The sequence below is a fragment of the Desulfosporosinus sp. Tol-M2 genome, assembly GCF_059735615.1.
Genome location: NZ_JCAIJG010000154.1, coordinates 1 through 47,365, shown reverse-complemented (window position 1 = coordinate 47,365; position 47,365 = coordinate 1). Strand labels below are relative to the sequence as shown.

Annotated in this window: 49 protein-coding genes, 2 pseudogenes and 1 riboswitch; of the genes and pseudogenes, 13 read left to right on the top strand and 38 right to left on the bottom strand. The window is 45.3% G+C overall.

Annotated elements, in window-relative coordinates; all coding sequences use genetic code 11:
* Together AC6I5A_RS12030 and AC6I5A_RS12025 are read right to left on the bottom strand one after the other, a co-directional pair.
* Window positions 1-219 (bottom strand): NAD(P)/FAD-dependent oxidoreductase (locus AC6I5A_RS12030; protein WP_034616226.1); only part of this gene is annotated, 219 nt, incomplete at its 3' end.
* A 105-nt stretch (window positions 220-324) separates the two neighbouring features.
* Window positions 325-1,044 (bottom strand): FadR/GntR family transcriptional regulator, encoded by a 720-nt coding sequence (locus AC6I5A_RS12025; RefSeq protein ID WP_034616223.1) that lies wholly within the window; start codon window positions 1,042-1,044, stop codon window positions 325-327.
* A gap of 396 nt (window positions 1,045-1,440) precedes the next feature.
* On the opposite strand from AC6I5A_RS12025, the gene bioD reads away from it, so the two are divergent.
* The 4 genes from bioD (at window position 1,441) to bioF (ending at window position 5,860) form a co-directional block, all read left to right on the top strand.
* Window positions 1,441-2,187, top strand: coding sequence for a dethiobiotin synthase (gene bioD, locus AC6I5A_RS12020; RefSeq protein WP_034616220.1), 747 nt, complete (start codon window positions 1,441-1,443; stop codon window positions 2,185-2,187).
* Between the two features lie 100 nt (window positions 2,188-2,287).
* Window positions 2,288-3,661 (top strand): adenosylmethionine--8-amino-7-oxononanoate transaminase, encoded by a 1,374-nt coding sequence (gene bioA / locus AC6I5A_RS12015; protein ID WP_034616217.1) that lies wholly within the window; start codon window positions 2,288-2,290, stop codon window positions 3,659-3,661.
* Window positions 3,662-3,663: 2 nt separating this feature from the next.
* Window positions 3,664-4,647, top strand: a complete 984-nt coding sequence (gene bioB / locus AC6I5A_RS12010; RefSeq protein WP_034616214.1) for a biotin synthase BioB — start codon at window positions 3,664-3,666, stop codon at window positions 4,645-4,647.
* A gap of 34 nt (window positions 4,648-4,681) precedes the next feature.
* A complete protein-coding gene (bioF, locus tag AC6I5A_RS12005) occupies window positions 4,682-5,860 on the top strand; it encodes an 8-amino-7-oxononanoate synthase (RefSeq protein WP_052168070.1) in 1,179 nt (392 codons plus the stop codon).
* A 21-nt stretch (window positions 5,861-5,881) separates the two neighbouring features.
* Here bioF and AC6I5A_RS12000 read toward each other — a convergent pair whose 3' ends face one another.
* From AC6I5A_RS12000 to AC6I5A_RS11975, 6 genes are all read right to left on the bottom strand, one after another.
* On the bottom strand, window positions 5,882-6,346 hold the full coding sequence (locus AC6I5A_RS12000; protein WP_034616211.1) for a hypothetical protein: 465 nt from the start codon (window positions 6,344-6,346) through the stop codon (window positions 5,882-5,884).
* Window positions 6,347-6,442: 96 nt separating this feature from the next.
* Complete coding sequence (locus tag AC6I5A_RS11995; RefSeq protein WP_034616208.1) at window positions 6,443-7,225, bottom strand: pseudouridine synthase; 783 nt, start codon at window positions 7,223-7,225, stop codon at window positions 6,443-6,445.
* Between the two features lie 183 nt (window positions 7,226-7,408).
* The gene (locus AC6I5A_RS11990; protein ID WP_034616206.1) at window positions 7,409-8,797 is read right to left on the bottom strand and encodes an ArnT family glycosyltransferase; all 1,389 of its coding nucleotides are present in this window, start codon (window positions 8,795-8,797) and stop codon (window positions 7,409-7,411) included.
* Window positions 8,782-9,585 (bottom strand): glycosyltransferase family 2 protein, encoded by an 804-nt coding sequence (locus AC6I5A_RS11985; RefSeq protein ID WP_034616203.1) that lies wholly within the window; start codon window positions 9,583-9,585, stop codon window positions 8,782-8,784. The genes AC6I5A_RS11990 and AC6I5A_RS11985 overlap by 16 nt, the downstream gene beginning before the upstream one ends.
* A 50-nt stretch (window positions 9,586-9,635) precedes the next feature.
* Complete coding sequence (locus AC6I5A_RS11980; protein WP_034616200.1) at window positions 9,636-10,175, bottom strand: spore maturation protein; 540 nt, start codon at window positions 10,173-10,175, stop codon at window positions 9,636-9,638.
* Window positions 10,172-10,753, bottom strand: coding sequence for a nucleoside recognition domain-containing protein (locus tag AC6I5A_RS11975; protein WP_034616197.1), 582 nt, complete (start codon window positions 10,751-10,753; stop codon window positions 10,172-10,174). The genes AC6I5A_RS11980 and AC6I5A_RS11975 overlap by 4 nt, the downstream gene beginning before the upstream one ends.
* A 309-nt stretch (window positions 10,754-11,062) precedes the next feature.
* On the opposite strand from AC6I5A_RS11975, the gene oah reads away from it, so the two are divergent.
* Window positions 11,063-12,205 (top strand): 6-oxocyclohex-1-ene-1-carbonyl-CoA hydratase, encoded by a 1,143-nt coding sequence (gene oah, locus AC6I5A_RS11970; protein ID WP_034616195.1) that lies wholly within the window; start codon window positions 11,063-11,065, stop codon window positions 12,203-12,205.
* A gap of 131 nt (window positions 12,206-12,336) precedes the next feature.
* On the opposite strand, the gene ytfJ is transcribed toward oah, so the two are convergent.
* Together ytfJ and AC6I5A_RS11960 are read right to left on the bottom strand one after the other, a co-directional pair.
* The gene (gene ytfJ, locus AC6I5A_RS11965; RefSeq protein ID WP_034616193.1) at window positions 12,337-12,774 is read right to left on the bottom strand and encodes a GerW family sporulation protein; all 438 of its coding nucleotides are present in this window, start codon (window positions 12,772-12,774) and stop codon (window positions 12,337-12,339) included.
* Between the two features lie 8 nt (window positions 12,775-12,782).
* Window positions 12,783-13,427, bottom strand: coding sequence for a DUF2953 domain-containing protein (locus tag AC6I5A_RS11960; RefSeq protein ID WP_034616190.1), 645 nt, complete (start codon window positions 13,425-13,427; stop codon window positions 12,783-12,785).
* 415 nt (window positions 13,428-13,842) lie between these two features.
* Here AC6I5A_RS11960 and AC6I5A_RS11955 point away from each other — a divergent pair, with 415 nt between their 5' ends.
* The gene (locus AC6I5A_RS11955; protein ID WP_034616185.1) at window positions 13,843-15,135 is read left to right on the top strand and encodes an aminotransferase class I/II-fold pyridoxal phosphate-dependent enzyme; all 1,293 of its coding nucleotides are present in this window, start codon (window positions 13,843-13,845) and stop codon (window positions 15,133-15,135) included.
* A 38-nt stretch (window positions 15,136-15,173) separates the two neighbouring features.
* On the opposite strand, the gene AC6I5A_RS11950 is transcribed toward AC6I5A_RS11955, so the two are convergent.
* The 13 genes and pseudogenes from AC6I5A_RS11950 to AC6I5A_RS11890 form a co-directional block, all read right to left on the bottom strand.
* Complete coding sequence (locus tag AC6I5A_RS11950; protein ID WP_052168071.1) at window positions 15,174-16,004, bottom strand: methyltransferase domain-containing protein; 831 nt, start codon at window positions 16,002-16,004, stop codon at window positions 15,174-15,176.
* Window positions 16,005-16,230: 226 nt separating this feature from the next.
* Complete coding sequence (locus AC6I5A_RS11945; RefSeq protein WP_052168068.1) at window positions 16,231-16,938, bottom strand: NUDIX domain-containing protein; 708 nt, start codon at window positions 16,936-16,938, stop codon at window positions 16,231-16,233.
* Window positions 16,939-16,998: 60 nt separating this feature from the next.
* The gene (hisIE, locus tag AC6I5A_RS11940; protein WP_052168067.1) at window positions 16,999-17,670 is read right to left on the bottom strand and encodes a bifunctional phosphoribosyl-AMP cyclohydrolase/phosphoribosyl-ATP diphosphatase HisIE; all 672 of its coding nucleotides are present in this window, start codon (window positions 17,668-17,670) and stop codon (window positions 16,999-17,001) included.
* A 132-nt stretch (window positions 17,671-17,802) separates the two neighbouring features.
* On the bottom strand, window positions 17,803-18,552 hold the full coding sequence (gene hisA / locus AC6I5A_RS11935; protein ID WP_034616254.1) for a 1-(5-phosphoribosyl)-5-[(5-phosphoribosylamino)methylideneamino]imidazole-4-carboxamide isomerase: 750 nt from the start codon (window positions 18,550-18,552) through the stop codon (window positions 17,803-17,805).
* Window positions 18,553-18,648: 96 nt separating this feature from the next.
* A pseudogene (gene hisH, locus AC6I5A_RS11930) lies at window positions 18,649-18,735 on the bottom strand (imidazole glycerol phosphate synthase subunit HisH); the annotation flags it as partial.
* 1 nt (window position 18,736) lies between these two features.
* Entirely contained in the window at window positions 18,737-19,327 is a 591-nt protein-coding gene (gene hisB / locus AC6I5A_RS11925; protein WP_497900715.1) for an imidazoleglycerol-phosphate dehydratase HisB, read from the bottom strand.
* Window positions 19,328-19,350: 23 nt separating this feature from the next.
* A complete protein-coding gene (hisC, locus tag AC6I5A_RS11920; RefSeq protein ID WP_497900712.1) occupies window positions 19,351-20,436 on the bottom strand; it encodes a histidinol-phosphate transaminase in 1,086 nt (361 codons plus the stop codon).
* 33 nt (window positions 20,437-20,469) lie between these two features.
* Window positions 20,470-21,747, bottom strand: coding sequence for a histidinol dehydrogenase (hisD, locus tag AC6I5A_RS11915; protein ID WP_034616179.1), 1,278 nt, complete (start codon window positions 21,745-21,747; stop codon window positions 20,470-20,472).
* A gap of 36 nt (window positions 21,748-21,783) precedes the next feature.
* A complete protein-coding gene (gene hisG / locus AC6I5A_RS11910; RefSeq protein ID WP_034616176.1) occupies window positions 21,784-22,464 on the bottom strand; it encodes an ATP phosphoribosyltransferase in 681 nt (226 codons plus the stop codon).
* Window positions 22,465-22,654: 190 nt separating this feature from the next.
* Window positions 22,655-23,734, bottom strand: coding sequence for a 6-phosphofructokinase (locus AC6I5A_RS11905; RefSeq protein WP_034616173.1), 1,080 nt, complete (start codon window positions 23,732-23,734; stop codon window positions 22,655-22,657).
* A gap of 445 nt (window positions 23,735-24,179) precedes the next feature.
* Entirely contained in the window at window positions 24,180-25,331 is a 1,152-nt protein-coding gene (gene hisZ / locus AC6I5A_RS11900; RefSeq protein ID WP_034616170.1) for an ATP phosphoribosyltransferase regulatory subunit, read from the bottom strand.
* 38 nt (window positions 25,332-25,369) lie between these two features.
* Entirely contained in the window at window positions 25,370-25,672 is a 303-nt protein-coding gene (locus tag AC6I5A_RS11895) for a YerC/YecD family TrpR-related protein (RefSeq protein WP_034616167.1), read from the bottom strand.
* A gap of 81 nt (window positions 25,673-25,753) precedes the next feature.
* Window positions 25,754-26,683, bottom strand: coding sequence for a 3'-5' exoribonuclease YhaM family protein (locus AC6I5A_RS11890; protein ID WP_034616163.1), 930 nt, complete (start codon window positions 26,681-26,683; stop codon window positions 25,754-25,756).
* A gap of 309 nt (window positions 26,684-26,992) precedes the next feature.
* On the opposite strand from AC6I5A_RS11890, the gene AC6I5A_RS11885 reads away from it, so the two are divergent.
* Genes AC6I5A_RS11885 through AC6I5A_RS11875 form a run of 3 tightly spaced genes read left to right on the top strand, consistent with a single transcriptional unit; the run spans window position 26,993 to window position 29,417 of the window.
* Window positions 26,993-27,259 (top strand): FeoA family protein, encoded by a 267-nt coding sequence (locus AC6I5A_RS11885; RefSeq protein WP_034616160.1) that lies wholly within the window; start codon window positions 26,993-26,995, stop codon window positions 27,257-27,259.
* Window positions 27,256-28,029 carry a FeoB small GTPase domain-containing protein gene (locus AC6I5A_RS11880; RefSeq protein WP_034616157.1) on the top strand — a complete coding sequence of 258 codons (774 nt, stop codon included), beginning with the start codon at window positions 27,256-27,258 and terminating at the stop codon, window positions 28,027-28,029. Before AC6I5A_RS11885 ends, AC6I5A_RS11880 begins: the two co-directional genes overlap by 4 nt.
* Complete coding sequence (locus tag AC6I5A_RS11875) at window positions 28,017-29,417, top strand: nucleoside recognition domain-containing protein (protein WP_034616154.1); 1,401 nt, start codon at window positions 28,017-28,019, stop codon at window positions 29,415-29,417. Before AC6I5A_RS11880 ends, AC6I5A_RS11875 begins: the two co-directional genes overlap by 13 nt.
* A 16-nt stretch (window positions 29,418-29,433) precedes the next feature.
* Here the strand turns inward: AC6I5A_RS11875 and AC6I5A_RS11870 are convergent, their stop codons facing one another.
* A complete protein-coding gene (locus AC6I5A_RS11870) occupies window positions 29,434-29,850 on the bottom strand; it encodes a metal-dependent transcriptional regulator (protein ID WP_034616249.1) in 417 nt (138 codons plus the stop codon).
* A 276-nt stretch (window positions 29,851-30,126) separates the two neighbouring features.
* On the bottom strand, window positions 30,127-30,561 hold the full coding sequence (locus tag AC6I5A_RS11865; protein ID WP_052168066.1) for a transcriptional repressor: 435 nt from the start codon (window positions 30,559-30,561) through the stop codon (window positions 30,127-30,129).
* 244 nt (window positions 30,562-30,805) lie between these two features.
* On the opposite strand from AC6I5A_RS11865, the gene AC6I5A_RS11860 reads away from it, so the two are divergent.
* From AC6I5A_RS11860 to AC6I5A_RS11850, 3 genes are read left to right on the top strand one after another with little or no spacing between them, the layout of a single operon-like run.
* Window positions 30,806-31,726 carry a metal ABC transporter substrate-binding protein gene (locus tag AC6I5A_RS11860; RefSeq protein ID WP_034616148.1) on the top strand — a complete coding sequence of 307 codons (921 nt, stop codon included), beginning with the start codon at window positions 30,806-30,808 and terminating at the stop codon, window positions 31,724-31,726.
* 2 nt (window positions 31,727-31,728) lie between these two features.
* Window positions 31,729-32,562, top strand: coding sequence for a metal ABC transporter ATP-binding protein (locus AC6I5A_RS11855; protein WP_497900714.1), 834 nt, complete (start codon window positions 31,729-31,731; stop codon window positions 32,560-32,562).
* On the top strand, window positions 32,546-33,385 hold the full coding sequence (locus AC6I5A_RS11850) for a metal ABC transporter permease (protein ID WP_497900711.1): 840 nt from the start codon (window positions 32,546-32,548) through the stop codon (window positions 33,383-33,385). Before AC6I5A_RS11855 ends, AC6I5A_RS11850 begins: the two co-directional genes overlap by 17 nt.
* Before the next feature lie 28 nt (window positions 33,386-33,413).
* Here AC6I5A_RS11850 and AC6I5A_RS11845 read toward each other — a convergent pair whose 3' ends face one another.
* Window positions 33,414-33,968, bottom strand: a complete 555-nt coding sequence (locus AC6I5A_RS11845; RefSeq protein ID WP_034616142.1) for a manganese catalase family protein — start codon at window positions 33,966-33,968, stop codon at window positions 33,414-33,416.
* A 170-nt stretch (window positions 33,969-34,138) separates the two neighbouring features.
* On the opposite strand from AC6I5A_RS11845, the gene AC6I5A_RS11840 reads away from it, so the two are divergent.
* Entirely contained in the window at window positions 34,139-34,267 is a 129-nt protein-coding gene (locus AC6I5A_RS11840; protein WP_497900710.1) for a hypothetical protein, read from the top strand.
* Window positions 34,268-34,481: 214 nt separating this feature from the next.
* Here the strand turns inward: AC6I5A_RS11840 and AC6I5A_RS11835 are convergent, their stop codons facing one another.
* The 12 genes and pseudogenes from AC6I5A_RS11835 to AC6I5A_RS11780 all read right to left on the bottom strand — a co-directional run bounded on the left by AC6I5A_RS11835 (window position 34,482) and on the right by AC6I5A_RS11780 (window position 47,362).
* Complete coding sequence (locus AC6I5A_RS11835; RefSeq protein WP_052168065.1) at window positions 34,482-35,933, bottom strand: TrkH family potassium uptake protein; 1,452 nt, start codon at window positions 35,931-35,933, stop codon at window positions 34,482-34,484.
* 136 nt (window positions 35,934-36,069) lie between these two features.
* Window positions 36,070-37,509 carry a Trk system potassium transporter TrkA gene (gene trkA / locus AC6I5A_RS11830; protein ID WP_497900709.1) on the bottom strand — a complete coding sequence of 480 codons (1,440 nt, stop codon included), beginning with the start codon at window positions 37,507-37,509 and terminating at the stop codon, window positions 36,070-36,072.
* A gap of 298 nt (window positions 37,510-37,807) precedes the next feature.
* Complete coding sequence (purD, locus tag AC6I5A_RS11825) at window positions 37,808-39,073, bottom strand: phosphoribosylamine--glycine ligase (protein ID WP_034616140.1); 1,266 nt, start codon at window positions 39,071-39,073, stop codon at window positions 37,808-37,810.
* A gap of 84 nt (window positions 39,074-39,157) precedes the next feature.
* Window positions 39,158-39,736 (bottom strand): annotated as a pseudogene (gene purH, locus AC6I5A_RS11820) (bifunctional phosphoribosylaminoimidazolecarboxamide formyltransferase/IMP cyclohydrolase); the annotation flags it as partial.
* A gap of 14 nt (window positions 39,737-39,750) precedes the next feature.
* Entirely contained in the window at window positions 39,751-40,353 is a 603-nt protein-coding gene (gene purN, locus AC6I5A_RS11815; RefSeq protein WP_034616137.1) for a phosphoribosylglycinamide formyltransferase, read from the bottom strand.
* On the bottom strand, window positions 40,350-41,363 hold the full coding sequence (gene purM / locus AC6I5A_RS11810) for a phosphoribosylformylglycinamidine cyclo-ligase (RefSeq protein ID WP_034616229.1): 1,014 nt from the start codon (window positions 41,361-41,363) through the stop codon (window positions 40,350-40,352). The genes purN and purM overlap by 4 nt, the downstream gene beginning before the upstream one ends.
* A 12-nt stretch (window positions 41,364-41,375) precedes the next feature.
* The gene (gene purF / locus AC6I5A_RS11805; RefSeq protein WP_034616134.1) at window positions 41,376-42,788 is read right to left on the bottom strand and encodes an amidophosphoribosyltransferase; all 1,413 of its coding nucleotides are present in this window, start codon (window positions 42,786-42,788) and stop codon (window positions 41,376-41,378) included.
* 120 nt (window positions 42,789-42,908) lie between these two features.
* Window positions 42,909-43,628: a phosphoribosylaminoimidazolesuccinocarboxamide synthase gene (purC, locus tag AC6I5A_RS11800; RefSeq protein WP_034616132.1), complete on the bottom strand. Its 720-nt coding sequence runs from the start codon at window positions 43,626-43,628 to the stop codon at window positions 42,909-42,911.
* Window positions 43,629-44,161: 533 nt separating this feature from the next.
* On the bottom strand, window positions 44,162-45,460 hold the full coding sequence (gene purB, locus AC6I5A_RS11795) for an adenylosuccinate lyase (RefSeq protein ID WP_034616130.1): 1,299 nt from the start codon (window positions 45,458-45,460) through the stop codon (window positions 44,162-44,164).
* A 118-nt stretch (window positions 45,461-45,578) separates the two neighbouring features.
* The gene (gene purE, locus AC6I5A_RS11790; protein WP_034616127.1) at window positions 45,579-46,079 is read right to left on the bottom strand and encodes a 5-(carboxyamino)imidazole ribonucleotide mutase; all 501 of its coding nucleotides are present in this window, start codon (window positions 46,077-46,079) and stop codon (window positions 45,579-45,581) included.
* Window positions 46,080-46,406: 327 nt separating this feature from the next.
* Window positions 46,407-46,508, bottom strand: a riboswitch (purine riboswitch).
* 215 nt (window positions 46,509-46,723) lie between these two features.
* Window positions 46,724-47,065, bottom strand: coding sequence for a Spo0E family sporulation regulatory protein-aspartic acid phosphatase (locus AC6I5A_RS11785; protein WP_497900708.1), 342 nt, complete (start codon window positions 47,063-47,065; stop codon window positions 46,724-46,726).
* A 162-nt stretch (window positions 47,066-47,227) separates the two neighbouring features.
* The gene (locus AC6I5A_RS11780; RefSeq protein ID WP_497900713.1) at window positions 47,228-47,362 is read right to left on the bottom strand and encodes an Hsp20 family protein; all 135 of its coding nucleotides are present in this window, start codon (window positions 47,360-47,362) and stop codon (window positions 47,228-47,230) included.
* Between the last annotated feature and the right edge of the window lie 3 nt (window positions 47,363-47,365).

Here is a 47,365-nt window from a genome sequence, read left to right as displayed (position 1 = left end):
TTGTAAGAACCGCCCATTTCCAGGGTAGTGGCTAATAAAATCCGCAACGTTTTCTTCGTTGGTTAAGTTACATCTCCCTTTCCCTGAAATTGCTATTTTTCGGCCCAAATGTTCCTTTTTTTCAAGCAATAGAACTTTCGCGCCGCCTTGCGCTGCTTGTCCGGCGGCCATCATCCCGGCCGCTCCGCCACCAACCACAATAACCTGATACTCGTTCATTCGTTTACTCACGCTTCCTTTGCTTTTCCTGCACTACTCTATCCACAACTCCTTAATTAAATAAAAGAGGCTGGAAACACCCTACAATTTGTGTTTTCGCCTCATCTATTTATCGTCCAAAAGTAAGTACTTCGCCAGTAGGGTTTCAACACCGACTAAGTGCTCCAGCATGAGCTGCTGAGCCTTTAACACGTCATGATTTTTGATTGCCTCATAAAGGGAAAAATGCTCTTGATATAATCTCTCTGGTGTATTCCTGTCCCCGTAAAGCTTGCTGCGATTAGCTTTTAAAGTCTTTCGCATAGTATCTGAGATAGTGTTCATCAAGCGCATCAGGATCTTGTTATGCGTGGCCATAGCTATGGCAAAATGAAAACGCTGATCCGCTTCTTCCCCAATACAATCTGCTTTGAGATCCATGCGCATGACTTCCAAGGCTTCGTACATTTCCCGGATCTCATCTGCTTGTGCTCTCTCCGCCGCTAGCCCCGCTGCCTGTACCTCCAGAATCTTACGAACTTCATAAAGTTCCAGATCCGTATCTTTTTCAATAAATAGCATCCAAGCAAGAGGAGCAACTACAGAATCAATGTTTACCTGTCTGATGTACGTTCCTTCTCCCGCGCGTACTTCGATAAGGCCCATCATTTCAAGAGCACTTATGGCTTCACGAATAGCTGCCCGACATACTTGAAACTGTTCCACTAATTCACGCTCTGATGGTAAACGATCGCCAGGTTTTAGCTGCCCTTCCGCAACCAAAAGCCCTATTTGATCAACAATCTGTTCATATATTTTCTTAGTTTTAATGGGTTTGATAATCACTAGATATCTCTCCTTTATTCGACTGCCACTAATCAAGTTCACTAGCGAATAATACTAGTGAAATATTATACTTGTTATGGCCGCATGAACTATCCAATTAGTTTAGTAAGTCTGGGATTTCCAACGATGGGTTAGATTGTGAAATAATTTGGATAGCTAATTGCTTACTTCTTTAGTGTACCATGACCCTTATAATAATGAAACATGGAAACACTTATTTGGAAGAGCATTTCCATATAAAAGCCTAAAATAACCAATTGTAGGTAGGCAATTTTGCTAACTTCATTTATCTTTATGGTTATTATTAACAGTATTTTGTTGACATTTAGTTTTTAATAGCTTAAGTTATATGTAAACCAATTTATATATTTAAGTTTACAATGAGGTGGTGAACCCGTGGTAAGAGATAACAACGGCCTTTTTATTACCGGCACTGATACCGGCGTGGGAAAAACTGTAATAACAGCCGGGCTATTAGGAGCTCTACGGAGGCGGGGAATAAACGCTATAGCGATTAAACCTATCCAGAGCGGAGGAATCCTTCGGAAAAACCAATTAGTTTCGGAAGATGCTAATTTTTATGGAGCGGTAACGGACTTATCTTATACCCCCCATGAATTAAATCCTATTTGCCTGCAAGCGCCTTTAGCTCCGGCTGTAGCCGCAGAAGTCGAAGGTGTAACTATTAACCTTGGGACTATGCTGGATCATTTTCGAAGGATATCGGCGGACCATCAACTTACCGTAGTTGAGGGGGCCGGGGGGTTGATAGTTCCGCTAGTGGGTAACGAGGAGACAGTAGCGGATCTGGCAGTAAGCATGGGCTTACCTTTATTAGTCGTTGCTCGGCCTAATTTGGGTACTATAAATCATACGTGTTTGACGGTGGCTTATGCCAAGGCCAGGGGATTAAAGATCGCTGGCATTATTATTAATATGTACGACCATCAAAACCCTGGGCTGGCTGAGCGGACAAATCCAGGTTTAATTGAAACTATGACCGGGGTACCTATACTGGGATTAGTTCCCAGGGTGGAGGGGCTTACGGTTGAAGGGGAAAACCCTCAACCAGGTGACTTAATTTCGATCATCGAAAATTATGTTAATATAGATCAATTACTGAAGAGCATAAAGAACATATAGGAAACTCATAGAGTTTCAGACTTCCAAATAACTTAGGTTGAACTCATCGAAGAGCATAGTGGATACTCGAACCATGAGCCACCAAAAGGAGTTGAGTTAATTGAGCCTAGATTACGCCCAATTAGCAGAGTGGGACAAGGAGTATGTCTGGCATCCTTTTACCCAAATGCAAATGTGGAATGCCGCTGATCCGTTAATCATTGAACGCGGGGAAGGCAGTTACCTAATAGATGTTCAAGGCAATCGTTATTTAGACGGAATATCTTCCCTATGGGTCACGGTCCACGGCCATACTCATCCCATCTTAACCCAGGCAATCAAAGAACAGGTTGATAAAATCGCCCATACTACCTTACTGGGGTTAGCCAATGTTCCTTCCATCCAATTGGCAAAAAAGCTCGTGGAGATCACACCTCCCGGTTTAACCAAGGTCTTTTATTCCGACGCGGGCGCCACTGCGGTAGAGATCGCGCTTAAGATTGCATATCAGTGTTGGCAGCAGCATCCAGATCCCCAAAAGCGGCAGAAGAAAAAATTCATCTCTCTGGAAGAGGCCTATCACGGAGATACAGTGGGAACGATCAGTGTCGGCGGTAAGGGTTCGGCTTATGCTACGTATCGGGATTTGTTATTCGAAGGGTACAGGGTACCTGCGCCTTATTGCTATCGCTGCCCGTTGGGGCGGGAGCGGGAGCAGTGTAATCTCGCCTGTCTGCAGGTTGTTGAGGATATTATGGCGAAGCATCATCAGGAAATTGCCGGTCTGATTATAGAGCCTCTGGTGCAAGGGGCGGCCGGGATGATTACAGCGCCCGATGGGTACTTAGGAAAGATCCGTGGGCTTTGCACGAAATATAATATTTTAATGATTGCGGACGAAGTCGCTGTTGGCTTTGGTCGTACCGGCACCTTGTTTGCCTGTGAGCAAGAAGGGGTTAGTCCCGACATCATGTGTGTAGCCAAGGGCTTAACAGGAGGTTATTTACCCCTGGCCGCCACCTTAACCACAGAAGCAATTTTCAATGCTTTTCTGGGGGAACTGCGGGAGGGTAAAACCTTTTTCCATGGTCATACTTTTACGGGAAATCCCGTAGGCTGTGCAGTGGCTCTGGCAAATATTGAGGTCATCGAACAAACCCGGTTGATCCGGCATATCCAAGCTTCAGCCCGGTTGCTGAGCAGTGAATTGAAGAGGTTTAAAGCATTGCGCCATGTGGGCGATATCCGGCAAAGAGGCTTAATGGTGGGCTTGGAACTGGTTCGGGTCAAGCAGACCAAAGAGCCATATACCTTGGAAGAGAATATCGGTCATCAAGTAATTCTGGCAGCCCGCAGACAAGGATTGATTATTCGGCCCTTGGGTAATGTCCTTGTGCTGATGCCCATCTTAGCGATGAGTGGGGAACAATTACAACAAGTGCTGGCCATAACCTACCAGGCAATTAAAAACGTAACTGAAAAGGAGTCACTATGAAGATGCGTAAGGTTGATGTAATTAACCGGCTGGAAGAAAAGGTTTTAGCGGGTCAGGAGGTTACCCGGGAAGAAGCTCGCGAGTTAGGGGAATTGGACGGGCCTGACCTTTATCAACTGTTTGCAGCCGCGAGCAGGATTCGCGATCTGCGGGCCGGCACAAAGGTGGATCTGTGTTCGATTGTTAATGCCAAGTCCGGGGCATGTTCGGAAAACTGTAAATTTTGTGCCCAGTCGGCGCATCATCAGACGGAAATTGATATTTATGATTTGTTGGACGAAGAGTCAATTCTGGAACGAGCACTTCAGATGGAAGCGGAAGGAGCTAAGCGCTACTCCCTGGTGACCAGCGGCCGGGGGATCAGAGAAGGAGATTTCGTGAAGGTCTTAGGTATTTACCGGCGCTTAGCCCGGGAAACTAACCTGAAACTTTGTGCTTCCCTGGGGATCATCACCGAAGACATGGCCCGCAGGTTGAAGGAAACCGGTGTAACTACATACCATCATAACCTGGAAACAGCAGCCAGCTACTTTCCCCAAATATGCACAACTCACAGTTACCAGGACCGCATCAACACCATAAAAGCGTGCCGGGCTGCCGGTTTGGCTATATGCAGCGGCGGGATTATTTCCATGGGTGAAAGCATGGCCCAACGCTTGGAGATGGCTTTTGCTTTAAGGGAATTAAACGTGCAGTCCGTACCTCTGAATATACTCAGTCCCATCGCGGGAACTCCCCTGGAAAAACAAAATGTCTTGCCTCCCCTGGAAATATTACAGACAATAGCAATCTATCGGTTTATTTTACCGGAAGCAAGCTTGCGCTTTGCGGCCGGTCGCGAAAACGCCCTGCGCAATTTGCAGGCTATGGGTTATTTAGCGGGAATCAACGCTACCTTGGTAGGTAGTTATTTAACCACCTCCGGGCGCACCGTGGCTGAGGATATTCAAATGATCCTGGATATGGGGCTGGAAGTAGAGGCATAGCGGAGTATCCTTATCGAAAGAAAAGGGGGTTAACGTGGAAGACTTTTATGCCGACTTGGCACAAAAACTGGAAAAATTACATGCAGAGCATCTTTTCCGTGAGTTTAAAAGTGTCGCCGGACCCTTAAGCGAATGGGTGGAAATAAAGGGGAAGAGACTGTTAAACTTAAGCAGCAACAATTACTTGGGCATTGCCGGTCATCCCCTCTTAAGAACGGCCGCCAGCCAGGCGGTTCAACAGTTGGGCTGTGGGTCGACTTCGGCAAGGTTGATCGCGGGAAACTACGAATTATATGATCAAGCGGAAAAAGACTTAGCCCGGTTTAAAGATACGGAAGCGGCGTTAATCTTCAACTCCGGCTATACAGCGAATCTCGGAATAATTTCAACCCTGGCCGACCGGGGAGACATCATCCTTAGCGATAATACCAATCATGCCAGTATTATTGACGGTATCCGTCTGAGCGGCGCGGATTTATTGCGCTTTAAACACACGGATATGGGAGATTTAGAGCGCTGTTTACAAAAGGCGGCGGGTTACCGTCATAAATTGATCATCACTGATAGTGTCTTTAGCATGGACGGCGATCTTGCCCCTCTCCCCGCAATAGTTGAATTGAAGGACAAGTACAAGGCGGCTTTGATGATTGATGAAGCCCATGGAGGTGGGATTTTCGGGGAAAACGGCCGGGGACTGGCCGAATACTATGGGGTATCGCATCGGGTGGAAATCACTATGGGTACCTTGGGCAAAGCCTTTGGTTGTTTCGGGGCTTATGTGGCCGGGCGGAAAATACTCATTGATTATCTGCGTAATAAAACCCGCAGCTTCATTTACACCACCGGTCTCCCCCCGTCTGTCCTGGCTAGTGTGCAAGCAGCTCTTCAGGTTGTTCAACAGGAGAAATGGCGGCGGGAAGGGGTTCTAGCCAAGGCCGCCTGGGTACGAAATGAACTGGCCGAGGCTGGATTTAAGCTCTTAGACAGTCAAAGCCAGATTATCCCTATCCTTATAGGAGATAATACAGCTACCGTGGAGTTCAGCAGACGTCTGTTTGACGAAAATATTTTAGCAGTAGCCATCCGACCGCCTACGGTACCACTGAATGCCGCCCGGTTAAGGTTAACCGTTATGGCCACCCACAGCAACGAAGAACTGGCTGGGGCTGTGCAACATCTAAAACAGATTGGGCGAGAATTAGGGATTATCTAAAAGGAGTGTGGCCGGCAAATCCTAACCCAAATATTTTTGTTCGAGCAGTTTTATTTCTTGTTGAAATGATTGACTTAAACGAAAAAGTAAGCGTTCCATGTCCAAGCGGTGAAGCGAAATATTTTCGGGACTGAGAAAATCAATTTTGCGAAATTCAGGTTTAATCAGCAGAGGAAGTAAATCGTCAAGGTTCTCGATCCGCAGAGTTAAGACTATGGGTGCGTAGGCAACCTCTTGTCTACGCCTCCCCTCCCCTTCAGTCACAGTATAGACATCAAGACTTAAATCGACCTCTTCAATAAAAATCCCTTGAAGCGGCACGTTGCGTAATAAGGCAACCTGTTGTTCTCGCATGGTTTCCGCCATTTGTTCTTTACTCTTTCCACCAAAGAAAAAGCGTCCATTCCGCGATTCACCGCGATAATCTACACGAATCCGTACACGAACGTGCTCTGTCAGGAGCTCATCCCCTATCCGAATCTTCATCATCGTTCTCTCCATTTCTATATTAAAAACTATATCGCTATTTATTTCGTCATAAAATATTCTCCATGGGTTTGATTTTCTCCTGCATGTCTTGCTTTAACTTCTTAGTCCAACTTTGGAACGCAATTCCTTGACTTCTCCTATCGTCAGTGCCCGGTAAGCGCCTATACGGAGGGAATTTTCCAGAGTTAACGAGCCAAATCTAATACGTTGAAGTTTAACCACCGGATATCCGATTGCTGCAAACATCCGACGAATTTGACGATTTTGACCTTCGTGGATTGTAACCTCCAAGACTTCTAAATGATTATCTTTAGACTTAACAGATGTTTCCTGGGAAACACCGCTCACGCGCTTAACATGAGCCGGAGCAGTGAATACATCTTCTAAAGGTACCCCCTGCCGTAAAGTTTCAAGGGCCTGCATACTCACCGGTCCTTGTACCCAGACCCGGTAGGTCTTCTCTACCCCATACGAGGGATGCATTAAGCGGTGAGCTAATTCTCCATCGTTAGTAAGCATTAATAAGCCCGATGTATCATAATCCAGCCTTCCGACCGGATAAACCCGTACCGGAACATTTTTCAGTAAGTCAACCACGGTGGGACGCCCTTGGGGATCACTTGCACTGGTAATCACACCGACCGGTTTATTGAGAAGATAATAGTAAAGTCCACGTGATCGGGTTACCGAATGCCCATCCACCTGAATTTGGTCTTGCAGACACACTTTAGTCCCCAAAGCAGAAACCTTATTCCCGTTTACTGTCACCCGACCTTCTACAATCAACCGCTCAGCATGTCGACGAGAAGCCACTCCAGCCCGGGCGAGCACTTTTTGCAAACGTTCTCCGTCCCCTTTTTCGTGAGCCCTGTTCAAATGCTCCACGCTCCCTCTATCTACTCAGAAGTCAGAGGTCAGAAGCCGGATGTGTCAGATCGTTATATTTCCTTTCTGATCTCTGGCCTCTGTTATCTGACCTCTGGAGAAATACCTCCTTGTCTGACGCAAAATATCCTTGGCATCTTTGCCTTGTTTTTTTCTTTCATATGTCTAACGCCACTATTCTCTCAGATCAAATACACCCGGTCCTATTTCCGGATAACTATTCCGAACTTTTTCCCAAAATAGTTCTTTATGCTCATCCTGAGGAAGATGCACTAAGAAATCACCTGGGTACCGGCGCAGAATTACCGACGGAATCTCTTCATCCTCTATTGTCGTTAAGCGAAAACCCACGCGATTCGCATAATATAACGTCATTGGTTGTGGACCGCTCAAGATAAGAATACTTGAGGCGGAAGTATAATCCTTAATCCACCCCGCTTGGCTGAGAATCTCCTCATTCCAATGATACTTTGGCGTTAAATAGGCATATGATTTCAGATTGATCAATACCAGGAAAAAGATAACAATCACTGTTCCCGGTAGGGAATCAATCCAGTCAAGGGCATAAGCACTCAGCAATGCAACCAGGGGTAGGATAGGAACTAAGTAATAATCCAAGGGAATACGTACACAAACCACCCCTATATAAAGAACGCCAATTCCTGCCCAAGTTAAAAGAGCTATTCGCGCAGGAGAACGCAAAAATACCAGGCGGCAGACGCCAACTCCCGCAAGAAGGAGAACACTGCCGGTAAATCCTCGTTGAATGTTGTTACTCAAAAAAATCCAATCCAGGTTACTCGTATCTACAGCGTTTCCGGTCATTATTCCGGATACAAACTGACTTGAAGGGGCGACGTTAAAATGTACCCATAAATAATATACCATCGGGGGAATAAGCACAATCAAACTAAAACGTACAAGCTGACTTACCCGTTTATGCTTCAAAGGATAAAAACCAAGCAGGAGGGCAACCGGAAACAACATAAGCTGAGGGAGCTTGGCTAATATTGCCCCGGCCATTAACAACCCACTTTTCCAAAGTCCCCTGTCCCCCTGCGAATTTCTCCAGTGCCAGATCATTGCCAAAGCCCAGATACTCCAAGCTTGAGCCATCGGTTCAGGCATCACAACCCGGCCATAATAAATCGACAAGGGCATTAAGGCATAAATAGCTGCCGCTATAAGCCCGACTCGAGCAGTAAACATTTTCCGCCCTAAATCATAGATTCCACCCACCGTAATTAAAGACAAGACAACCGACCATAGACGTCCCCAAATATCCGCCCAACCAAACAAAGTCCATGTCCAAGCGAGAAGGTAAGGTAAAAAGGGAAACTCCAATTCCACTCTCTGAGGGGTGACCCCATCATAATTAAGCTGCGGCAGGAAGACATTCGGAATATCCGTTAAACGCCCAAGCATATGGGTAGACATACTCGCCGTATCTGCCTGGCGCCAGGCTTGATCATCCAACAAGGGGTTTGTTATCCCCCATAGACGGGCTCCCAAGGCAATTAACAGAATCAGAAACAAGAGGCAACGTCTTATTCCTCCGCCCATTCTACTGTACTCCACTTATTGCGTTTTATCTGATATATTAGCTGGACATATCCCCAAATCGTTGCTCCAATTCTCATTTTACTGGCGCCTTTTTTGAGTTCATAATGAAGTTTTAAGGGGACTTCGGTCACGCGCTCTGCAAAGGGAGCAACTTTCAACAATAATTCAACCATCCCTGAAAAGTTCCGGCTCTTAATTATATCCGGGCCATAAAGTCGAGCACCCTCGGCCAATATCGAAAGACGATAAGCGCGAAAGCCGCAGGAATAATCCCTTACTCCTTGTATAGGTGCAAAAAAATGCATGAATTTCCCTGCTCCCCAAGATAGTCCCCTTCGCCCTAAAGAAAGTCCATGCTGTTCCCCACCTTGGACATAACGTGAGGCAATAACAATGTCAGCTCCCGAACAAATCTGATCATAAAGCAAGGGGATCCGATCTGCCGGTTGGGTATTATCCGCGTCCATTGTAATAACCATATCCGGGACTTCCTGGTTCAGCTGTCCAGAGGATTCAGGTCGGTTGTCTTGTTTCTCGTTTAAGTTCAGGACATACTGAAAACCGCTGTTTAAGGCTGCCCCCAGGCCTTGATTTTGAACATGGTTAACTCCGTGAATGTTATTATGTGTTTGGGCGTAACTTTGGACAACATCCCAAGTACGATCTGTACTCCCATCATTGATGACCACGATCTGATGTGGGAATGGCATACAGTTTTGTTCGACATCTTCCAGCAATGCCGGAAGCGCTGCGGCCTCATTATAGGCAGGTAAAACAATATATAGCATACTAATCAATGCCCCCTTTCGGTTCATCGTTAGTATGTACAAAGTAGGGTTTAATAAAACACCTTGGTGACAATCCAGACTGAAACAATCAAGCCTACAAAATCCGCTAATAATCCTAACTTGAGAGCGTAACGGTACTTTTTGATTCCAACCGATCCAAAGTACACGGTTAGGACAAAGAATGTGGTATCCGTACTGCCCTGAAGGGTTGATGCCAAACGACCGATGAAGGAATCCGGTCCATGTTGATTGATTAGCTGTGTTGCTACTCCTAACGCCCCCGAACCACTCAGAGGACGCATTATAGCCAAAGGGATAATCGAAGCGAAATTCGGATCCAGCCCTAGCAGCGCGAAGAGCGGCTGTAACCAATGCGCCACTGTTTCGAGCGCTCCGGAATCCACAAAAACCCTTATAGACACCAGCATTCCAATTAAGAAAGGGAGAATCCGCACACCTGTTTTAAACCCTTCCTCCGCTCCGGCTACAAAAGATTCATAGACAGGGACTTTTCGGAGGTAAGCCAGTACCGGAATGAGTAACAGGAGTAAGGGAATCGCCCAACGAGAAATCTCGGTAATAACCTTCATTTTCCCCTCCTGTGTCGTATCAGGTAATCCGCGATGATCGCAACAGTCATAGCACATCCCGTCGCGACGATTGTTGTCCCAATAATTTCAGTTGGATTGACAGAATTTGCTTTCAGACGTACGCCAATAATTGTCGCCGGGATGAGCGTTATACAAGAAGTATTTAAGGCCAGAAACGTAATCATGGCCGGACTTGCCGTGTCGGGTGCCGGATTTTCCTTTTGGAGTTCTTGCATAGCCTTCAGACCAAAAGGGGTAGCCGCATTACCCAAGCCTAAGATATTGGCACTCAAATTCAGAATAATAGCTCCCAAGGCAGGGCTATCCGGCTTCAGGGAGGGAAACAAGCGGCGAACCGCAGGGCCAAATAAACGGGCCATCCCCTTAATAAAACCTGCTTCCTCCGCCAAACGCATGAGCCCTAGCCATAAACTCATCACGCCGATTAGTTCAATGGCAACCTCTACTCCAAGTTCCGCCGCTTTCAGCGCCGAAATCGTGACACTTTCAATGTGCCCATTAAACGCTGAGATAATAATTCCAGTAGCCAGCATTAAAAGCCAGATGAGATTAACCAATTTCACGTCCCCCCTGCCTAAAAGTATGAACCGGACAAGCAAAAAAGAACGAGATTATTCGTTCTTTTTTGTCGGGTCACTGCTCCACTTGCGGTAATTAGACATTTGTGATAGAATGTGTTATCCTAAGGTGGTGGTTTGGCACGCACTTTTCTAAGCTCGTGAAAGCTGCCTACTTACACCTTATATTATTTATTGGAACAGGAGGTGGCAGGAAAGGTCCGGTCTGGTTTAGTTAAATCTTTAGCGCAGGATGGTCGTTAGAAGTTGGGAAGATAAATTCTTCCTATATACTTAAGGAGGGTAATTATGAACTTAAAAGAGTTAGAAAGATGGCCCCGTCAACACGATATAAAAAATCATGAGTTATTTGGGACTGAGCACTTTGGAACTGAAGCACCTTGCGTAGTATATGAATTAAAGCCCGTTATCGACCCCAAAGGAAATCCCGTACCAGGTTGTAACACAGCATGGGTAACCCTGAACAACCCCGCCCAATTTAATTCTTACACAACGGAAATGGTTAAAGGGGTTATCGCCGGAATGCAAAAAGCATCGGCAGATCGTACCGTTGTCGCTTGTATCTTTACCGGTACAGGCAGCGACGCGTTTTGTACAGGCGGTAACACCAAGGAATATGCCGAGTATTATAGCATGAACGGTACAGAGTACGGCTATTACATGGATCTCTTCAACGCGATGGTTGATGGTATCCTTAATTGCAAAAAACCGGTTATTTGCCGGGTTAACGGCATGAGAGTCGCCGGCGGCCAGGAAATTGGTTTGGCTTGCGACCTCGCAATCTCTTCCGACCTCGCTATTTTTGGACAAGCAGGCCCGAGACACGGATCAGCTCCGGTTGGCGGTTCCTGTGACTTCCTCCCCGCATTTATGACCGCAGAGCAGGCCATGTGGAGCTGTGTTTCCTGCGAAATGTGGAGCGCTTATAAAATGCAAAATGTCGGCATGATCACCAAAGCCGTCCCCGTCTTAAAAGTCGATGGCAAGTTCATCCGCAACCCATCGGTTATTACAGATGCGTATGTTCAAGACGGCGCGATCGTTTACGGCGAAAATAAAACAGGCGATGCCGCTGCGGAAGCTAAAGCAATTCGGAAAACAGCAACTGTAGACTTCAGCCTGCTGGATGCCGAAGTAAATAAGATTGTCTATACCTTTACTAACTTGTTCCCCAACTGCTTGATGATGTCCATTGACGGGATCCGCGCCAAGAAGAAATTCTTCTGGGATCAATCGAAATTACCGAACCGTCACTGGTTGGTCGCTAACATGCAGAGCGAGGCTTATCTGGGCTTTAACGCTTTCAACAATAAGAAAGCAACCGGTAAAGACGTTATTGACTTTGTTAAATATCGTCAGTTGCTCAACGATAAAGCCCCATATACCACGGAATTCTTTGAAGCAGTCATGGCTCCTCCCAAAGATAAATAGGTTTAAACATTTGCCGCCCCCCTGTTTATATGTATTAACAGGAAAAACAAAAAAGAACGAGATCTTCTCGTTCTTTTTATTTATCCCTATTATCCTGAGAATTATCTTTAGATAATTACTCTCTGATCCGTTTAGTCACGAGCAATGATAATCTCATCCGAAGTTTTCTTCTTCTTATTATGTAACATCCCCGCAACCCTGTCTAACAGATCAGGAACCGTATCGATCAACCGATCAACTACTACATTACTATCAACAGGTAAAAGTCGAATGCTTCCGTTACCTACGACCAAAAAGGCAACCGGTCGCACTGATACCCCGGCTCCAGCACCGCCTCCAAAGGGAAGTGCGGCTGCTTGTCCTCCCGTATGCGTATTTTCTTTATTGTCCTCCGCCGGTGCAAACTCACTGCCGCCTGCTGCGAAACCGCAAGAAACCCTTGATATAGGAATTATTACTGATCCATCCTGCGTTTCTACCGGCTCTCCAACAATCGTATTCACATCCACAATCTGTTGGATACTCTCCATGGCCGTTTTCATCAATGATTCAATTGGATGATTACCCATGTACACGTCTACCCCCTTATACCTCGCCTAATAATTCTCAATACATTAAATCCTCCAAAAATAATATGGCTGATTCTTAATTGGAATATGCATTGAAGATCACATAGAAATCCTGCTTTCTTAAATCGCGGGATAACCACTAACGCTGGACTGCTGACCTCGACCGTCACTTGTCGATAAAGGCGGGAAAGTGCAAAACCAAACATAGTCCAAAAAGCACCTGCTGCAATCGCTGTCTGAGCCGCATCTTGACAGCCGATTTCTATCCGCCAATTAATGGCCTTGCAATGGATTCCCCTGTAGAATTGCTGTTTTACCCGGTATATGTGCCGCAACAAACGGGGAACATTCGGCCAAAAACGGGACAGCCATCCTCTCCGTATATAGCGGATACGCGCTTTTTTCGTTGTTTGGCGTGTTCCTCCTTTAGTTATGGCAACCTGTTCCATTTCAACCTCTGGTCCTTTTTCCCATTCTAATTGGAGGGTTGGAATTTGATATTGAATATGCCATAATCCGTGAAAGGCACGAAAATCGATTTCAATATGATCTTCCTCTTCGATCCGCCTGTATCGAAAATCTACTTCCGCTTTTAAAGCTAAGCCAATTAGCAGCAGTAAAATCATCGCGAGCAAAAATGCTAATACCCGCACCTGCACCCCTCCGCACTAATATCTTCGTCTTCATGACAGTCCCTAATAAGGTAAGTTATTGGTACGCGAATTGCCTGTTGTTCATGCCGTGCCTCCTTCATGGCAGTCCCTAATAAGGTAAGTTACCCTATTTCGAGGATTTTTATACAAGAAACTCCTACCCTTGCGTTTCTCTCCTTCCTCCATCTCTTGCGCTGGAGGCCGATGAGATACAATATGAAAATTGTATTATATATTCTTATCGTCAATAGTGGAGAAAAAGATCATTATAGTGTAGAATTTATTAGTAGTTTCTGTGCAAAAACCCCCCTGGTCTTAATCAAGAAGTTGGAATTCACCCCCTTTCCCCGTTATGTCGAATTTTACAGTAAAAGGATGATATTCGGAGATATCCTTAAACAAGGGAGCAAATGGAATGCATGAAATAGCCCAAGACTTAAATCGCGAGATACTTCAAGAAAATCCCCATATTCACGATTTATTATCAGAACTCGGAAAGAATTTGTACTTCCCCAAGGGGATCCTCACTCAATCTGCGGAGGCTAAGCAGAAGGCCCATGTTTATAATGCCACGATAGGAATAGCGACGGAACAAGATCAACCAATGTTCTTACCGTTAATCCAGGAAACGCTATCCGGTTACGATCCTAAAGACCTATACCCCTATGCTCCTCCTGCGGGGAAACCTGAGCTAAGACAGCTTTGGCGAGAAAAAATGATAAGTGACAACCCTTCTTTAAGGGATAAATCCTTCAGTAATCCTATTGTTACCAATGCCTTAACCCATGGTTTAAGTATAATTGCGGATCTAATTATTGACGAAAACGACCCCTTGGTTTTACCTGACAAGATATGGGGTAATTATAACCTTATCTTTGGGGTTCGCAGAGGGGCGAAAAACATTACATTCCCTTTCTATACTAAAGAAGGAACTTTTAACACGACAGGAATGAAAGAAGCTTTACTTAGCAAGAAAGATCATGGAAAGGCTATTCTCTTACTTAATTTCCCTAATAACCCGACCGGGTACTCACCCAATGAACAAGAAGCAACAGAGATCGTTGACGCCCTGAAAGAAGTCGCCCAACAAGGAATGAACTTGGCTGTTGTTACAGATGATGCCTATTTTGGGTTATTTTATGAGAACTCCATCAAGGAATCCCTGTTTGCTCGAATTGCCAACATTCATCCCAGAGTATTAGCCATCAAAATTGATGGCGCTACGAAGGAGGACTATGTATGGGGCTTTCGTGTTGGATTTATTACATACGCATGTGAGCATCCAGCCGTATTAAATGCTTTGGAAAAAAAGACGTTAGGTATTATGCGGGGGACGATTTCCAGTGTTTCTCATCCGTCACAAACTTTCGTCTTAAAGGCACTTCAATCGCCAGACTTCCAAACCCAGAAACAAGAAAAATTCGAAGTATTAAGGAAGCGGGCTTGCAAAGTCAAACAGCTACTCGATCAGGGGAAATATCGCGATGCCTGGGACTACTATCCGTTTAATTCAGGGTACTTTATGTGTCTTAAACTCAAAGGAGTGCAGGCAGAAGTCTTGCGCAATCACCTGCTTGAGCAATATGGTGTGGGCGTAATATCGCTTGGTGAAAGAGATGTGCGCATTGCCTTCTCAAGTGTCGAGGAACAGAATCTTGAACAACTTTTTGATCTTATTTATCAAGGATTCAAAGATTTATCGGTATAATATAACTAATTTATGCCGCAGAGAACCCGTATTTAAGCTTATGGGTTCTCTCTACGTTTCTTCCGACGTAATACCCGCAGTACCCAACTTTTGAAGCCAACTCTTTTGGGAGGGGGAGGGAGAGGAGGTTTTCGACCGCAGACCAGACCAAATCCAAAGTAACCCCGGTTCATCTTCATAAAATTAGCATTTTTTTGCAGTCTGATAATTAAGCCCGGCAAGCTGGCGGCTTTTTCCGAGAGACCTTTTACCAGCACCCAATCCTTTTTGAGTTCGTTCAAGATCAGCCTGCCATTCTTCTTCATTCGTTGCGGATTCTTGATAATTTCATCCTGAAATCCTGCTTGTGTTAAAGCATTGAGCCATTCTTCAAAGGGCAATGGATTGGTGCCTGAACCAAAGCACACCTCCATCTGCCTCCTGAGATTAGCGGGCAATTCAGCCAGCAGAACCATTTCCAGATCAGCAACCCTGCCCTCTGGCTTAAGGACTCGATAGAACTCCCGGTACACTTTTACTTTATCTAAAAAAACCGTTATAGATTCAGCTATTACCAAATCAAAGCAGTTATTGGCAAAGGGTAGATTATAAACATCTGCTAACCTAAACTCCACTAAATGAGAAACTCCTTCTTTCTCCGCCCTTAGGCATGCTTTTTCAACCATTTGGGGGTTAATATCGACTCCTATGATTTTGCAGCCTCTTGTTTTGGCCAAATGACAGGCTGTAAGACCGCTGCCACACCCGGCATCAAGTACATATTCCTCTGGCTTTACCCCCATCGCGTCCAGATTCTGTTGGGTAGCAGGGAAGCCTCCCGGATGGGAACTGCCTATACCCAGCCAAGCCAATAGTTCAAAATAGTTCATTTCTTCCACTCTCTTGCTTTCTGCAAACACCGAATATTACCCCCTTCCCTAGATCTATGGTATTATATTCCATCAACTTGTTTGATGATATTCTTAATTATCTGTGAAACAGAAATCCGTCCTGAGATGGAGATGGAGATGGAGATGGAGATGGAGAAAGGCTGGAAGCATACGCTTCCAGCCTTATTTCTTGAACTTAATTATGCTCACTCGGGTAACATTTTTACTAGTCGGCTAATTCTCTGCCTACCCTATCTCCTTGTTGAACCGATAAGGTCTTTATTTTTGAAATGACATCCCTAATTAATCTCGCCGTAATTCCCCATATGATTTCTCCGGCAACTCTATAGACATAAACGTTATACGGAGCATTCCCCCACGGTTTCCAATACCGCTCTGACAAGCCCAATTCTTTCGCAGGAAAACTAATCACTTCTGCTCCAGTATGGTTGGTGAATGAAGGATGGGCAACGAAGTATATTTCATAAGCCTCTGGTTCTATGTCCTCAAAAAATGCTACCGGAACCGTAAAAACCTTAGCAACCTCTTGCGAGCTTATTCGCAAATCATGCACACCGCCAACATCAACAGTTCCTAAAAATGCGTCTACAGTTGTACCCATGGGGGCAATGATCGTATCAAGCATACCAATAACCCTTATCTTCTCCTTGGCAACCCCTAACTCTTCCGAAGTCTCTCGAATTGCGGTCTCTCGAAAACCAACGTCTTTTTTCGGATCAAATCTTCCGCCCGGAAAGCAAATTTCTCCTGGTTGTCTAATATTTGCAGCTCTTTTTTGAAAGACAAAATGATACTCTTCGTCAACAAGTATCAGCATCACTAATACAGCAGAATTCAAACGTTCTTCTTTGCCATTAATACCAGGCGTAACCGGCCACTTTTCTCTTAAACCTTCTATTACCAATTTATTCATGCTCTCCACCCCGCCGTATATATAAAGTCCCCTATCAACTTGTCTGTCGCTTACATCACCCTACTTCCGTCTCTTCGACAACTCCTCAGCCACCTTCCCAACCCCAACCACACGCTCTTCCAGCATCACCAAGACATGATAGAACAAATCGGATACTTCATAGGTGATCTCCTCCGGATCAGCATTCTTCGCAGCGATAATAACTTCCGCGCTTTCCTCCCCGACCTTTTTGAGGATTTTATCAATTCCTTTTTCGAACAAATAGGTGGTATAAGCGCCTTCAGGCCGCTCCAAATTACGAGAGTGAATCACATCTGACAACAACTCCAAGGTTCTCCCCAAGGAAGGCTCCGGCCTTACTTCCGGTTCGCCGGTAATCCTAAATCCTGCGCCGGTCAAATCATAGTGAAAACACGAGAAATGATTCTCATGGCAAGCCATCCCGGTTTGCTTCACAGTCAGGAGGAGCGCATCCTGATCACAATCAAATTTTATGTCGATGACCTCTTGGAAATGTCCGGAGGTTTCCCCTTTCAACCACAAGGATTGCCGACTTCGGCTGTAAAAGCAGGCCTTGTGTTCCAGCAAAGTCCGGTGCAAGGACTCTTCGTTCATATAAGCGAGCATCAGAACGTCTTTAGTCTCCACATCCTGGACAATCGCGGGAACAAGGCCTTGGGAATCCCAGCGGATCTTCGCTAAATCCAAAACCTCTATTTCATTTGCATCCATACGTATCCCTACCTTCCAGTTCATATCGTGGTTCGAGGTTCAAGCTATTCCTACCCCACCACTGGCAATTACAGGCTTACTTAACATGCCATTCCCCTCCTAGCCCTCATCATACGTTATGCGCTAGGTCAACTACTCCCCAGCAATCCCCTCAGCGTGAGCAGCCTCCAGTGCTTCTCTCAAAGTAAAGGCCCCGCTATAAAGCGCTTTCCCTGTAATAGCTCCTTCAATGGAGACCCCTTTTAACACCTCAGTCTGCACACTGCGCAGGTCATCTAATGTAGTAATCCCGCCAGAGGCGATCACGGATAAACCAGTTTCCTGGGCCATCTGTACAGTACTCTCAAGATTAAGGCCCAGCATCATTCCATCCCGGGCAATATCTGTAAAAACCACACTCTGTACTCCCACTATTTTCATGGCCTTACCTAAGTCAAGCGCCCTCATTTCTGTCGTTTCGGCCCAGCCTTGAACCGCAACCAAGCCATCCTTAGCGTCAATGCCCACAATGACTCGTCTCCCGTAGCGGCGCGCAGCTTCGGCGACCAACTCCGGGTTTTTGACAGCGATTGTCCCTAGAATAACCCGATCAACTCCTAACTCTAAAAGCTCCGTGATCCGCTCCATCGTGCGGATTCCGCCCCCTACTTGGATTTTCAGAGAAACACTCCCGACAATTCGTCGGATTATCTCATCATTGACCGGTTTACCCGTAAAAGCGCCGTTTAGATCAACCATATGTAAATACTCGGCGCCTTGACTTTCAAAGTCCTTGGCCACATCAACAGGGTTAGCGGCGTAAATCGTGGAATCCTCCATCCGTCCCTGTAACAGGCGTACCGCTTTTCCTTCTTTTAGGTCAATTGCCGGAAAGAGCAGCATGGTCATTCACCCACCTTCCAAAATTTATGAGTATTTTAAGCCCCCGGGACTTGATTTTTCCGGGTGTTACTGTGTCCCCCGAACATTGTCCTTGCCAACGACTGCAGGAAAGACGACAACCTTTACCAAAGCCTTTTCGACGCTTCTTAAGTTTCCCCGTCCATAATCTACAATACCGATCAATTTATATAACTCCTTTGGTTGAAAGTATGCCACTATAGCGAGTGTTCTGGCGAAGGGCAAGCCCGAGGGCTCTTCCCACCCCTTTGAAGGCAGCTTCCAGAATATGATGACGATTCTTCCCGGAAAGTTGCCTGACATGCAGGGTAAGTCCGCTCTGGACCGCTAATGCTCGAAAGAATTCTTCAGCCATCTCGATCGGAAACTCACCAACCATACCGTCCGGGCAATCTACCGCCCAAACAAGGTAGGCACGGTTGGAGAAATCCAAAGCCACTTGAACAAGGGCTTCGTCCATGGGAAAAAGAGCCTCCCCGATCCGTTCAATCCCCACCTTATCGCCGCAAGCTTCCCGCAAAGCCAGTCCCAACACGATACCACAATCTTCTATCGTATGGTGAACATCCACCTCTAAATCCCCGCGGGCTTGAAGAATGAGATCGATATAGGCAAAGCGGGCTAAGGCTGTTAACATATGATCAAAAAAGCCAATCCCGGTCTCGACTTGAGCTTCTCCCGTTCCGTTAAGATTCAAGCGAACGTGGATCTCTGTTTCCTTCGTTTTCCGTTCAATATAGGCTTCTCGCAATGTAATGATCCCCTTTCAAAAGAACAATCTTAGTCGCGCGTTGAACCGGTGCTGATCTCCCGAATTGCTCGTAAGAATCCCTCGTTTTCTGCGGGTAACCCCGCACTAATGCGCAGACATTTCCCAAGAACCGGGAGCTCACCCATGTTGCGGACGAGAAATCCCCTCTTCAACAACTCCTCTGCCCACCCTTCGGGATCAGCTGGCTTAAAGAGAATAAAATTTGCCCGCGTCGGATAGACCACGACGTCCGGAATTTGAGATAATCCCTCATGCAATTTATGTGTTTCTGCTTTGATCTGCTGAATTTGCGACTGATACTCTCCTAAGTAACCTAAGGCCAGGATCCCCGCCTTTTGACTGAACGAATTGACATTATACGGCGGCCTCACCCTGTTGATTAGGGCAATGGTCTCCGGTTGGCCAAGTAGATAACCCAGGCGAAGGCCGGCCATGCCAAAGGATTTAGAGAACGTCCGGAGGATAATTAAGTTGGGGAAGTTTTCAATCTCGGGAATAAGAGTTTCCTCTGAAAACTCTGCATAAGCCTCGTCAACCACCACAATTTTACCACTTTCCTTTACCAATCGAAGAATCCCTTCTTGAGGGAATAGCGAACCGGTGGGGTTATTAGGATTACAAACGATCACTACATGGGCCTCCGGGGACTTTGCCGCCTCTAACATCTTCGCTATGTCCAAAGCTAAGCCGTTTAACAAGGGAACAGGTACAACTGTGGTGTCGGTCAAACGAGCGTAATTCTGATACATCCCGAACGTCGGGGGGTGAATAATTAGGGATTTCCCCAAGCCGCCAAAAGTGAGTAAAATAAGCTGGATCAGTTCATCAGACCCGTTACCGATCAGGATTCCTTCCGGAGAGGTTTCCGTATACGTCGCTATGGCCATTTTGAGGTCCCCACCCATTCCGTCCGGATAGCGGTTTAACGCCAGGTCCTCAATGTACAATGCCTCCCGCATTCCCGCCGGCCAGGGAAAAGGATTTTCATTTGCATCGAGTTTAATGCACTGGGGCAGATATTTAGCTTCATAAGGAACGAGCTGCCGGACTTCCGGGCGAACTAAGCTCTCCAGGTTACTTAATATAGGCTCCACTCTATCTATCTCTCCTCTCTGTGTCTCCAAGGCTTATTTAACCCTCACTTCCACAGCGCGGGCATGCGCTTCTAATCCTTCGCTGCGGGCGAGGATGGCGATCTGCTTGGCATCCCTTTTCAGGGCTGCTTCCGAATAGCCGATCACACTGACCTTCTTCATGAACGTATCGACATTAAGGGGAGAGTAAAACCGAGCCGTCCCTCCGGTCGGTAAAACGTGATTTGGTCCCGCAAAGTAATCTCCTACTGGTTCTGAGGAATACCTTCCGAGAAAGACCGCACCAACATTTTGAACTTGCCCTAACCAGGAATAGGGGTCCTGCACGACCAGTTCAAAGTGTTCCGGGGCAATTTTGTTGACCAAATCCATACCTTCCTGGAGATCCGACACGAGAATTGCAGCCCCATAATTCTCCAAGGAAACCCGGGCAATTTCGGCACGGGGTAAGTCTTCAAGCTGCCGCTCCACCTCTGATAAGGTCTGCTCAAGGAGTTGACGAGAAGGCGAGACTAAGATCGCCGAGGCCAGGCGATCATGCTCAGCCTGAGAAAGCAAATCAGCGGCTATTTCTTCCGGGTGTCCACTCTTGTCTGCTAAGATTAATATCTCACTCGGTCCGGCCAGCATATCAATATCGACCGTTCCAAAAACATGTTTTTTGGCTAGAGTAACATAAATGTTCCCCGGCCCGGTTATTTTATCCACAGGAACGATCGTCTCCGTCCCATAGGCTAACACCCCAATCCCTTGAACCCCTCCTACTTTATAAACTTCGGTCACCCCAGCTTCAGCCGCCGCCACCAAAACTTCAGCCCGTAGCGTACCATCAGCTCCGGGGGGGCTGACCATCGCAATTTCTTTTACTCCTGCTACCACAGCAGGCAAGGCGTTCATCAGGACGGACGATGGATAGGAAGCCGTTCCCCCGGGTACGTAAATACCCACGCGTTTAAGCGGAAGAATAAGCTGCCCGAGTATACTCCCATCTTGATCCGGTTCCAACCAGGAGGTTCGTTTCTGCTTCTCATGATAGCGCAGGATATTTCCCTTCGCCGTTCGCAGTGCTTCTAAAAACTCCTTGCTCACGTTTTGATAAGCCCCTTGGATTTCCTCATCCGACACCCTCAAACCGCTTGGGCGCAGGTTAATATGATCAAATTCCTCGGTCAGTTGATAAACCGCTTCTTCCCCATCCTTCCTGACACGCTTGAGTATGTCTGCAACACGCTTCTCCAGGGTTGCATCATCTCCGTACGATTTCCGAGTGAGACGGTTTAAATCGATGTCTCTTAGGTTCTCAATCTTCATAAGTTTCCACCCTTTGTTTCATGCTCTGCTTGCTGCTTATTTTAACGAAACGTCCTCTTGCAAGCCCTTACGTAAACGCTCTACTAAATCCCTAATTCGCTCGTATTTCAAGCGATAGGCCACACGGTTTGCGATCAAGCGGGAAGTCGCTTCCAGAATCGGAGCAACCTCGACCAAGCGATTTTCCTTGAGCGTTTTCCCAGTGGAAACAATATCCACGATCATTTCAGCCAGGTCAACGCACGGAGCAAGCTCAATATTGCCATGAAGTTTAATGGGCTGGACCTGCATGCCCAGCCCACTAAAGAAAGTCTCTGCGACCCGGGGAAATTTCGTGGCTACTCGTTGATGGTTCAGTCCACTTAAATCATAGTCTCCACACGGAAGTTTGGGTGGGACACTAGCCTCCGGCATAGCAACCACAAATCGACAAAATCCGAATTTAAGGTCAAGTAATTCCGCCACGTCTTTATTCACTTCCAAAAGGGTATCTTTCCCCACAACACCAAGATCTGCAGCCCCATATTCAACAAACGTTGGAATATCTGTGGCGCGGCAAATAATGATTTTGACCTTACTATCCTGAAGATCATAGAAGAGCTTTCGGGAATCTTCATTAACATGGCTGCATTCTATCCCAATCCGACTCAATAATTGGATGGAGTCAATCAGTAACTTTCCTTTAGGCAGCGCAATCGTTAAAAAATCTTGTTCCACTAGGTTATCCCCTTCCAATATCCCGTAAAAATTACAGCTTATAAATGAGTGTTTCCTTTCAATTCATTCCTTTAATTAATTAAAGTATTAAAATATATTACTATTATATCAATGTCTTTTTATTCTGGCAACCCCTGAAGGTTAAAAAAGACAAGTCCTTCAATTAGGCTTGTCTCTTAAATACAAGTAATTAATTTCCCATCTCAATCCCCAGATTACGTGCCGCTATCAGCAAAGGGTCGGTTAAAGGCACTAGTTTAAGCTTATCGACTGCTTCATAGAGGGGAACCCGTACAATATTTCTGCCCCGAAGAGCGACCATGATCCCAAATTCCTCTTCGATTACTGCATTAACCGCGGCAACACCGTATAGGGAAGAAAGCACTCGATCATACGAATTGGGAGACCCGCCACGCTGGAGATGGCCAAGCACCGTCACTCGCGTTTCCATCCCAAATTGTTCTTCGAGTTCATTGCCTATTTTGGCGCCAATACCTCCCAACTTAATCGGGTCGAAACGTCCCGAGACCAGTCGCTCAATCACTATATCGCCACCCAAAGGTTTAGCACCTTCTGCGACAACAATGATACTAAATATCTTCCCTACTTTTGCCCGATGTTGGGTGGCTTGTACCACCCGATCAAGCTTATATGGAATTTCCGGAATTAAGATCACGTCCGCTCCTCCGGCTACTCCTGCATACAAAGCTATCCAGCCTGCATAGCGCCCCATTACTTCGAGAATCATGACCCGGTGATGGGATTCCCCCGTGGTGTGGAGACGGTCAAGCGCCTCCGTGGCCGTTTCCACCGCTGTCTGAAAGCCAAAGGTTTGATCGGTGGCCCTCAAATCATTGTCAATCGTTTTTGGAATTCCGATCACATTGAGTCCCAGGTTCTCAAGCTTAAGTGCAATATTTAAACTGCCGTCCCCACCAATAGCAATTAAGGTATCCACATCGCGTTCCTTTAAATTCTGGATAACATCACCTGAACGGTCTAATATTTGAACTTTCCCATTTACTTCCGTTTCATACGCAAAGGGATTGTCCCGATTTGTTGTTCCAAGAATTGTACCGCCACGCGGTAAAATACCCGAGACATCCTTTAACGCCAAGGGCATGAAATCTCCTTCTACCGCGCCATGATAACCATCCTTAATTCCGAGCACTTTTATTCCATAATTGTGCGCGCTTTTAACAACTGACCGAATCACCGCATTAAGCCCCGGGCAGTCCCCTCCGCCAGTAAGTACTGCAATTTTACGCATCTACGACACTCCTTAATTTAAATTTAAACTTCCTCCGGCCTACTCATTTATGCTCCGTGACTAACCATGCTCTTGGAAATCAAGGGTTTTTGCAGTTGAAACACATAAATTATGTTTATGCTCTTTAAACAATATCCCTGATAGTTTAGACTCATTTTATTGCCGGTAATATACAAAATAATTTAAGTCATACTATAGGTTTACATTTATGCAATTTTGTTTATATTTTTATATAAGGGTTCTAAAAGAGTTAAGAAACCCTTTTTATGTGTAAGACTTCCATTTCTAGCATTCCCACTTGAACGAAAATATAAATGGTAAATGGTAGTTTACAATTTATGAAATACAAATAAATACTGGGCTAATAGACTGAGCGTCTAGAAAAGTGGCGTCAAGCGAATAGCGATGGAACGTGTATGAACGTGCTAAGAAACTTCCTTCAACTTTATTCAACATACATAAGCTGCTTAATATTCTTGAGCCGTGCCATCAACTGGGCCGCTTCATTTCCCATAGTTTCGAGTACCATTTCAACCCTTTTCCCGGTGGCCCTTAAGGCTTGGCATTGGCGAATAATCTTCTCTGCATCGGATCCATAAACCAAAATTTCGGCTCCCTCCACAGGGGGAAGTGGGAATTGTTCTAACAGGTTCCCGAGGTGAATAGCAAACCCGGTTGCCGGCTGTGGAACACCAAAGTCGGCGTACAACGTATCATAACGTCCTCCCTCAACCACCGGAAAACCCATTCCTGAAACATATCCTTCAAAAACCGCACCCGTATAATAGGAAAAACCACGTAGAATGCCTAAATCCAGTGCGACATTTGCTTGAACTCCAAAATCGTGCAAATACCGATAAATTCGCCTTAAACTCTCCACAGCTTCCCTAATCGCTGACCGTTCACTCCAGAGGAGGACTTCATCAAGAATTTCTTCTCCTCCGTGAAAATGAGGTAAACGCAGTAATAGCTCCTGAACACGTTCAGGTAACCCGCTAAGACTTACCCAGCTTTCCACGCCAACCATGTCTTTGCGAGCTAACGCTTCTTCCAGCTTGGCTTGCATCCCCTCATTAACCCCCGCTTCCAACATGAGTCCTGAAAAGATCCCCATATGCCCAAGGTTAAACTGATAGTTTTTCAAACCTAAACCCGCAATAGCTTGCACAGCGAGGGCAATCACCTCTGCATCAGCCAGTTCCTGGTCAGAACCGATGAGTTCTACGCCCACTTGGCGGAACTCTCTATGCCTAACCATAGTATTCCGATAGACATCCGCACTGTAACACAGACGAAGCGGTAAATCCGCCCCGCGCATACGTGTACTGACCAGGCGTGCTATCGGCATCGTCAGCTCTGGTCGCAAGGCTAGAATACGTCCTTCCCGGTCAAAAAATTTGTATAATAAGTTGTCTTGCTCGATATCCGGTTGAACACATGCGCAAAATTCAAGGGTCGGAGTCAACACTTTCTTATAAGACCACTGACGAAAAAGCGCAAGAATATCATTCTCTAAGCGCTCCTGCACGGCGACTTCTTCCGGGAGTAAATCGCGCATACCCTCCGGTATACGTTGTCCTAGATTTGTTCTTAGCAATATAATTCTGCTCCTTCTATATTGACATAATCAAGTACCTAAACATTTTGCTCTTGCAAACGCTTTAAGATCAGTTGATACCCATCCGCTCCAAAATTTAAACAACGCTTAACTCGGCTGATCGTTGCCGTACTCACTCCTGTCACATCCCCAATAGCCGTGTAGGTTTCATTCCTCTGCAACATTTTGGCAACTTCCAGACGCTGGGCCAGAGCTTTAATTTCTGCTATTGTCGCAATATCTTCAAAGAACCGATAACACTCTTCTTTGTCTTTTAGCAATAAAACTGCTTCAAATAAGGCATCCGTTAACGGATTCTGTAAACGCTCATCGCTAAACATAGTTTTCCTCCTTGAAAAAGGTTACTTCCTTCCTTTAATATATTAAAGCGTAGTTCTTCTGTCAAGAGCCTTTCGCGAAGGCTATTTCAAATAAAGATAACGCTCCATACTGGGGATATACGGAGACCATTCATCCTTTGGATGATTCTCTTTTGCTTGCTCAAAATGGAAAAGTTCGGCATCCATGACATCTGCATAGTGGATCACCAACGCTTCCATTAACTTGGGTCTTTTTGGGGATTGCCACTCATATTTTCCATGGTGACTTGTAATGATATGAAGTAACTTGGATCGCAACTCACGTGGAAAGTCCGGAATTTTCGCCATCTCCTCGGTTAATAATTCGATCCCTAAGATAATGTGCCCCAGAAGTCGCCCTTCGGTTGTCACTTTAATTCCTCTGGAATATGAATACTCCCCGATCTTACCAATATCATGCAAAAGCGCACCTGTTATGACTAAATCACAGTCCATTTTTGGATAATGCCCGGCAATCCCCTCTGCAATCTCAGCCACTCTAACACTGTGCTCCCAAAGCCCGCGCAGATAGGCTTGATGGATTTTCATGGCTGCCGGAGCCTGCCGATAAGCCGGTCCCCATACCGGGTGGAATAGAAACTGTTCCAGGAGGGCTTTAAGTTCAGGTTGCGTAATCTTATCCGAAAGGACTTTTAAGCGATTTTCCAACTCCTCCACGGTAACCGGAGAACTCGGCAAAAGGTCGGATAAATCCACCTCTTCCTGAGGAATCATCCGGATTGTTTCAACCGTAAGATCAAGTGTACCACGGTATTCAGAAGCAACCCCTTTGACACAAAAAATGTCCTGATCATTTAGCCATCCAAGGACTTTTGGGTCATAGTTCCACATTTTCCCCTGGATCATTCCCGAACAATCCTGGCACGTCAAGGAGAGATATGCTCCAGGCTTTTGCCGGAAGCGAACTTCTTTCCATTCATTGACCAGGACAGTTCCCTCGAACCGTTCCCCGGCTTTACAATCTTTCAGCATATCATAAATTCTTCCTTTCATTTACTGCATTGTTTATAATCTTAACAAAAGCGAATTTGAACATTTTTTATGGTATCAACCCCTATCACTCTGGCGACAGCTAACCTCAATAATTATATCATAGTTCAATCAGAGACCTAAAAATCATACTTCCGATTTGTTAACTTATAGAAAGTATACGCCTGTGGGTAGCAAAAAAATCTCCCCGACATAACATATTCAAACTTAACTTTATCGAAAGTTAGCCGTGGCTAACCTATCGCTTAAAAAGTGAATTTACACCCAATAACCAAAAGGGGGCACATAATTATGAAGGACGCAGAACGAATCGATCTGTTAGCAGACTTATCTCCGGGTTCTGTCTGTCAGATCGTATCCTTGGAATTGAGTGGACTACTGCGGCGACGAATTCTCGACTTGGGAATCGTCCCTGGAACGTTGATCCACTGTATTCGACGAGGTCCTTCCGGTGACCCGACTGCTTATCTGGTCAGGGAAACACTCGTTGCCTTGAGAAGTGAAGACGCTGCCCAAATCTTAGTTAGAAAGTTATGGAATGGAGAGGAAAATGTATGAATTTTTCTGTGAAGCAAAAGAGAGTGTTATGGCAAGATCGTTTTGGTATTTCCTTAGCAACCGGCCAGTTCGGCGTTGCTTTGGCAGGAAATCCAAACGTTGGGAAGAGTACGATTTTTAATGCTCTTACTGGGCTGCATCAGCATACGGGTAATTGGCCTGGTAAAACAGTGGATAATGCCCAAGGGAGCTTCCAATTTCAACAGAAATCCTTTTTGCTTGTCGATTTACCGGGTACTTATTCCTTATTAGCCCATACAGTAGAGGAACAAATTGCCAGAGACTTTCTGTGTTTCGCCTCGCCGGATGTGACAGTGGTTGTCCTTGATGCGACTTGCCTGGAGAGGAATCTCAACTTGGCTCTCCAGGTTTTTGAAATAACTCCAAAAGTTATTATCTGCCTAAATCTCATGGATGAGGCCCGGAAGAAAAATATTATGATCGATGTACCTTCTTTAGAGCGCGAATTGGGAGTACCGGTAGTCGCTGCTGCTGCTCGCCAAGGAAAGGGACTTCCAGAACTTCAAGAGAAAATACTTCAAGTTGCCTCTGGTGCTTTGCAGACAAAACCCCGCCAAATCGCCTATTCACCTGAAGTGGAAAAGGCCGTAAAACAATTACTGCCCTTGGTGGGATCTCTCGCCGACAACACTTTTTCCCCCCGCTGGCTTGCCTTACGACTATTGGACGGAGATAGCAGTTTCCTGGATAGTTTAAACAGTTTTCTTGGTATCAGCCGAGGTTGGGAGGGGGCAAAATGCGCGCAATAAGGCCTGTAAAAAGTTTAAGCGAAGTGTGGTGCAAGGCCGAAGGTGTCCGAAGGTCTTATCCCTATTCTTTCAGCGATCAGATCGTTGCCGATATCTATGGAAATGCAGAACAGATCACTAAGCATGTTCTCTCTAAAAAAGAGAACAAACGTTGTCTTTTTGATCAAAGGCTGGATGACCTGGTAACTTCCAAGTGGTTTGGCTATCCGCTTATGCTGCTATTATTGGTTATCGTCTTTTGGATAACCATAGAAGGGGCGAACATTCCTTCCAGCTTCCTCGCCACCTGGCTCTTTGCTTTCCAGGACCAGCTCACGCTCTGGTTCCAATGGATCGGTGCCCCTGCTTGGGTACATGGAGTTCTTGTTCTGGGAGTCTATCGGACATTAGCCTGGGTTGTCGCCGTTATGTTGCCCCCGATGGCCATCTTTTTTCCCCTGTTTACGCTTTTAGAAGATTCCGGATATCTCCCTCGTATTGCTTTTAACCTGGATCATATTTTCAAAAAAGCCAAAGCCTGCGGCAAACAGAGCCTGACCATGTGTATGGGGTTCGGGTGTAATGCCGCCGGAGTTACTTCCTGCAGAATTATTGACTCTCCCCGCGAACGCTTGATCGCGATTTTGACCAATGTTTTTGTTCCATGCAATGGGAGATTTCCAACATTGATAGCTATTACCTCTGTTTTTATTGGCTATACTATTGCAGCCTATTCAGGATTGATCAATGCGCTGGTTATTACCTTAATAATTATGTTGGGTATAGGGGTTACTTTGTTAGTCTCCTGGCTCCTGTCTATGACAATTTTAAAGGGTGAACCCTCATCCCTTGTCCTGGAATTGCCGTCTTACCGACGACCTCAGATTGGTGCGGTAATCTATCGTTCCATAATCGAGCGTACCATATTTGTTTTAAGACGGGCAATGATAGTAGCCGCTCCTGCCGGCGGAGTGATCTGGATTCTGGGGAATATTTATATTGGGGATCAAAGCATTATTACCACTGTTGCTCATGCTCTAAATCCGCTGGGGCACTTAATTGGCCTGGATGGGATTATCCTGATGGCCTTTATTCTGGGACTGCCGGCAAATGAGATCGTCTTACCGATTCTCATAATGAGTTATCTCTCTACCGGCAGCCTCCAGGAGTATGCCGGTTTGGAAGAACTGAGAATGGTCTTGGTAAATAACGGATGGACCTGGCTGACGGCGATAAATGTCATGCTGTTTTCCTTGCTGCATTGGCCTTGTGCTACAACTTTGCTGACGATCTACAAGGAATCCGGCAGTAAGAAATGGGTCTTTCTCTCTTTTCTGATTCCGACGCTGGTTGGATTAAGTGTCTGTTTTATTTTCACCCAAGTGGTACGGCTCTTTGGCTTGGTCTAGCAAGCAGTATTTCCGCTTATTTTACTGGAGGCAAAATGTTCTCCAGTAAAACCTTATGCCACTCCGGGTTATTATTCAGGAAAGTGACTATGGCTTGGATCGAGCAGATCGTAGCGTCTGAAAGATAATGTTCCATAGCCTCCGCTTCTGCAGTAATATCACAGTCAGTTCCGATCAGAATAAGAAATTCCTGTAACAATCGGTTGCGTTTAACTAAGAAATCACCGCGTTGTTTCCCTTTTTCTGTGAGGATGATCTCACCGTAGCGTTGATAGGAAATAAACTCACTCTTATTGAGTTTATGCAAAGCTTTTGTAACCGAAGGTAAAGAAACCGCCAGTTTATGACTAAGATCAGTCACTCGGACGGAATCTGAAGATAGCGAAAACCGGTATAACTCTTCCAAGTAGTCTTCTAAACTGGGGGTGAGAATCGTCATTGCCGCTCCTTATCAGGTTTTTTATGTTTTTGAGGACTGTTAATAATATTGTACGCATATGCTTTCCCTCTAGACCCTCTACCGACTTAATTGCAACCATAAACCAGAGGCTATTTCGAACTGTGCAGTTGAATAAGAAATAATAACCATAAAGTAATTAGATTACTGGATAGATTGGAAATAATAATTTATACTATGTTTCAGAAGTATGTCTAATGCTCTTGTTTTGTTTGCTTGATGAACCAACGGCTGGACTGACTCCTTGTTAAATTAAACCATTTTGCAATTATGACAATATCCGTATATCTCCAGCTTATGTCCAGTCACGTCGAAATCTATCTTCTTTTTCAAGATATCCTGAAGTTCTCCCATAGGGCAGTCTTCAATGGAAATCACCTTATGGCAACCAACGCAATAAAGATGATGTTTATGCTCATGATGGTTTAGTTCATACCGTGCTTTGCCATCATCCATAGCTGATTTTATAACCAGGTTTTTAGAGACAAATGCATCCAGCGTCCTATAGACCGTGGACAAATTTATTGAAGCAGTCTTTTTTCTTAACGATATATAGAGTTCCTCTGCTGTCATTGGCTGTTCAGATTGTTCCAGGAGAAGTAGGATAGCATTTCTATGCCTGGTACTTTTCATCCCTTCACGCTTCAGGATTTCCGTATAGTTAGTGTTTTCTTCCAACAAGATCATCCCTTAATTCTTGATAGTTCAGTACTCAATAAATCTATTTTAATCTTTTTAAATATTTAAGCAATCTTTGGTCCGTTAAAACTTGTCGAGCAATCAACCATCTAATTGTATTAGTCTGGATTTCACTCTATTCGATGATTAATACGGTAAATAATAATTGACAATTATAAAGAATAGAATATAATCTGATTGTAATGCAAATGCATGGCGTTTGCAAATTTTTAAATGGGGGGAAGGTAGTTTTTTGAATTCAAAGTCAGTTAAACTTCTTTGCCTGGTGCTATTAGGCTTATTGGTGGTAAGCGGGTGCAGTACTAATAACGAATCCCAGGTTACAATCAGTCCAACTCATAACTCAAGTTCAAAAACGATGACAATCGCTGCTTCATTCTATCCAATGTATATATTTACTTTGAACGTTGCCAAGGACATCCCTAATGTCAACGTGATTGATATGACTAAGCCCACGGCAGGATGCCTTCATGATTATGCAGTAACTCCTGATGACATGAAAAATCTTGAGGAAGCAAAAATCCTCATCACCAATGGAGCAGGCATGGAATCCTTCATGGCTAAGATTACGAACCAAATGCCGAATTTAAAAATAGTTGAGGCCAGTAAAGGAATCGAACTAATTAAAGGAGATGGGAATGAAGGCGATAATCCTCATGTCTGGGTAAGTATCTCTAATGCTATCAGGCAGGTGCAGAATATCGGAGATCAACTTGCTTTATTAGACCCCAATAATGCCACAAAATATCAAGAAAACACCAATATGTATATCAAAAAGTTAGAAGCACAAAGAGCTAAAATGCATCTGGCCTTGAACGGCATAAAAAGCCGTGATATCGTGACCTTCCATGAAGCATTTCCCTATTTCGCGAAAGAATTCAACTTCAACATAGCCGGGGTAATTGAACGTGAACCGGGTTCAGAACCCAGTGCCAAAGAATTGGCTGAGACAATAGACAAGGTAAAAAGTCTGAAGGTCAAAGCTCTTTTCGCAGAACCACAATATTCAACTAAAGCGGCTGAGACAATTGCAAGAGAGACCAGTGCTAAGGTTTATACGCTTGACCCCGTTGTAATGGGACCTATGGAAGCAGATGCCTATCTCAATATTATGGACCTCAATCTTAGAACATTACAAGAGGCGCTGAAATGAACATGAACTTGAACATGATACAACCGAAATGTAATCATAGTCGACAAGGGACATCCTGTCAGTCTGGACTTTGTTGTACCAAAATTACCAACTTTGGAGTTTCACGTGGCGGTACAGAAATATTACGAAACGTCAATCTCCACATTCACTGTGGAGATTTGACGGCGATTATCGGTCCTAACGGTGCCGGAAAAAGCACGCTTCTTAAGGCAATCTTAGGTGAGATCCCCCATACTGGAGAACTTCAATTTCTTGATGCCAAGAACGAAGGAACAACAAAACCGTCTATGGGTTATGTCCCACAAAGGCTTGAGCTCGATTCAAGTTCCCCAACAAGTGTCCTTGACATATTTGCAGCTGCCCACACTAAGATACCTATCTGGTTTACTTATCCTAAAAAAATACGTCAACATGTTCGAGAAACTCTAGCCCGCACTCAGGCGGACCACTTAATCAATAAACGCTTAGGCGCCTTATCCGGAGGGGAGTTACAAAGAGTTTTACTCGCCCTCGCCCTTGATCCAATTCCTCACCTCTTACTTCTGGATGAACCCGTATCAGGTATTGACCAGAGAGGTTTAGAGTTTTTTTATAAAACAGTTTCTATTCTTCGGAATAACTACGACTTATCCATAATCCTGGTTTCTCATGACTTGAATTTAGTAGGGGAGTATGCTGATAGTGTAGCCTTTGTCAATAATAAGACGATTGAATGCGGCGGACCTCCCCAGGAAGTATTCAGTAATGAAAAAGTAATCCAGGCATTTGGTTTAGATTGGTCGAATCGTTATCTTAGAAACGAGAAGGATAGGGTGGATAATGCATTTTTGGTATAGTCTGATGGACTTATTGCTGCCTTTCGGTTGGGTACAGCATGAGTTTATGAGGAATGCGCTCCTGGGGGTTTTATTGGTAACCCCCATTTTCGGATTGCTTGGTACAATGATTGTTAATAACAAAATGGCCTTCTTTTCTGATTCGTTGGGGCATTCCGCCCTAACAGGGATTGCCATTGGAGTTATATTGGGCATTAAAAATCCTATTTGGTCTATGCTCTTCTTTTCAGTGTTGATTACAATTGCCATTCTAGTTGTCAAAGAAGCAAATACGGCTTCTACCGATACAATAATTGGGGTATTTTCTTCTACGGCGGTAGCACTTGGCATAGTCATACTTTCTCGCAACGGCGGATTCAGCAAATACTCGGTTTATCTTATTGGTGATTTGTTAAGTATTAATCAAACAGATTTATTAACACTAAGCATTGTCTTTGTACTGGTGATTGCTTTCTGGATCGTTATTTTTAATCGAATTCTTCTGGCCAGTATGAACCCTTCTTTAGCACGTAGCCGAGGGATTAATGTTCGACTTTATGAGTATTTATTTAGCATGCTTATGGCGGTTATCGTGACAATTTCTATTCAATGGGTCGGCATACTCATCATTAGCTCCCTCCTGATTTTGCCGGCTGCTTCTTCGCGAAATATTGCAAAAAACATGCGGCAATACCACGTATACTCTGTCTTGATTGCTCTTCTCTCCGGAGTATCCGGGCTAATCTTATCTTATTTTTGGGGAACAGCTACCGGGGCAACGATAGTGCTGATCTCCTCAGCATTTTTTGTAATAACTTTTATTGGGAAGTTACGACTGAGCTGAAACCAACACGGATTCTTCATTGAACGCCTTATTCCAAGACCTGCAAACTCATTTTATAATCGTAGATCAACTCGTTGAAATCCTCTGTCGAGCCGGTATCGCGGATTAGTATTTGGGCTTTTTGCAGCAATCGTTTATGTACCTCCTCCCTACCGATAAGAAAATTGATCATCCGCTTCATGTTTGGGTCACTTGTCAGCCCCAAATGCTGCTGATACAGACGGCTTGCCCGAGTTTCTGCCTGCACATCCGCCTGCAGAACGGTGCTGCAGTTAACGCTTTGATCAATATAGTTAATCACCCATGGAGCGCCCTGAGAATTAACGCATGTCAGCGAGGGGCCTCCTAATTTTTTGATTGCTGCTGCAATTATTTCCATATGCCCCAATTCTTCTGCGGCAAATAACCCTAGTAGTTCTCGAGTATAACGGTTTGAGATATTGGAACGATGATTTATGTACTGTATGGACGATGATAATTCGCTGTTTCTTCCGGCATAATGTTCGAGTAACACTTTTGCGAACGTTAGGTCTTGGCGTTCAACATGGATCGGATAGAAAATTTGCTTGCGAAAATTAAACACTTTTATCCCCCCTTATGATAGAGCACCCTACCTATATCATATGGGGAAGAATCGCAACGGGTACAAAGTAAATAATTTTTTTCATAGACAACATTTTACAGGTATTTCTAAGGATTTACTACAAAAACTAATTATGAGCCAAAAATATAGTTCACAAAGGAGATTTTACTATGAGATTTAAAAAGATCGATCCAGGACCCTTAAGTTTCCTTCAACCCGGGTGGATTGCATTCCATGCCGCCATTATAACCGGGGTAACACTGTTGGGTAAGGCTTGGGAAAAAAGAAGCCGCTGGTAAGAAGAAGAATTTTCGAAAGATGCTTGACTATATTACGGATAACCTTGTCTGACTTTAGCGGAGCGTGATATTCAAAATAAAGACTGTTTTTCTCGTTAGCAAGCGGCCAAGAATATTAGCCGCTTGCTTTTATTTCTCAAAGGGTGTGAATAAGTAGCAATGGCCATATGTGAAAATTATTAATGATCCTTGTATGAGACATTATTATATGTTACTAATCCTTCCAAAATGCCGGCAGGAATAGTACCAATATAGGGTATATTTCCAACCTTCCAATCAGCATCAAGATACTTAAGACGTATTTCCCACTATCCGGCATAAAGCCAAAGTTTTGGGTCGGACCCACCAGATTAACTCCCGGTCCGATATTTCCCAGACAAGTTGCGGAGGCCGACAAGCTGCTCAAGACATCAATGCCCATTGCTGTGAGCGATAGCATACCCAAAGCCATAATCAGAATATAAAGAAAGAAAAACTGTAAAACGTTGATGAGCAAGTCATCTTTGATAAGGTGTTCGCCAAATCTTAGCGGTAAAATAGCTTTGGGATGAACCATCTTTTTTAATTCTATTTTGATGCGCAGTAAAATTATAAGATACCTTCCCGGCTTAATGCCTCCTCCGGTCGATCCGGAACATCCGCCTACAAACATCATTAGAAGTATAATTGCTAAGCCAAATGCCGACCATTGATTATAATCGACAGAGACATAACCGGTGGTAGTAACGATGGAGACTATTTGAAAAAAAGCTATCCTAAGACCAGCCTCCCAACCCGTACCCGAATTTAAAAATAGGATCCTTAAGAAAACCAATAGACTCGCCGCAACGATAATGATTGTATAGAGTCTGAATTCGGAGTTTCTTAGGTATGTCAATAGGCTTCGTTTCTTGAAAGCAAAGTAGTGGAGTGCAAAGTTGGCTCCGGCGATGAACATAAATAGAATTAGCGTCCATTGGATAAAAGGGCTGGGATAGAACGCCATGCTGGAATTCTTCGTGGAGAAGCCGCCGGTTGCCATGGTTGCAAACGAATGGCAAAGTGCATCAAAAAAATCCATCCCGAAAAAATAAAGTAATAGGGTACAAGCAATACTGAGGAGAAGATATATAATCCACAGCCTTCTGGCAGTTTCGCGAATGCGGGGACTGATATTTTCAGTAATGGGACCGGGCCCTTCAGCTTTAAATAATTGCTTGGCCTGTGAACCCAGGTTAGCCATGACGGCAACGAGAAGAACGATAATCCCCATACCGCCAAGCCAATGAGTAAGGCTGCGCCAGAACAATAAACCCCGGGGCCATGCTTCGACGTCGCTGACTACACTGGCACCGGTGGTAGTGAAGCCGGAAACGGATTCAAACAAGGCATCTGCAAATGAAGGGAGATAGCCGGAGAATAGATAAGGCAGGGTACCAAAGATCGAGACAATTGCCCACCCCAGACTTACTAAAGCAAAGCCTTCTCTAAGGTTAATTTTACCCGGTTTGTAAAAAGCACGACTTAAAAGCAACCCGCATATTATCGTTAGAATAGCCGCTTGCAAAATGGGTATTGTTACATCTTCATAATAAGCAATGGACCAGCCCAAACAACTTAGCATAGCAATGCCAATTATGAGAATAATGCGGCCCAGATTCCCCAGAATAACTGCTGACCTGATCAATTCCCTTACTTCCCTTCTTTAAGAAGTTCCCAATAATAGGAGTTGTGCAACTCGTCGCCGACCTGGTCAATCTCTGACCTTCTTAAAAAAGATCGGGTGTGGCAGTGAGACTACCGCTTACGGACTTAATAAATCTCTAACTTCCCTTCTTAAAGAAGTGCTCTATCTTGTGGATACTTTTGAGTAAAGAAAATACAATCAGTCGATCAAAGGGAACAATTTTAAAAGTACCATCAGGAATAATAATTTTATCATCGCGCAGCGCTGCCCCAATCATTGAACCGGTCGGTAATTTAATATCTTTCAGTTGTTTATTCAATACGTTTGCTCCGGGTTGGGCTATTAGCTCCAACATTTCGGCCCGATCTTCTCCAAATATAGTTACGGAAATGATATCACCCACCCGCATGTATTTAAGAATGGCGCCGGCCGTAAGTAACCGGGGACTGATTATGGTATCAATACCAACTTGTTCAGCTAACGGTAATATATCAGTCCGCTTAAGCTGACAAACAGTCTTCTTGACGCCTAAATTACTGGCAATGAGTGCAGATAGCAAGTTTATTTTATCATCATCACTTAAGGCGACAAAAAGATCGGAGGCTTTGATGTTTTCTTCCTCCAACAATTGATAATCACTGCCCTCCCCATGAATAACCAAAGTACGCTTCAGCTTTTGGGAGATTTTCTGGGCCCGGGCAAAGTCCTTTTCAATGATTTTGATATTCATTAAAGGCTGACTAGTTTCCAGAATCTGAGCCAAATAGAAGCCTGTCCGCCCTCCTCCCAGAATCGTCACCTGCTCCACCTTGCGGGCATCAAATCCCAGGAGTACCTCCACGGCTTTCATATCGCTGGTCCGGGCCATGAGATGAATATGATCTCCGAGCTTCAGGATGTCATCGCCATTCGGTACTAATATGACATGCTTACGCAAAATGGATACAATATTATAAGGAATAGACATATCCAATTGCTTGATTTTCTTGCCCAATAATGGAGAGTCCGCCTTCAATTCCAACTCTAAAAGCTGAACTTTCCCATCAGCATAATAATCAACCCCAAGCGCTTCAGGATTCTTCGCAATTTCAGCAATTTCCCACGCTGTGACCCGGTCAGGATTAATTATAAGATCAATGCCCATTAATTGTTTAAGGGAGAATTCTTTAACTTCAAGATACTCAGGGTTGCGAACCCTTGCCACAGTTGTTTTTGCCCCATATTTTTTGGCAAGCAGACACGCTACCATATTAAGTTCATCATACTCGGTAACTGCAATCAGCATATCTGCTTTTTTAACACCGGATGATAATAATACCGACGTAGAGGACCCGCTGCCGGAAATCACTTGAATATCAAGTGCATTTTCCAATATTTGCTGCCGCTCAGGGGATTGTTCAATTACTGTTACATCGTGACCTTCAGTCGATAACAATTGGGCCATATTAAAGCCCACTTTACCTGCCCCGATTATAATGACCTTCATAAAACGCTCCATCCCTTTCTGAGGCACAAAAATATTGTGATTTCTTCCGGCAGCGAAGCCGCGGGCTATAAACAGAGTTCTTAGCGTCATGATGGAGTTTTTACTCCACCTGACGGTTAGAAATCGTTATCCGGGAGTTGTACAGTTCTTATCTCCCTCTTAAAGAAGAAGGAGATAAGAACTGTTAGCTAGCGGATAAAAATTAAATAGCCGTTCCCTCAACAAATCAGTGACTAAATCACTAACATAATCACTAATCCCAAAATATCCGATAACATAATGGGCTGAACAAAAACAGTGGCCGAGGTAACGACTACATGAAATTATAAATAAGTGAATGAATCTCATAAATAGAATTTCAAAGTTCATAAAAATTATCCTTTAAGGCTCAGGAAGGCTCAAGCCCTTTTGCCCCAATATCCCGTCGGAAATGGGCCCTCGGAAAATCGATTTGCTCCACGAGAGCATACGCTTTTTCCCTGGCTTGCTGAAGGGTTTTACCTTCGGCTGTAACCCCCAACACCCGGCCGCCGCTACTGATAAGTTGACCCTCGCTGATACCGGTGCCGGCATGGAAAATAACCGAGTCCTGATAATTTTCCGGCAAGTGAATCGGAATCCCCTTGGTGTAAGCTAAGGGATAACCGGGTGCCGCCATCACCACACAAACTGCGACCCCCTCTTTCCACTCCAGCCGGGCTTCCGCCAAACGGCCCTCCGTACACGCCCAAAGGATAGGCAAAAGATCTGATTTAAGTAGTTTCATCACCACTTGCGTCTCCGGGTCGCCAAACCGAACATTATATTCCAGAATTTTCGGACCCTTCCCGGTGAGAATCAACCCAAAGAAGAGCACTCCTTGAAATGGAGTTCCCCGTTCGCGCATCACCTGTAAAGTCGGGGAAACAATGTCACGCATGACCTTAGCTTCAAGCTCAGCTGTCCAGATCGGAGGAGGACTATAAGTTCCCATTCCGCCGGTGTTCAGTCCACGGTCACCATCCAGGGCCGGCTTATGATCCTGAACCGGAACCATTGGATAAGCTGTTACTCCGTCACAGAAGCACAGCAAACTTACCTCCTGCCCTTCAAGGTATTCTTCAATAACCAGCTTCTTACCCGCTGTTCCAAAACTACCCTCCATAATTTCATCAACAGCCTGAAGAGCGGTTTCCAAATCCATGGCGACAATGACACCCTTACCCGCGGCTAAGCCATCCGCTTTTAAAACACAGGGAGCTCCAATAGCTCTGACATATGCCTTCGCTTGCTCAGGCTCTTCAAACATCTTCCACGCCGCCGTCGGGATACCTGCACTATCCATAATGGTTTTGGCAAAGGATTTGCTCCCCTCCAGCCGGGCTGCAGCCTGAGTCGGTCCGAAAATCCGCAGGCCGACCTCCTGAAAGGCATCCACAATTCCCATACTTAACGGGTCTTCCGGTCCCACGATTGTTAAATCTATCTTCTCCTTGAGCGCAAACCCTACTAACGCAGAAATATCCCGTACCGGAATGTCTACATTCCACAACACAGTCCCGGCATTCCCCGGCGCAACATAGAGACGCTGGAGTTCCGGACTTTGCGCCAACTTCCAGGCCAGAGCATGTTCACGCCCTCCGCTGCCTACTACTAATACTCGAAGGTTACCCACTGTCTCACCTCGTCTCCTCAAATATTAAGTTATGTAACAAGAGTGTAAAAAGGATAAAAGTCTTTCATTATGTCTCAGCGGTTAGAGCTGACTTTTTAAGTATTCTGTAATTAGTCGGTCATATTCTGCCGTATGGGCAAAAGCTTCGGCAGCCAGGCGGCGGCGCATATCCGCGGATACAGCACCCTCTTTGCGCAGCACACTTAAAACTTCTTCATAGGATTCCGGATTGACCACAATAGCGACACGTCCATGATTTTTGGCGGCGGCACGCACCATTGTCGGTCCGCCAATATCAATATTTTCAATCGCCTCTTCGAAAGTCACGCCCGGCTTGGCAATGGTCTCCCGAAACGGATAAAGATTAACTATCACTAAATCAATAAAACTAATCCCGTTTTCCTCCATTTGTTTCCTGTGTTCCGGACTGTCCATCGCTAAAATACCACCATGAATTAATGGATGGAGTGTTTTCACACGGCCATCTAAAATTTCCGGAAATCCAGTGATCTCACTGACATATTTAACCGGAATATTGGCTTCAGCCAGTGCTTTATACGTCCCGCCGGTGGAAATCAATTCAAAACCTGACTCCGCAATCCCCCGTGCAAAATCCACAACTCCTGTCTTGTTGGAAACACTGATTAATGCTCTTTTCTTCATTCTTCAACAACCCCTTACTGCAAAATTCGTACCTGTCGCCCTATCCGTTCAACTTTTCCCAGGGCTACCAGTCGGACTGCCTCCGGATATAGACGATGTTCCATCTCTAAAATTCTTTCCGCTAATGTATCTTCCGTATCCCCTGCCAACACCGGTACCGCTTGCTGCAAAATGATCGGCCCACTGTCCAAACCCTCATCCACAAAATGTACCGTACATCCGCTTACCTTAACCCCGTACTCTACAGCCTGACGCTGAGCATGAAGCCCGGGAAAAGCCGGCAGTAAGGAGGGATGAATATTCAAGATCGGAAAAGCGACCTGTCGAATGAACTGAGGACTTAATACCTTGAGATATCCTGCCAAAAGCAAAAGTTCCACCCGATTTTCACGCACCCAGCTCAGGATATCCTCCTCTTGAGCCTGACGATCGGGATAATCACTCATGTGGAAAACACGTGTTGGAATTCCTGCCGTGTCAGCACGTTTAAGGGCTACCGTCTCAGGTTGGTCTGAGCCAACACACACAATCTTTATCGGGAGGCTGCCATTACCACATGCGTCTATCAAGGCTTGCAAGTTACTCCCCCGGCCCGAAGCCAGTACTGCGGTCCTCAATATCCCACCCCTTCTCCGGGTACAACACTGCCCATAACAAAGCATTTTTCTCCCAACTCAACAAGCTTTTGCCTTACTTTACCTTCATCTTCCGGGTGAACAATAATGACAAAACCTACGCCCATGTTAAAGGTCCGATACATTTCTGACCAAGCCACATCTCCCAGACGTTGCATTAAGGCGAAAATGGGGGGATGTTCCCACGTCGAAGTATCAATCCGAACGCCCAGACCTGAGGGTAAGACACGGGGAATGTTGTCCGTTAATCCTCCTCCGGTAATATGGGCCATGCCCAGGATTTCTCCCCCTGGAAGCAGCGGTAAGATCGATTTAACATAAATCCGAGTCGGACGAAGCAAGGCCTCCCCAAGTGCTTCCCCTAACTCCGAAAACACCTTATCTAAAGGATACGGTGCAAAAATCTTACGTGCTAAAGAATATCCGTTACTATGGAGTCCTGTGGATGCTAAGCCAATAAGCACATCCCCAACCTGGATTTTCGATCCGTCAATCAACTGATTACGATTCACAACACCCACTGAGAAACCGGCAATATCATATTCATCCTCGGCATAGAAGCCAGGCATTTCCGCCGTTTCCCCCCCGATCAGCGCGCAACCTGCCATTTCGCACCCTTTGGCAACGCCGCCTACCACTTCAGCAACACGGGTCGGCTCTACTTTACCAACGGCCAGATAATCCAGAAAAAACAAAGGTTCTGCACCCTGAACCAAGATATCATTGACACACATAGCCACTGCATCTTGTCCGATGCTATCATGCTTGTTCATTTGGAAAGCGAGGCGTAGCTTAGTTCCCACGCCATCCGTTCCGGATACAAGAACTGGGTCCGGATATTTCCCCAGATCCAGTTTGAAAAGTCCGCCAAACCCGCCAAGTCCGCTGAGGACTTCCGGACGAAGTGTCCTCGCGACCGCTGGTTTGATACGCTCCACAACTTCAATACCAGCTTGAATGTCGACGCCCGCGTCTCGGTAAGAGTATCCCAACATTTATTCCTCCTAGTATTTCTTTGTTTCAAAATCGTTTTTACTCCGATTTAAGTTCGCAACTGGGACAGGATACGTTCCGTTAAAACAAGCCAAACAAACGGTATCCGTGCCAAGTGCTCGCAGCAAGGCTTCCTGAGAGATATAGTGGAGCGAATCTGCCCCTATATACTTCCGAATCCCTTCGATATCCAACTGATTGGCAATCAGTTTCTCCCGTTCCGCCGTGTCAATCCCATAGTAGCACGGATAGGCTACCGGAGGAGAACTGATTATGAAATGTACTTCTTTGGCCCCTGCTTTCTTGACCAAATTCACCAGCTTGCAACTAGTCGTTCCGCGGACAATCGAATCATCAATCATCACGACCCGTTTATCTTTCAGAACGCTCGCGTTAGCATTGAGTTTGAGACGAACACCCACTTCTCTCATTGCCTGAGTCGGTTGAATAAAGGTACGACCGACATAACGGTTTTTAATCAGACCTTCTCCAAAGGGAATCCCCAGCGCCGTGGCATACCCCAGGGCGGACGCGGTCCCGGAGTCTGGGACTGCAATCACAAGGTCCGCCTCAATCGGGCATTCACGGGCAAGTTCTATTCCCATCTGACGTCGGCTCTCCGAAACGTTCAACTGATCAAGGGTGCTATCCGGTCGCGCAAAATAAATATATTCAAAGGCACAATACGAACGCTCGGTCTTAGTGAGTCCCTGTCGCGAATGTAACCCCTCTTCATCAATCACCACAATCTCACCGGGTTCCACATCCCTAATAAACTCTGCGCCAATGGTATCGAGTGCGCAACTCTCTGAAGCTAGGCAGTATTTGCCATCCATCTGACCAATACATAAGGGACGAATACCATAATGATCTCTGAGTCCAAAAAGCTTATCCTCCGCCAAGATTACCAAAGCATATGCCCCCCGCAGATCCATCATGGTCTTGACCAAGGCGTCTTCCAAAGAGTCCCTGCGATAACGAGTAATGATGTTAATAATTACTTCGCTATCAACGGTCGTTTGGAAAACCGCCCCGTTTTTGCCCAGCTCTTCTCGAAGTTCCAAAGCATTTGTTAAATTACCATTATGGGCTAAGCCCATCATCCCTTTTTGGTAGTGTACCGCCAAAGGCTGAGCATTAGAAAGAAGACTTGAACCCGTAGTAGAATAACGAACATGCCCGATCGCCATTTTTCCCTTTAAGCCATCCAGCACACTGTCCGAAAACACTTCAGACACCAAACCCATTCCTTTATGCACAGTAATGTTTCGTCCATCCGAAACCGCGATGCCGGCACTTTCCTGCCCACGATGCTGTAGGGCATAAAGCCCATAGTAAGTTAAACGGGCCACCTCCCGATCAGGAGCATAAATCCCAAAAACTCCACATTCCTCTTTCGGCTTGTCCTCTCCAAATTCGAACATTTCTGATCCCCGTCTCTTCCAAAAGTGTATTGCTTATGCCAACTTCATTTTCGCACATCACGACAATTTTTCTCACAATTTCAAACTGCAGCGATCCCCTTAATTGGTCCCACTTTCACTTTAAGCAGGTGCGAGGACCTCTTTTACCCGACGAAAGACTTCTTGATACGCTTCTTCAACCCCTCCAAGATCCCGCCGGAAGCGATCCTTGTCCAGCTTTTCCCGCGTTTCCATATCCCAATAACGGCAGGTATCCGGAGAGATTTCATCGCCCAGATAGACTTTTCCATCCGCAACCCCAAACTCCAGTTTAAAATCAATCAGATCGATTCCCGCTTTGACTAAAATGGCCCGCAATATATCGTTTATTTTTAAGCCCGAGACTTGAATTTCTTTAATATTTGCAGCACTTGCCCATCCCATCGCGACAGCATGGGATTCATTTACCATCGGATCTCCCAGTGCATCATCTTTATAATACAATTCCACAACCGGTTGAGAGAGAACATAGCCCTCCTCCACTCCAAGACGCTTCGCTAAGCTCCCGGCTGCAATATTGCGCACAACGACCTCGAGGGGGATCATGTCTAAGCAGCGCACGAGCATATCCCGCTCGCCTAAAAGCTTCACAAAATGGGTGAGGATACCCGCTTTTTCTATTTCTTCAAAGAAGAGTGCCGATAACTGATTATTAACCTCTCCTTTATCTACTATTTGTCCTTTTTTCAGTCCGTTCATGGCCGTCGCATCATCTTTGTAGGCTATCCAAAAATACCCGCTTTGATCTGTCTCATAAACTTCCTTTGCCTTTCCCTCGTACCGTAATGCTAGCTTTTCCATAATCTTACCCCTTTCAATCGTCAGTTTCTCGTCAGTTTATTAGCACGTTCGCCCACGTTCCATTGCTATTCCCTTGAGAATATGGCTAAACACAAAACTTCCGGGCTTTCTGCATGTAAACTATTGTGTTTCTTAACGCCATATTCTCTGCGCTCATTGGCGCAATTCCTCTCTCCGTGCTCTCTAAGCTAAGAAACTTCCTCTCGCTTGGGTCCCACGGGGGATTGGAACGACCCTGCGTATCCGGGGCGCTGTTTACTTCTTTGACACAAGTGCGCTTCGCTTGCAAGTTTGGGGATGATTTGTTTTCGTAATTGCCTCTGTCGTTTCTTCCGTTCCTTCCTCGTCGTAACCAAGCTGGAATGAAATTAAATTGCAAAGAGAACCATCAAGCGGGAGGAGCGTGTCGAGAGCAGTTGGCAAAGCGTTGAGACGCACATTGGTCGCACATTCAGGTAATCCCAAGGGTTATGTGCGTTAGCTTCGCCAACAAACGAGCCGCTCCGGAGCTTTGGTGAACGTGCAATTTGATTTTATTCCTCAAGGTCTAACCGCTGAAAAATGTCCGCTACATGCTTAGTATGGTATGCATAATCAAACAAGGCGGCAATTTCTTGCTCATTTAAGTATTCCCGGATGCTCGGGTCCCTGTTGAGCAAGCTTTGAAATTGTTCTTTCGTATTCCAGGCTTCCATTGCATTTCGTTGAACCTGAGCATATGCTGTTTCCCTGCTGACGCCTTTATCCACTAATGCAAGCATCACTTGTTGGGAAAAAATTAAACCGCAGCCCTTATCTATGTTCACTTTCATTTGCTCCGGAAAAACCTCCAGCCGATCTATGAGCTGGATCATCTTATGGAGCATATAGTCTAAGGCGATAGTGCTATCCGGCAAGATCATTCGCTCTGCGGATGAATGGGAGATATCACGCTCATGCCATAAGGCTACGTTTTCTAAGGCAACCTGGGCATTCGCCCGCACAACCCGGGCCATGCCGCATATACGTTCCGGTGTAATCGGGTTTTTCTTGTGGGGCATCGCCGAGGAGCCTTTCTGACCTTTTCTAAAAGCTTCTTCCACCTCATGGACATCGGTTCGCTGTAGATTACGAATCTCGGTCGCCATTTTATCCAGAGAACTGGCAATTCCCCCGAGTGTCGTCACATAACAGGCATGCCGGTCGCGCTGCAGTATTTGAGTCGAGATCAGAGCCGGCTCTAAGTGAAGTACTTGGCAAACATGCGCTTCAACTTGAGGATCTACGTTGGCAAAGGTCCCGACTACGCCGGAAATTTTCCCAACCCGTATCTCCTCACGGGCAAAAGCTAAGCGCCTTTTTTGCCGTCTTATTTCATCATACCACAGAGCAAACTTTAACCCTAAGGTAATCGGTTCAGCGTGAATTCCATGCGTTCGCCCCATCATTAGTGTGTCCCGGTGTTCTAACGCTCTGCGGCGCAGAACGGTTACCAACCCCTCCATTTTAGTCAGCAATATATCGGACGCTTCAACTAATTGCAAGGACAAAGCCGTATCCAGGATATCTGAGGAGGTAAGGCCCAGATGAATGTATCTGGCTTCGTCTCCCACATTCTCGGCAACATTGGTCAAGAAAGCCAGCACATCATGCTGGGTCACTTCTTCCAGGGCTTGTACCCTTTCCCAGGAGAAAGAAGCCTTCTCTCGAATAACCTCAACCGCCTCCTTCGGGATCATGCCAAGATTAGCCCATCCCTCGCAAGCAGCAATTTCAATTTTTAGCCATAGTGTGAGGCGATGTTCGTCCGTCCAAATTCCTCCCATCTCAGGAAGCGTATACCGTTCAATCATACCTTAGTCCCCTTTCGTGGTTCGTAGTTCGAATATTACCTAATCCCCTGAATAATTTCAGATACGCTTCAGTTGGAAGGTTATAACTCCATTTGAAATAGTTTTCTGTATCGATTTCTCAAATTCCTTGACTTAAGCGCTTTTGCAACGCTTCATCCTTCGCCTCGATATCTTTCCGCATCTGAGCCCTATGGCTCTTGACCTTCATGCCCAAGGATTCATCCTGAATAGCCAAGATCTGTATCGCAAGCAACGCCGCATTGCGTGCCGCACCAATACCAACTGTCGCGACCGGAATTCCCGGGGGCATTTGGACTATTGAATAAAGGGCGTCTTTTCCTGCCAAGGGGCCACCACTCAGTGGTACACCAATCACAGGCAAAATCGTTGTCCCAGCTATAACCCCCGGTAAGTGGGCTGCTAACCCTGCTGCAGCGATGATAAGTTTTCCTCCCTGGGCTTCAAAAGCTTTCACCCAGTCTACGGTTCTTTCCAATGTCCTATGGGCTGAAGAAATTTTAACTTCAAAATCAAGTTCGAATTGACGAAGAACTGACATGGCGTCCTCCATGATTTTGTAATCCGAATCACTTCCCATAATAACCCCAATCTGGCTCATCTAATCTTCGCCCTTTCTCCCTTTCCCTGGTAATAAAACCCAGGAAGGCAGATTCCCCCCTTTTACAAGAGTGAAACCTACCCGCCTGGGCTTTTATCCCTTCGGTGTAATCTGATTTCTCAATCAAACCTGTACCACTCGGACAAGAAAACTTGGCTAGCGCCCACGCGAAGACACTGTCTTCGCACGATTAACCCTTCTTGCAGACACTGTCTTCGCACGAATTATTCATTCTGTCAGCCTTCAGACGACGACGATCGCCTCACTAATACTTCCGGAAAGTAAACAACTGTCAGTTATACTTTCTGACTAGTACAAGTCGTTTGCCCTAGGTACACTTTCGCTCATAGTCAGACCATTTACGGTAGTCTGGTTGAAACTTGCGGACCATATCTCCGCAGTTATATGAACTCCCTATGAATTAATATTAAGTTTATTTTACAAGAAGGCTGTATGAAGGTCAAGATATAAAGTGAAGTGGGGGCTTCACAATCCATCGAGAACTGCCTTTTCAGCCTGGTCCTTCGGATTATTTACAAAACGATTGGTCCCAAAAAAAGTGGTTATGATTTCGTAAACAATACCCAAAATCATAACCACTTTGTAGTTTCAGGGGGATAACAAAAAGGCAATTCTCAGTGAGATCACCAAATACTTAGCTGTTGATTAGCCTTAATCCTGTAGTATTGGTTAAGCAAGCAATCCAACTGCCGACTCAACTCTACTACTTCGCTAGCATTAAGATTACGCGTATTACCAAATTTATTGAGTTTCTTACGTAGACCCTCTATTCTTTTTAATAGTTTCTCTTCCACATAGATTCCTCCTGAAATTTCATCCCTAAAGATTTTATTGCCTTTTGGGTAAAATTGCAAGAATATATCATCTCTAAATGTGTAATTATTTGTCGAGATATCTATTAACTTTTTGCAACTTACTCTTGAAGTTGCATTCATCGTGTTTTTCTCAGGATGTAACCCGTTCATTTGGTCTTCTGATCACCCGGATATGTTATTGCTTTAATATATATCAAAAAAGAACTGGAAAGCTCATATCTTCGTAATTCCAGTTCTTCATATATTGATCTATTTTAACTTACTCTTTCAGTGGCTTCTCATTTTCGATGCTCCTTACAGAAAAAAATTGAGCTAACTAATTTCGACTTGTTTACCTTTAATTGTTTCTTGCTGTTTCTTGGGTAGTGTTATCAAAAGGATTCCATTTTCAAATTTAGCATTCACATTATCAGTTTCTACATTAGAAATAGCAAACGATCTGGTCATGGT

Excerpts from the sequence above, each read along its gene's own strand:
- bioB (WP_034616214.1), top strand. The coding sequence starts at position 3,664 with ATGCGTAAGGTTGATGTAATTAACCGGCTGGAAGAAAAGGTTTTAGCG.
- AC6I5A_RS12000 (WP_034616211.1), bottom strand. The coding sequence starts at position 6,346 with ATGAAGATTCGGATAGGGGATGAGCTCCTGACAGAGCACGTTCGTGTA.
- AC6I5A_RS11990 (WP_034616206.1), bottom strand. The coding sequence starts at position 8,797 with ATGGGCGGAGGAATAAGACGTTGCCTCTTGTTTCTGATTCTGTTAATT.
- AC6I5A_RS11985 (WP_034616203.1), bottom strand. The coding sequence starts at position 9,585 with ATGCTATATATTGTTTTACCTGCCTATAATGAGGCCGCAGCGCTTCCG.
- AC6I5A_RS11980 (WP_034616200.1), bottom strand. The coding sequence starts at position 10,175 with ATGAAGGTTATTACCGAGATTTCTCGTTGGGCGATTCCCTTACTCCTG.
- oah (WP_034616195.1), top strand. The coding sequence starts at position 11,063 with ATGAACTTAAAAGAGTTAGAAAGATGGCCCCGTCAACACGATATAAAA.
- ytfJ (WP_034616193.1), bottom strand. The coding sequence starts at position 12,774 with ATGGGTAATCATCCAATTGAATCATTGATGAAAACGGCCATGGAGAGT.
- AC6I5A_RS11955 (WP_034616185.1), top strand. The coding sequence starts at position 13,843 with ATGCATGAAATAGCCCAAGACTTAAATCGCGAGATACTTCAAGAAAAT.
- AC6I5A_RS11950 (WP_052168071.1), bottom strand. The coding sequence starts at position 16,004 with ATGAACTATTTTGAACTATTGGCTTGGCTGGGTATAGGCAGTTCCCAT.
- AC6I5A_RS11945 (WP_052168068.1), bottom strand. The coding sequence starts at position 16,938 with ATGAATAAATTGGTAATAGAAGGTTTAAGAGAAAAGTGGCCGGTTACG.
- hisIE (WP_052168067.1), bottom strand. The coding sequence starts at position 17,670 with ATGGATGCAAATGAAATAGAGGTTTTGGATTTAGCGAAGATCCGCTGG.
- hisA (WP_034616254.1), bottom strand. The coding sequence starts at position 18,552 with ATGCTGCTCTTTCCGGCAATTGACCTAAAAGAAGGAAAAGCGGTACGC.
- hisD (WP_034616179.1), bottom strand. The coding sequence starts at position 21,747 with ATGAAGATTGAGAACCTAAGAGACATCGATTTAAACCGTCTCACTCGG.
- AC6I5A_RS11905 (WP_034616173.1), bottom strand. The coding sequence starts at position 23,734 with ATGCGTAAAATTGCAGTACTTACTGGCGGAGGGGACTGCCCGGGGCTT.
- AC6I5A_RS11895 (WP_034616167.1), bottom strand. The coding sequence starts at position 25,672 with ATGTTTAGCGATGAGCGTTTACAGAATCCGTTAACGGATGCCTTATTT.
- AC6I5A_RS11890 (WP_034616163.1), bottom strand. The coding sequence starts at position 26,683 with ATGCTGAAAGATTGTAAAGCCGGGGAACGGTTCGAGGGAACTGTCCTG.
- AC6I5A_RS11885 (WP_034616160.1), top strand. The coding sequence starts at position 26,993 with ATGAAGGACGCAGAACGAATCGATCTGTTAGCAGACTTATCTCCGGGT.
- AC6I5A_RS11880 (WP_034616157.1), top strand. The coding sequence starts at position 27,256 with ATGAATTTTTCTGTGAAGCAAAAGAGAGTGTTATGGCAAGATCGTTTT.
- AC6I5A_RS11875 (WP_034616154.1), top strand. The coding sequence starts at position 28,017 with ATGCGCGCAATAAGGCCTGTAAAAAGTTTAAGCGAAGTGTGGTGCAAG.
- AC6I5A_RS11865 (WP_052168066.1), bottom strand. The coding sequence starts at position 30,561 with ATGATCTTGTTGGAAGAAAACACTAACTATACGGAAATCCTGAAGCGT.
- AC6I5A_RS11855 (WP_497900714.1), top strand. The coding sequence starts at position 31,729 with ATGAACTTGAACATGATACAACCGAAATGTAATCATAGTCGACAAGGG.
- AC6I5A_RS11850 (WP_497900711.1), top strand. The coding sequence starts at position 32,546 with ATGCATTTTTGGTATAGTCTGATGGACTTATTGCTGCCTTTCGGTTGG.
- AC6I5A_RS11840 (WP_497900710.1), top strand. The coding sequence starts at position 34,139 with ATGAGATTTAAAAAGATCGATCCAGGACCCTTAAGTTTCCTTCAACCC.
- trkA (WP_497900709.1), bottom strand. The coding sequence starts at position 37,509 with ATGACGCTAAGAACTCTGTTTATAGCCCGCGGCTTCGCTGCCGGAAGA.
- purF (WP_034616134.1), bottom strand. The coding sequence starts at position 42,788 with ATGTTCGAATTTGGAGAGGACAAGCCGAAAGAGGAATGTGGAGTTTTT.
- purC (WP_034616132.1), bottom strand. The coding sequence starts at position 43,628 with ATGGAAAAGCTAGCATTACGGTACGAGGGAAAGGCAAAGGAAGTTTAT.
- purB (WP_034616130.1), bottom strand. The coding sequence starts at position 45,460 with ATGATTGAACGGTATACGCTTCCTGAGATGGGAGGAATTTGGACGGAC.
- purE (WP_034616127.1), bottom strand. The coding sequence starts at position 46,079 with ATGAGCCAGATTGGGGTTATTATGGGAAGTGATTCGGATTACAAAATC.
- AC6I5A_RS11785 (WP_497900708.1), bottom strand. The coding sequence starts at position 47,065 with ATGAACGGGTTACATCCTGAGAAAAACACGATGAATGCAACTTCAAGA.
- AC6I5A_RS11780 (WP_497900713.1), bottom strand. The coding sequence starts at position 47,362 with ATGACCAGATCGTTTGCTATTTCTAATGTAGAAACTGATAATGTGAAT.